The following is a 57,671-nucleotide window of genomic DNA, read 5'->3' as shown; positions in this document are numbered from 1 at the left end:
GCCGCCGTTGGCCCCCCCTGCCGGACGCCTGGGAGGGCGCCGCCCGCCGCATTGGCACAGAGAAGGTCCTGGTGGCAGCCGCGCCGGCGATCCGGTGGCCGCGTCACCGCGGGCGCCCGGCGTCCGCCTCGCCGGCCTCGTCGATCTCGCCGAGCGGGAACGGGTGCGCTCCACCCCGGACGGCGCCCTCGCCGGCCTCCTCGAACGGGCCCGCGCCGACGCGCGACCGCGGCCCAGGATCGCGGTGGGCACGGAACAGGCACCGTCCGCCATCGGGTACGCCGCCGCCTGACCGGGACCCGCGCTCGTCCCCGCGCACACGATCCCGCCGCACTTCGATGGCGCGTTCCTCCGCCCCGAGCCGCCCGTGCGACGGCATGTGACCGGATACTCGTGCATCAACCCCGACCCGGTCACCGCCTCCTGCCTGGAGACGCCCGGCACGCACGCGGCGCCGCTGCCCCCGCTCGTCGACCGTCGGCTGCGGTTCAGTGACCGCCCGGCGCGGCGGCCGTCGCCCGAGGCGCGTCGGACCCGGCGGGCGGAGCGCCGTGCACGGCATCCGCCCGCGTCACCCCGGACGGCGGCATGCCCCTGCCCTCCCCCGCCCCGGCCGACGCTCCGTCGTTGTCGCCGGCCGGCCGCCACGAGCGGCCGTTCCCGGCGAGTCCTGGTGAACCGGTGACGGCTCCACGTCGTGTAACCCATGTCCCGATGCCGACGGCCGCGGCCTGCCGTGCGCCGCACCGGCGGCGGCGCGGAGCACGACACCGCGACACGTCGGCGGGGAAGTGCCGAGGCGTTCTCCCGAGGGCGGCACACACACGCGCGGGAGAGGGCCGCGCGAGGGCGACGACGCCCGCGGCAGCCGCCCACCGGGGAGACGACGGCACTTCCCGGCACGACGAGCACCCCCGACCGCAAAGGTTTCCATGGACCCAGTCGACCAGCAGTCCGCCGACGATCCCGACCCCCGGCTGCTGCGTGCCTTTCTGGCTCTGGCCGTCGAGGGGCACTTCGGCCACGCCGCCGCTCGGCTGTCGATCGCCCAGCCCTCGCTGAGCCGTCAGGTGCGGCAGCTGGAGCGCGCGCTCGGCGTCCCGCTGTTCCACCGCACACCGCACGGTGCCTCGCTGACCGACGCGGGACGCCTGCTCCGCCCGGAGGCGGAGCGCGTACTGGCACAGAACGCCCGGCTGGTGCGGATCGCACGGGACTGCGCGGTGCCGTCCCCTTCCGTCCTGAACATCGCGGCCCCCCTGCCCAGCCCGGCCGGGAGCCTGCTCTCCGAGGCCATCCACCGGTTCCGCGACGGGCGCGAGCAGGCCCGGATCGCCGTGCTCGACCTCTCCGACGAGGAACAGGCAAGCGCGCTGGCCGGGCATCGGATCGACGCCGCCCTCACCTGGGGAGGCACCCACCTGCCCGGCGTGGCCTCCGAGGAGCTGGTACGCGAACCTGTGCACGGGCTGGTCACCTCCGGGCATCCGCTGGAGGGGGCGGAGCGGATGCCGCTGTCCGCCCTGTCCGACGGACCCCTGCTGTTCCCGGTCAGGGAACGGCGGCACTGCTGGACCGGGCTGCGCGACGCCGCGTCGGCCGCCCGCGTCCGGCTGGAGCCGGTCCCCACCGCTCCCGCGGCCGTGCTCGGCATGGTGGCCGACGGACTGGGCTGTTCGGCGGTGCCCGCGTCGCTGCGCCTCAGTTCGTCCCCGGGCCTGGCGTTCGTGCCCCTGCCCGGACTCTCCGTCCTCATGAGCGTCATGTGGCGCCGGACGGACGACTCCCCGGCCGTCGCCGCGTTCGTCGCCGCCTGCCGGTCCGCCGCGACGGCCCTGATCGGCAAGCGCCCCGACATCTGGTCGGACCCGCGGCAGGCAGCGGGGGAAGCCACCAGGGACGGGGGATCCGCGTAGGGCACGCCGGGGCCGGCACGCTCCGTCCCGGCCGGTCGCGCCGGATGAGGCCCTCGTCCTACCGGGTGCCGGCGCTCTCCCCCGCGGTGGGCAGCGGCCCACCCAGCCGGCGATGGACGGTCTCCAGCAGGTGCTGGATCGGACCGTCGTAGCGCGTTCCGAGGACGAGGCTGGTGGCGTACTCGGCGATGGCCTCGAACGGGCCGCCCTCGGCGGCGTACTCGCTGACCGATGCGAGGGCCTGCTTCTCGGAGCGCTGGGTGAACCGTGTCCTGTGCTGGTCGATGTAGCCGACGGGGTCGTTCATGAAGTGCAGGACGTGGAAGGTCTCGTGGACCGCCAGGCCGACGGCACGGTTCGGAACCCGGTCGTACACGGCGTACACCTCATCGGTCGCCGGATCGAACCGCAGATCGGGGGAGATGATCACGTGGTTCGGTTCGAAGGCCTCCGCTTCGGTGTCGAAAAGCAGCTCGGTCTCCTTGACGCGCACCTCACCGTTCGACCGCAGGCCGATGTCGAGACGCCGGCGGTAGCGCGGAAGGTGGAAGTTCATCTCGGGCAGCGCGTATCCGGCCGCACGGATCGTTTCCATCGCGGTGAGGACGTCGGCGATCCGCTGTGCGGCGTGGGGGTCGTTCCGTTCGTGGTGGAAGGTGACGACCGCGGAACCACTGAGCTGAGAACGGGTGATCACCTCCTCCCGGTTGTTGCGATCCCAGAGCACCCGCCTGTTCACCCGCTGGAGATAGCGCGTGAGTTCCGGATACTCCTGGTAGTGCCCATCGGTCAGCCGCTCGGCGAGTTCCTGGTCCGACAGGCCCTTCACGAAGACGCCCGCCGTGTCGTGGAGTTCGTCGACCACCTTCCGGAACACCGCACTCCTGTGGTCCACGAAATCCTGGACGGCCGAGCCGGTGAGACGGCCGTCGAGGCCGCGCGGCCCCATCAGCAGCCGGGCGATCCGGTCGCCGCTGTCCGGAGAGTTCCTCGGACGCTTCCTCTCCAGATGCCGCGCCAGGCCGGGCGCGAGGTTCATGTAGCTCTCGTCGAGGATCGACTCTTGGTCCTCGTCCGTGGAGTCGGACGCCTCGGTGTCGTCCGCGCCGCTCACCCCCTGTCCGCTCGGCCCCGCGGCGGAGAACGACTCCCCAGGCATCCACTGCAGGAATCCGTCGTTCCGCGCTCCTCCGGGTACCTGTCCGGGATTCACGTGCCTGGTGCCGAAGTGCCGCCTGGCCGCCTCGGAGAGTCGTCGGGCGCTGTCCTCGGAGCCCTCGTGCAGTTCCAGTGCCACCGCGGTGCGGATGTCCGCCAGCAGCTCACGCGCGGATTCGTCCGTCAGGGACGGCAGCTCGTGTCGGCCGGCCATGATGCCGCTCGCCTCGGTGAGGAGGTGCCGGGCACGCTCCTCGGTGAGCTTTCCGAGACGCCTGTGGGCACTGGCGAAAGCGCGCTGCCAGTCGGCCGTCGCGGAGGCGCCGGATGCCTCAGAGTGCGCGGCGTTCGCGGTGTTCGCGGTGGCCGGCTCTCCCGCTTCGGGAGAGCCGGGCAGCGGTGGCTCCGTGCCCCGCGCCGTCGGCGGCGCCTCCAGCGCGCGCAGCACGATGGTGCCCGTCGCCCATCGGGTGGCGCCGCCCGGCCCGGTGATCCGCGCCACGGCGATCGCCTCGACCAGGTCACTGCGCGCGCCTCGCGCCTCCCCCGCCTTCGGGGTGCCGAAGCGCAGCATCTCGCGGCGCGGGGCCATGGACGTGTGGGTCTGCCCGGCGCCGGCGCGGTCCCCCAGCAGCGGCACCGTGGGGCCGAGGCGGTCGGCGCTGTCGAGCGGGCCGCTGTGGCCGAGGACCAGGGAGGGGGACGTCGTCTGGTCCGTCTGGGAGGAGGAACCGTCCGTGGCGATCTCGACCCGGTCGATGGCGGTGTCGACGCTGTGCGTCAGGGTGCGCGGGGCGTACAGCGACACCTGGATCGACACCTCCGCGGTGCCCGGCTGTCCCAGGAACGGCGCGGTGGCGGCCGGGGTCAGCCTGGTGGGCCTGCCCGTCGAGACCGGCCCGGTGAGCCGGACGAGCATGCCCTCCACCGAGGCCGGGGCGGGCAGTTGGGGCCGGTCGCCCAGCGCCGGGTCGACGGCCCGCAGCGCCTCGTCGATCCCGGACAGTCCGTCGAAGCCGTACACCGCGACGGGCAGACCGGGAAGCCAGGGCCCGTCGGCGAGGAGTGCGCGCAGCGCGGTGGGGACCTGCATGTCGATGACGGTCTCACCGGGGCGCGCCACGAGGGGACGGGCGGGGTCGTCGGTGTAGAGGGCCGGAGTGATGCGGGCCTGCTCCACGGTCTGCCCCACCGGTACGGTCCGCCCGGCCGGCGCCGTCGCTGCCGCCGGGGTCTCCGAGCCGTTGAAGCGCAGGACCACCTGGGCGTCGATGCCGTCGGACACCTGCTGGAAGGGACGGGGCAGCGGTCCGGTCAGGTTCTCCAGGGGGCCGATGAGCCGTCCGTACGCCGAGGCAGCCAGGCCGGTCAGGCCGGTGAGCCGGCCCAGCGAGGCCGTCAGACGCCATGCCATGCCGGGCAGCCATGCCTCGTCCAGCATCCGGGAGGTGACCGTCGCTTCGTAGCGGTAGCGGAGGTCGGCCTCCGTGACGCTCAGCATGCTGCGCTCCCAGGCCCGCCGTTCACGCGTCGACGTGGCCGTCCCGGTGGCGCCGGTCTGCCGTGCGGCCGCCAGGGTGGCCCGCACGCCGTGGCCCTCGTCGTGGACCAGCGGCGAGAACTCCAGCGTGTCGGCGGCCGCGGTGGTGTGCGTCCGGCGGGTGGTACCGGGGACGGGCAGCGCGCCGCCGTCGCCGCTGGTGTGGCCGAGGATGTTGTCCAGGCCGGGTTTGCCGACGGCGAGCCGGCCACGGGCGGACGCCAGGTCCTCTGCGGGCCGGGCACGCAGCGCGACCTCCACCAGGACCGGGCCCAGCCAGGAGCCGTACACGAAGTGGAAGGCCGTGTGCCCGTCGGGGCCCGCGCCGACGAGGGTCCGCAGGCCGAGCGAGGTCCCGTGCTCGTTGATGCGGGCCAGGACGCCGGGCACGTAGCCGGTGGTGCCGGGGACGGTCGCTCCCGGGGCGACCCGCTCGACCAGACTGCGGACGGTGTTCTCGAACGCGGACCGTCCGCCCACGGGGTGCGCCTCGGTGACGGCCCCGAAGCCGATCTGTCCGCCGCTCCGGACGAACCAGGAGGGCAGCGGCCGGTCCGACGGGCCGGGCGCGGGTGGCGCGGGCACGTCGCCGAGCCTGAACTCCGGGTGGTTGACCAGGTCGTTGTCGGAGAGCAGGAACTCCACGCCGTCGGGCACCTCGACGATGCGGGCGTCCTCGTACCGGGGTCCGCCGGCCAACGTCGCGGCGGCCAGGTTGTTCCGGCCCGCCCGTACGGTGATCCGGTAGGTCGCCGTGGCGGCGAAGCGGTGGGCGGGCACGTCGTTCTCGCTGGTCACCCGGAAGATCCCGGAGTTGTCGTGCACCGTGGAGCCGTCGGTGACGGTGTGCCGGCGTGTGTAGCGGCCGCTCGGAGTGGTCGGCCCGTACGTGCCCTCCACGGCGAGGCCGTAGGTGTCGCCTCGGGCGGAGTTCTCGGTGTGCGCGGCGCCGTCGACGGACTGCACCCACCGCTCGTAGTCGATCTCCCCGGGGCGCGGCAGCGGCCGCACGTCGCTCAGGCGGCCCTCTACCTCGATCACGACGTGGGTGCCGGAGACGGCGCCGGAGGTACCGACTCCGTGGAGTTCCACCACGTACGAGTCGTTGAAGATCCGGTGGGCGTGGCCGGTCAGGTGGTGCGGGGACAGGCCCGCGTCCACGGCCTCCTGGGCGATTCCGTGGGCGTCGAGGAGGCGCTCCCCGGTGGTGAGCCGCCCGGCTTCCCGTCCGGCGCGCCGCGAGGCGTCGGCGGCCTGGGCGGCCGCCCGTGCCGCGGCACGGGCCGCGGCACGGGCGGCCGACGGCAGCGGCGCCGTCGCGGGCCAGTGCCCCGGCATGCGCGGCGTCCCGGCCTCCTCGTCGGTCACCGCCACCGAGGGAGCGGGCGCTGCCCCGACCGGTCCGGTCCCCCCGCCGTCCCCCGCCGCGAACAGGGCGTGGTCGAGCGCGGCGAACTGCTGCCGCACCGCCTCGCGCACCGCGCCACTGCCCGCGACCCGGGCCACCCAGGCCGTCGCGGGAAGCCGCACCGCGCCGGCCGGTCCGTCGGTGTCCGCGGCGGTGAGCGGGCGCGGCCTCGGCACAGCCGGCGGCTGTGCGGGGGCCGGCCGGTCGAGGGTCCGGAAGGTGGGCAGCGCCAGGGTCACGTGTCCGTCTGCCGTGCTCCGCGCCGGGGCCGTTCCGTCGCTGTAGGACGACCACGTCCGGTAGGTGACGGGAATCCGGTACACCTGCGTGCCGGGGGCCATGGCGTAGTACTCGTGGCCGCTTCCCGTGCTGGAGCCGGTCACGGTCGAGGTCTGGCGGACGTGGGTGTACTCGGGGACGACGCCCCGCAGCACCGTGTCGCCGGGCCGGTCGAGCGGGTTGTCCAGCGAGATCCGCGCGGTGCCGATGTAGGCCACGGGGACGCGAGTGACCTGCTCGTCGCCGGGGACGGTCGAGCCGCTGTAGTTGAGCAGCTGGACGTCGGTCAGGTCACGCTCGTGGGTGACCCCGCCGTCCGGCTCGTCCGTCGGGTAACGGCGCTCCGCGGTGATCCGGAAGGCGAGGCGACGGGGACCCGAGACGCCGGGCACCTCGAAGTGGACCGTCTGACCGCCGTCGGCCATCTCGTCGAGGGCGGCGCGCAGTTCCAGGTCGGAGCGGAGCTGTTCCACCTTGCGTACGTTGTTCAGCCGCGCCAGGTGCAGGGCGTTCTCCGCCGGCCTCCGCGGCCAGGAGGCGGTCCGTTCCCGCCGCGGCGGCAGGAAGCCGTGCTCCTCCAGCCACCCCTCGAGGTCGTCGACGAGCGGCCGGGTCCCCTCGACGTTCAGCGGGGTGGACAACACCCCCGGAGAGCGCAGGTGCAGGACCTCCGGCGGCAGATGGCGGACGGCCTCGCGGGCCTCCGCCGGGACGCCCGTGACGGTGGCCTCGGACGGCACCCGCAGGATCAGCGGGTACGCGGGGGCCTCGGCGAGCCGGGTCCCCGAGGCCGGGCCGCGCTCCGGGCCGTCGGGGCGCACCAGGGTGACGTGGTGGACGGCGTCCGCACGCACCAGCAGCAGCGGTTTTCCGGTCCGCAGCGAGTGCGACGTCCTGGCGCTGCCGCCCGAGCCGAGGGTGTGAGTGATCTGCCGCTGGACGCCTACCTGACCGGTCAGGGTGAAGCCGATCCGCCCGGCGCCGGTGACCGGGTCGGCCGGGCCCGCCGCGAAGCCGAGTCCGATGCCGAAGCCGGCGCCGGCCGCGTTGGTGGCGGCCGCGCTGCCGGCCAGCCGCACCGAGCGCAGCACGTGCGACTCCAGCACGGAGTTGCGGGTGGGCGGCCCGGCGAGGGCGTCGGGACCGGTGCGCTGCGTCAGCTCGCTGCTCAGGCGCAGCATGCCGATGACGGAGCCGTCACGGGCGAACAGGGTGGGCGAGGTGTGCCGGCCGCCGTACATCAGGGGCAGGTTGCCGCGCAGGTTGCCCTCGCCGAGGAAGTGGCGCAGCTCGTCCAGGGAGGACTCGGAGATGTCCGCCAGTTCGCGCGCGAAGGCGTGCAGCACGTCGGCGAGGAACCGGTCGGCGTGCGGCACGCTCTCCACCGCGAACAGCGGCACATGCTCCAGCAGGGTCTCCATCGGCGCGGGGCGCTTGGCGGCGTCCGTACCGGTCAGAGTGGCGGGGTCGGCCTCGTCCTCGACGAGGTGGCGGGGGAACCACGCGGTCAGTGCGCCGGGCGCGGGGGTGCCGGGCGTGTGCCACGGGCCGTCGGTCCCGGCGCTGCGGGGCCGGCCGGCGGCCGGGAGGGTGGTGAGCGCCTCCCAGGCCGTGCGGGTGACCCGTAGCTGCGCGTGGATGTCGTACGCGAACCGCTCATGGGGTTCGCGGTTGCGCAGCAGGAGCATCGGCTGGTCGGTGACACCGGTTGTGAGCGACGCGGTCCGCTGGTTGACGGTGACGCCGAGGCTCGGGCTGACCGTCACCTGCCTCAGCCAGCCGGCGTCCGGGATCCGCCAGGTGTGCCCGTGGGCCAGGCTTCCCGTGCGCAGGTTGCCGGTGCTGCCCGTGCTCCCGGTCTCGCTGACGCCGAACACCCACCGCTGTACGGCGACCGGCGGGCCCTCCGGCATCCGCTCGATGCCCGGGGAGACGGAGCGCGGGTCGGACAGGGCGAACCGGAGGACCGCCCAGCGGGTGTCGTCCCGGTAGGGCACGCGCAGGGGCAGGCCCCGCTCGCTGAGCAGCCGCGCCCACTCGCCGCTGAGGAAGGAGGAGGTGAGGGTGGCGCGCACGGCGGCACGGAGGCGCTCGTCCGGCCCGTGGTCGCCCTCGACCAGCCGGAAGACCTGTTCCTGGAGCCAGCCGACGGTCTCCTCGGGCAGCGGTTCGATGTGGACCATGCCCTGCGTACCGTCCCGGGCAGTGCCGAGGGTCGCCACGGCGGTGCTGAACGGCGGCTGGACGGCGGTGCGCTGGGGCGCCGCGGGCACGGGCCCGGAGGTCTCCGGCATGGCGGGCACGGGCGCGGAGGTCTCCGGCATGGCGGGCACGGGCGCGGAGGTCTCCGGCGCGGCCGGCACCGCGTCCGCGGGGGCGGGCTCCGGAGACTGCTTCTCGCCCGGGACGGCGGCTGTCGCCGCTCGCTCCTTGAACAGCACGGGTTCGACCCTGACGCCCAGCCGGGCGCCGAACCGGCGCGCCACGTTGGCCAGCCACTCGGCGCTCTTCTCGGCGGTCAGCCCCGGACGCACCTTGTCGCTCATGTAACGGCCGGACTTGTCGTTGACCGTCCAGGCTCCCAGCACATCGTTCCAGGCGAACTCACCCGCGATACGCCCGCGGCCGGCGAAGGTGTCGCCGTCGGGGCCGAAACGGACGGCGATCCCGGTGTGGCCGAGTCCGTCCAGGAGGGCGCGCAGCCGCTCCTCCTCCATGCCGGGTTCGGTGCGCCGTACGCCCTCCAGCAGGAGGCCGAACTCCTCCTCGCCCATCGACCTCGTGACGTTCTCGCTGCCCAGCGCGACCCCGCCGTCCTCGGTGACCACATACAGCCACACTGCCCCCCGGTCGCCGGTCAGCAGCGCCGGCGGGATCTCGTCGAGGTCCGCCAGCAGCGGATTGGGACGCACGGTGCCCCGCTCACCCGGGTAGCGCTCCGCGTCCTTGACCCTCTTGGGGCCCACGGCCGGGCCGTACAGGTCGTCGAGTTGTGCCGGGTCGGGGGCGAGGGAGGGCCGGTCCGCCCCGGCCGGCGTCGGTTCGGTGGCGCCGGTGGACCCGGGCGCGCCGAAGGCGCCGAGCGGGGGGCGGGGAGCCACGGCCGCGGCCGTGGTGGTGGGCACGGCGCCGTGGTCCGTCGATGACGAGGCCGGGAGCGGGGCGTCGGGCCGTCCTGGACGCGGGTCGACGGCGAACACGGCGCGCCGGCGCAGTTCGGGGGACGACTCGGTGCCCGGCAGGGCACGCCCCCGGTTGCGGGACCGGATGGTGAAGTCGTCCGCCGACGGTCCGGCGGCGGCCTCCCGTCCGCCAGCCATGGCGTCCAGAGCGGCTTCCAGCCGCTCGCGGAAGCGCGTCACCAGCCAGTCCAGGCGGGCCTGGCCGGTCCGTCGGGCCCGGTCCGTCACGCCGGGCAGGGGCGCGAGGAACTCTCGGCTGCCGTTGCCGCCGACCGAGATGTCGACGGACGGCAGCGGCAGGCCGTGCTCGTGGTTCCACCGTCCGACGCGGGCCACCCGAGCGGCGAGGTGGTCGAGCCGGCGGGACTCCTCCTCCCCCAGCCGCTTCTGCCCCTCGGCGAAGGCGAACCAGGTGGCCGGTCCGGCCAGGGCGTCCTCCGGGACCCCGTGGGCGTCCGCGGTGGCCTCCCGCGCCCCGGCACCGCCCGTCGCGTCGTTCGTCCGCTCGCCGGGCAGGGTGGCGGAGGACTCGGCGCCGTCGTGCGGGGCCGTTCCCGTTGCCCTTCCCGTGTCCGTGTCCGGTTCGGTCTCCTCCGCGACCGTCGCCAGCGTCGTACCGGGCCGGAGTCCGGCGGTCGTCGCCTCCTCGCGCTCCCGCCGCTCCAGGAACCGGTGCACGAGTCCCTCGGGGTCGGTGTGGCCCCAGGACCTCAGGGCCGCCGCGTCCAGGGACTGCCGCAGCTTCGCCGCGGCCCGTGCGACGGCCTGCCGGGTGGCCGCCTCGGAACCGGCCGCGGTGGTCCCGTACGCGGGGACGCCGGGGGCCGTCCGCAGCCGCGCGCGGACCTCGGCGGCCCGCTGGTGGGAGGCCAGGTAGCGCGTCCACGCCTCCTGGCGGGTGCGCGGGAAGTCCGCGGGGTGCGACCGCGGATCGGGCCGGAACCCGGCCGCGTCGGCGTCGAGCTCCTCGGACCAGCTCCGGGGCGCGGTTTCCCGGTCAGCCCCGGTTTTCCCGTCGGCCCCGGATTCCCGGTCGGCCCGTCCGTCGGACTCCACGGCCTCCAGCAGGTTCACGCCGAGGGCGAGCGCCGGGAAGTGGTGGGCCGTCTCGCCCAGGGCCGACAGTGCCGGCTGCTCGTGGAGGAGCGTTCCGCGCGCGTCGAGGTCGAGGGAACGGACGGTTCCCACCATGTCCGGCGGCTGCGCCAGTGGCGTCCGGCCGGCGGCGTCGTACCAGCGGACGGCACCCCGCAGGACGACCGCGTACAGCGGTTGTCCGGGCCCGTCCGCGAAGCCCTCGGGCAGCACCAGCGAGCGGGCGCCGGAGCCGGCGGCGAGCAGGGTGCGCTCCAAGGCGGCCACCGCCTCGGGTCCGGAGCCGGTCCAGCGGCGGAGGGCCACGTCCACGCGCGCGCGTTCCGTCCCGGGAGCGGGTGTGGGCCCGGGCGCGGACTGCGCCGGTGCGTCCGACTCGTCCTCCGCCACGGCCGCCCGCGTGCCCGCCGCGTCCGTGTGGGCGTCCGGGCCGGCGGCGTGGATCTGCCCGGAGGGGTCCGACCAGAGGCTGTGGGCCGTGCCGTCGTCGCCGGTGACGTCGGCACGGACGTACGCCTGGAGTTCGCGGGCGACGTCGCGGACCAGGTGATCGGCCGACAGGGTCATGAAGGAGACGGCCGCCGGGAGCGCGACCGGGCCGGCCGGGTGCCGGGACCCGGCGGCGAGCAGCTCGTCGTGGACGCGGTTGACCTCGCGGACGACCTCGTGGACGGCTTGCTCGTCCGCGGCGGCGGGGGACGGCCCGGCCGCGAGGCGCGCCTCGTACCGTGCCAGGCTGTCGGGCGCCGGGAGGCCCGGATCGGCGGACCGGGCCTCGGCCAGGTCGGTGTTCAGCGTGTCCACCGCCCAGCCCAGTACGGCCTGATGGGCCCACCGGACCAGCGCCGCGCGGTCCAGGCGGAGCACCAGCGCGTCCGGGCGGCCGCCCGCCCCGGCTCGCAGGCGGCGGGCCAGCTCCTGGTGCAGCCGGGCGGTGGTGACACCGGGCCCCTCGGCTGCCTCCGCCATCAGGGCGGCCAGGTCGAAGGAGGGCGCGCCGTCGAAAGTCTCCCGGCCGCGGTCCGGCCGGCCGGCCGGTGCGGGCGCCGCCGCGAGCCGGGCCCGCAGCTCGTCCGCCTCGGCCTGGAACAGCTCCAGGTAGACGTCACCGGTGAACGGCTCGCTGTACCGCGTCGCGCGCCGGGTGACCGGCCCGATGAGCTTGCGGACATACGGCTCCGCCTCCAGCCGGTAGCGCCCCCGCACCCGTACCAGCAGGACCGGGCCCTGCTGTTTGACGTGCTGTTCGCGCCGGTGGTTCTCGCTGCCCGCGTCGGCCACTCCGTTGCCGGTGTACCGCGACGCGCTCGTATCACCCCCCGCGGTGTACGGCGGGAAGGCGCGGCCGTCCGACGACTGCGCCGGGTCGTGCGGGTGGAGGACCCCGGAGCCGGAGGCGCCCACGGAGGCGGAGGGCCGCAGCCGATCGTGGCTGGCGCTGACCGTGCTGCCGTCCAGGTGCTTGGTGTAGCGGCCGGTCCCGGTGCCCTGGATCGGACCGAGGACCTCCAGGTCGTACAGGTCGCCCCGCAGGTACAGCTTGGCCCGGGTCGCGCTGTGGCCGGGGACGAACAACCCGGGGGTCAGCAGGTGGCGCTGTCCCGCCGAGGCCTTCAGGACGTGGCCGGCCAGATGACCCCGGCTCATCAGCTGACGGATCGTCAGGCTGGTGCGGGTCCTCACGCCGTCCGCGCCGGGACCGAACAGCCGGGTCATCAGGGTGAGGGCGGCCGGCAGTCCGTCGTCCAGGAGGGCGCCGGCCACGTAGGCGTCGCTCGGCAGGGCGGGCAGCGGCCGGGGGTCGCGCGGGGCGGACGGACCGTACTGGGGACGGAACTCCCCGATGCCGCGCGGGATCTGGAGGTCCAGTACGCCGGTGAGACGGGTGACGGCGGTGGTGGAGCGGGCGGCGTCCAGACCGCGGTACAGCCCGGCCAGCCAGTTGTTCAGCGGCCGGCCCGCCATGTCCAGGCGGCGGACCTCGACGGTGAGGGTGTAGCGGACCCGGGCCAGGTAGGTGCCGTTCCAGTCGTAGGCGGTCCGGATGTCGGTGTCCGTGTCGGTCCGGGTGGCACCCCGGTGGCGGCCCTCGCCGAGGCCGGTCCCCACCTGGCCGGAGGCGCTCGCGTCACCGCCGCCGAGCCTGCCGGGCGTGAGCGTCTGGGAGAAGTCCCGGGAGGCGCCGACGGCGGTGGCCGAGGCGGCGTGGGTGTAACTCTCCAGACCCGTGTCGGGCCGGAAGTCGTGGATCTCGGGCGCCGACTCCAGTACGGCGGAGAGTCTGATCTCCACCACGTCCGACAGCAGCCAGCCGATCGGGTTGACCAGGTAGAAGGCCTGCCCGGCGGGCGAGAGGAAGTCTTCCCACAGGGTCGTGCCGCGGCCGTCGGCCAGCAGCGCCTGGAGGGAGTCGACACCGCCCTGCAGGCGGCCGATCCGTCGCCCGTCGCCGGTCCACAGCTCGGGACGGGAGGCCAGCAGCCCCGGTGCGGCCCGGTCCACCTGGTCGCGCACGACGTCGAACGTCGACCGGCCGTCGTCGTGGCTGACGGCGTGCACCCCGCTGTGGCCGAGGATCCTGCCGCCCGGGTCCTGGCGGGTGAGGTACTCGGGGAGTCCGGTGCCGGGGAAGGCGTCGCCGGGCTCGGCGAGGTCCAGTGCGAACCGGTCGCCGAAGTCGGCCCGGGTGCGCGCGTCCAGGACGGGCAGAGCGCCGTTGCGGTGCAGGTCCGCCAGCGCCTCGGCCAGGGCCCGGCGGTCCGCGGCCAGTGCGTCCAGGGAGTCCGCCACCGCCTGTCCGGCCTCGTCCAGCGGGCGCGGGCCCGGCTCGGGCACCTCCGCCGCCCAGCGGGTCAGCACACCGGCGATGACGTTGCCGCTGAGCCGGAGACCCCCGTGGTACCAGCGGTTCATCCCGTCGGCGAGAGTCGCGTCGGGGACCGGCACCTCGCCCGCGGCGTACCGGGCGAGCGCCTCCGGTTCGGAGAGCAGGTAGACGACCTCGCGGCCCTTCACCTCGCGCCGGGCCGAGCGCCCGGCCTGCGGCCGCAGTTTGCCGTGCTCCTCCCGGCGGCCGGTGACGGTGTAGTCCACGAGGGCGCGGTAGGCGTAGGCGCGGTTGAAGTCGAGCTGGATCAGTTCGCGGGCGGCGGCGCGCGTCTCGCCGGCGGAGGTGTTCCACTGCAGGCCGCGGCCGGCGTCCGTCTGGCCCTGGAGGAAACCGGTGCCGTCGGAGTCCACGGGGCCGCCGACGGTGACGTCGGCCTGCACCCACCGCAGGCCGTGGGAGGTGGTGTCGGTGGTGCTCACCTGGTTCAGTCCGAACCTGATGACGCCCATCACGAACGGGTCCTCGGTGGCTCCCGTGAAGACGGAGGGCCCCATGGTGCCCCGTATGTCGACCGCGCCGAAGGTGTCACCGAACCAGCCGGGCGCGAAGAACTGGTCGGTGGTGAAGTGCCCACCGAGAATCTGCTTCAGGTGCCCGCGCACCAGGGTGGTGCCGGTGAAGGAGGCCAGTTCCGGGCCGGCGTGGCCCTGCGGACCGGTCAGGTCGCCGAGCACCGCGCCGGCCGCCTCGCGCAGTCCGCTCGTGTCGGCGTAGTGGACCACCGCCCGGTCGAGCACCGCGGGCGGGGTGGGCTTCGTGGCCGGGCCCGCGGAGCGGCCCGGGTCGCGGAGCGGCAGCAGGTACGCCAGTGCCTCCTGCCGGGGCAGTGAGACCGGCTCGGGGTCGCGTGCGCCGGGCCGCAGCCGGCCCCGCACGCCACCGTGCCGCAGCCGCACGGTGACGGTGTAGTCGCTGACCAGCCCGACCTTGGTCAGGCGTCCATGGTATTCGAGCAGTTCGGGCGCGTTGTCGAGATGCAGGACGTTCTCGCCGGCACCGACCTGGCGGTACAGGTCGACGCCGGTCCCGGCCGCCTTGAGCGGGTTGAACGTGGCCCGGCCCCGGACGCCCGCGGTGATCCGCTTGCTGCCGCCGGTGGACTGGCCCGCGGTGTCCATGCCCATGGCCAGGTTGACGAGGTGCAGCCTCCTGGTCGATCCCGCGAAGCGAGGCGGCGCGTTCTCGGAGGCCGTGGCCTCGATCGTGATCTCCGCGGCGTCCAGCGGGTCGGCCGAGAGGGCACCGCCGTGCCGGTACAGGGTGAAGCTGAACCCTCCCGTCTTGCGCAGGTCGTCGTAGAGCGTCTCCAGACCGCGCACACTGAGGTACTTGTCCAGCATGTCCAGGTTCTTCAGTCGGCTGTCCACCACGTTCGCGTCCGACAGGCGGCCACCGCCCGCCAGCGGCGCACTGTGGTCCTCGGGCAGGAAGCCCAGCCGGGTCAGCTGCCGCGCCACCTCCCGGTGGAGCGTGCTCGCCGTCTCCTCGGCCACGTCGACCAGGCCCGTGCCGATGCCGCGCCCCTCGGTGACGAAGGCGGGCACGTCCATGTTTCCGGGGTCGTCCGGGTCGCGTCCGGTCCCCCGCAGCAGGCCGGGCGCGTGGTCCACGGTGCGCCCCAGCGGCCCCTCCCGGACGATCACCACGGGGTCGGCACCGTTCGTCGCGGCCTCCTCGGGCACCTCGGTGACGGAGGAGGCGAGGACCGGCTCGCCGCGCCGCGCGAGGGCCGCCAGCTCGCCGGGATCGGTGACCGTGTCGAGTTCGGTGATCCACGGCCCTTCGCCGGCCGTACGGGGGCTCGGCGCGGTCTCCTCGCGGGACGTGCCGGAGGTCTCGGCGGTCTCGTCGGTCCCGGGCGTCTCATCCGCCTCGAACACCTGGTCGGTCTCGGATGTCCCCACCGTCTCGGGCACCTCGGCCGTCTCGGCGCGCCCGACGGTCGGAGCGTCCTCCCGGTCGCCGCCCGTGCGGTCCGCCGGGCCGGTCTCGACGACGACGGTGCCCCGCAGTGCCTCCTCGTCCACGGGGAAGCCGTACGCGAAGGCGTCCGGCTCGGGCAGCCGTACCAGCGCCTGGCCGGGCACCCCCGGTGTCCTGACCGGCACACCGCCGCGCACCGCCACCACGGCGCTGTGCGTGAGTTCCACCCGGTAGGCGGCGGTGTGACCCACCTCGCGGGAGACCAGGACCCACAGACCGGTCCGGCCGGCGGAGACGCCGTCGGAGTTGGTCCAGGCCAGCGAGAGCGAGGCGGAGACGCCGGCCCCCGGGGCGGGACTCGCGGACGGCACCGGCAGCATGTTCAGCTCGGCCGACGGCAGGGTGAGCGAGCTGGAGTTGCCGATCGTATGGCTGCCTCCGGTGCCGTCGATCGCGGTCCGCACCCGCTCCAGGTGGGCCTTGTCACTGGTCACGCCGACCCGCTCGCCGCGGGAGGCCCGTACGGTGTGCACCTCGACGGTGGCGAGCGGCCTGCCGTGCCTGTCGTGGATCACGAACCGGTGGCCCCGCCCGGTCCCGACCGTCTCGTGCAGGCGGGACGGAAGGGAGCGCAGCTTGTGCAGCAGCTCCCGGCGGGGGGCACTGCCGATCGGCAGGCTCAGTCCCCGCGCCTCCAGCGCGGCAGCCGTCCGGTCGAACAGCGCGGGCAGACCGGTCAGGCCGGACGCGTGGTACACCGCCGGCAGCCGGTGCTCGCGCCCCTCGGTGCCCACCGCGGTGACCTGGGACGGCGTCCGGCCGAGGTAGTGGTCGGGCAGGGCGAGCAGCAGGCGCCCGCCGTCCTCGGGCTCCACCGGGGCGGGGTCGATGCCGTCCCAGCCGCGCGCGGTGTCGGTACGCAGCCGCACCGACCAGCCCGGCCGGTAGGCGATCACCGTCGCCGTGTCCGTGGACACCTCGACCTGGCCGCTCTCGACGTCGCCGACGCGGTTGGTGGACCGGGCCGACGCGTTGGCCGTGCCCGACAGGCCCGCGCCGACCCTGGCGGCCTGGAGCACACCGGGGGTGAGGCCGATGCCGTACGACAGTGACACCGCGCCGCGCGTGGCGCTCGTGGGCCCCGCGTGGGTCTGCACGTGCGCCCCGGTCGCGAAGGAGGCGTTCATCCCCCCGACGACGCGGAAGCCCCGCGCCGCCGGGTCGCGCTCGGGCACCAGACCCTGGGGTCCGGCACCGACCGAGGTCATCTCGGCGGCCGGGGCGGGTGCCGCGGCGCCGGGCGCGGGGGCCGCCGGCCGCTCGGCTTCGACGGCAGCGGCCCGCGCGGCCGGCGCCCCGTCGTACGCGGCGGCCGGGAACCGCACCTCCCTGGGGTCGTGCGGGTCGAGCGTGATCAGCACCTCGGCCCCGCCCAGGGTGAGGAGCAGGCCGTCGGCCGACCCGCTCGCCGCCGGCAGCATGGAGGGGTAGTCAAGGCGCTGGGGAAGGCGGTTCCACTCGTCCTCCGTGATCCGCTGTCCGGCCGCCCCGGCCAGCTCCCGCAGCCGGCGGATCACCTCGGGCACGCCCGGCAGCCCGCCCCGGGGAATTCCGATCGACCGCGCCGCGGGGTGCACCTCGACCGGGTCGCCGAACACCGCCCCGGCCTCGTACGGGGCCCGCCGCACCGGGTCGCCGTCGGTCGCGGCGTCGGCGGCCTCGTCCCGGGTCCACGGCTCGGTGCGCCGCTCCTGGAACAGCGGTGCGCCCTCGGGGTGGCCGGCGTCGAAGAGCCGGAAGCCGCCGCCGGGCCGTCCGGCCGCCCGCGCCGCCTCCGGTGCCCGCGCCGCCTCCGGTGACGGTGCTCCCGCCGCCGCCTCCGGGGCCTGCGCCACGTCCGGTGACTGCGCTTGTGCCGGTACTTCCGGTGCCTCGTGCAGGGTGCCTTGGGCCGGGTCCAGGCGGACGCCGCCGGCGGTGGCGACGACCGGCAGTCCCAGGGCTTCGGCGAGCGGCACCGCGAACCGGTCGGCTCCCGGCGCGGCCAGCACGGGGACGTACCCGCGCGCCGCCGCGGACAGCAGGGCGGCGAGCCCGCCGGTGCTCACCGGCCGCCCGCCGACGGCGAGGCCGCCCTCGCGGGGCTCGCCCAGGACCAGGACGGAGTTCTCCGGCAGCAGGTCCGGCAGCCGCTCCAGGGTCGCCCGGTCGAGGCCCATCGCCGTGGCCGGGGCGTCGGCCTCCGGCAGCCACACCGCGACCGGCCGGTCCCCGTGCCAGGCCGTGCGCGACCGCGAGAGGAGTTCCTCCACGAGCACGGCCTCCGTCACCGGCGTGTCCGGCCGCCCCTCGGTCTCGCCCGGCGCGCCGGCGGGCTCAGCCGGATCGTCCTCCTCCGCGATGGACGGCAGCCGTCCGGCGGACGCGAACCGTCCCCTCGACGCGGACCGCTCCACGCCCCCGGAACCGACGGGGGCGACGGAGGCGGACGACGTGGTACCCGCCGGCGCCTGTGCCCGCGTCTCCGTGACCGGCTCCGCCTGTCCGTCGCCCGGCTCCGCCACGGCCGTCGCCGCCGCCGTGGCCGGGGCGGGGGTCTCGGCCGCCGCAGGGGTTGCGGCCGCGGTGGGTGCCTCGGTCGCTACGGTCGCTACGGTCGCTACGGGGGATTCGGCCACCGCGGAGGCCGCAGCCGCCGGGCCGGGCCCCGCGGCCGAAGCGGAGGCGGAGGCGGGAGCGAACAGGTGGGGAAGCAGATTCTCCAGGCCGTCGGCCAGCTCGCCGTCCTTCAGCGGGAGCATGCCGGTCAGACCGCCGGGGACGTCCACCTCCAGCCTCCTGGGCGGACCGTCGACCGCTTCCATGACGACGGTGACGTCGAAGCGGTAAAGGCGGAAGCTGCGGACGCCCTCCTTGTTGTGCTCGTCGGTCTCCGCGGCCGCGGAGACCAGTTTCTCCTCGTCGACGACGCCGGCCTCGTAGGGCGTCCGGCCCAGCACGGCGTAGCCCTCCTCACCGCCGCCCGCGTCCGCGCCACCGCCGTGGTGGAAACCCCTCACCCTCTGCTCGGTGTGCTCGTGGTCCTCGTCGTCCTGCTGGTACCGGCGGGCCTTGAACCGCACGCCCTCGGCCGGGCCCAGCGTCCGCGCCCCGGTCAGCTCGAAACCGACCCGCACCGTCCGGCCGCCGGCCATGACCTCGTACTGGTGCCGCAGCACCTCCACCAGGCGGGGGCGGATCGAGCCGGCGCTGGTCTCGTGGGCGTAGCGCAGACCCTGCGTGGACATGAAGTCGGGCCGTCGGGCGAATTCGGCGTCCAGGTCGGGGGTGCGGGAGGACCGCAGTGCCGCCACCCTGGCCCAGCGGTGGACCGCGTCGGCCGCGAACACGTCCCACGGGTGGAGGTTCTGCAGCAGCGCGTCGGGGAGCGCCCCGGCCCGCGTGGCGGTGGCCGGCCGTGCCAGGGCCCAGCGCGGGTTCTCGCCGTACGTCCGCCGCAACGGCGCGGGCAGCGGCTCCCCCGGGCGGGCCGGTGTCGTGAGGTGGTCGGGGACCAGGAGCCGGACGCTGCCGGGGACCAGACGGTCGCCGCCGTCGTCGTACCAGGTCCAGAGCCGGTGCGCCTGCCGGAAGCGGTCCCACTCGTCGCCCCGGTCCGCGGCGCGGGCGACCGCGCCGGCCAGCAGGTCGACGCCCCGCGCGAGAGCGGCCGCGGCCTGCGGCAGTTCGCGGGTGGTGCCCAGCTCGACGCGGAACGCCAGCTCGTGTTCGAAGGCGTGCGAACCATCGCGGGTGTTCGCCCGGATGATGGCGACCTTCTTCTCCAGCTCCGTCCCCGCCGAGACCCGGGTGGCGAGGTACCCCGCCGCGTGGTCGACGCCCGCGTGCCCCTGCCGGCCGCTCTCGGAGTCGTGCTCCCCACCGCGCGCGGTGAGAACCCCTCCGCCGCCGGCGGTGCCGCCCCGTTTCCAGGTGGTCTTGTGCTCCTCCAGGCTCTCGCCGCGCAGCGTGAGCTTCACCTCGGGGCGGGGCCGGTGGGCTCGGGCCGGTTCGACCCGCTCCACCGAGACGTTCACCCACAGGTGGGTCGTGGCACCGGCGAAACCCTTGACCGGGAACCAGGCCCACACGCCGCCGCCGAGCAGACTGCCGAGGCGGGCGACGAGCGCGTGGGAGCCGAACACGGCCTCCAGCGACCTGCGCAGCGGATCGGCGGGACCGGCCCCGTCGCCGGAGCGGGGGCGCAGCACCCCGCGTGCCTCCAGGCGTTCGACGACCGCGTCGAGCACCCCGTCGGCGCGCAGCAGTTCGGGGTGGGCGGCGGTGCGCGGCAGCAGGCCGTCGACGAGGTAGCCGCGGGCGACGGGGGCCGCCGCGACCGCTGCCCGCTCGTCCTGTCCGGTCACCGCGCGCGGCGGCCGGACGTCGGCCACCCGGCCCTGGGGCACCAGCAGGTCCACGGCGTCGGCGAAGCGCAGGTAGCGAGGTGCTTCCTCGACGGTCCGGCCGCCCTTGGTCCTGCTGACGGAGACCTCGAAGACGGGGTCGACGCGATAGGTGTCGGGCTTTCCCGCGTAGGTGGCACGGGTGACGTCGATGAATCCCTCCTCGTGCTCACGGGAGCTGGCCCAGTGCAACCGTGCGGTGCCCTGCGCCATCGCGGTCACCCGGCCACCGGGGCCGCCGCCGTGGTGGCCGGTGACCCCGCCGGACTCGTCGCCGTCCGTGACCTCGGCGTCGGCGCCGGAGTCCGAACCGAACCGGAACTGCGGTCCGGCGGCGGCCTGGACCTCGACGGCGTGACCGGCCTCCCGCGGCATGGCGTGGCGCTCGGCGCCCTGGGAGTACTGCTCGATCTCGGTCTCGCCCTCGGCGGACGCGAGTTTCCTGGGCGCGTAGAGGCGCAGCCGCAGCCGCACCGTGGTGTACGAGCCGTCGGCAGCCGGGAAGTCGGCCGCCCGGCCCCGCTCGCCGGTGAGCTGGTCGAAGTAGGCGGCCAGCGACTGCGGGCCGGTCATCGCCGCGATCTCGCGCGGCAGCGGGGCGCCGCGATGGAGCCGCGCGTACATGCCGGCGAGCGTCTGCCGGAGGGCGGGCATCACCAGGAACGACGGGTACAGGCCGAAGGCACCCGAGGAGAGGTCGAGCATCTCCACGCCGGCCGGCCAGGCGCGCATCGCCCGGCGCAGGGTGCCCGCGGCCAGCGCCTGCTCCTCGGGGACAGGGGTGGCGGGGGCGTGCTCGTGCGGGACGACGATCTGGGCGACCAGGTCCCCGGGCCGCTCCAGCCACCAGGTGTCCGGCGTCTCCTGCCCGATCCCCAGGGACAACTCGTAGGCGACGTCGAGGACGTGCTCGTCGACGTCACCGGTGGTCTCCATACGCCGGTAGGTCTTGGCCACTTTGGTGAAGTGCTCGCCCGAACCGCCGGTGAGGCGGCCCAGCAGGCGCAGGCCGCCCAGCTGGAGGCGGAACACGCCGCCCAGCCCGACGCGGACGGCGCCTCCGGCACCCGCCTGGAGTGTCCACCGGCTGTCGGTCCCACCGGTCACCGACTGGCCGACGGCCGCCCGGGTGTTGAAGACCATCGGGTACGAGGTGACGCGCAGCGAGTCGAGCAGGTGCGCGCGGACCGTGAGGGTCACCTCGCGCCCGCCGGCCCGCAGGGTGTGGCCGACGCCCGCGAGGACGTTGGTCAGGTCGCCCTCCAGGGCGGGGCGGCCGAGGTGCACGGCGAGCTGGCGGTCCACCGTGGCCCAGTCGATCCGGCCCAGGCGGCCCTGCCGGGCGAGTTCGGCGAGCCGCGCCCGGAAGCCGTCCTCCACCAGCTCCGCGCCAGGCAGCGCGGCGGCGACGGCGTGGCCCAGACCGCGGCGGCTGGCCAGGGCCAGGGGCTCACGGGGATGGCGCACGGGCCGGTGGTCCGGGCCGAGCAGCCGGTCCGGGCGGCCCGGGCGGGCAGCGGGGCGGACGTCGGCGAGCCGTAGCAGCGCCCGCACGTGCGGCTGGGCGTCGACCGGCGCGGACAGCGCCCGTGGCGCGGCGAGAGCGTCGGCCACGTACGGCGTGCGGACCGCGCCCAGCACGCGCTCCTCGAACTCGGCGGCGCCCCGTCCGTCGCGCCACGGCACCCCCAGCTCGGCGTCGACCCGCACGGCGGGGGCCGGGGCTTGCAGGTCCTGGTGGGTGGAGGACGTCCAGGTGATGTCGAAACCGAGGACCGCCTCGTAACGGGCCTGCGGCTCCGTGGTGTTGAGGATGACGTGGGTCAGCGGCTGCGAGGTGAGGCGGTGGTGCCAGCCACGGGACGTACCGGCCGTGACGGTGAACAGCGGGGCCAGTCCCTTGACCTCGGTGTGGTGGCCGCCGTGCGGCGCGAGCCCCGGGGCGACCAGGCCGGTGGCGTTGACGCCGAAGGTGAGCGAGGCGCCGCTCTCCCCGCCGTCGCCGGTGATCGTCGTCAGCCCCACCCCGAGGTCCGCGCGGGTCCTGACCCCGTCGGTGACGCCGAGGAGGCGCAGGCTCTGCGGGGCGAGGCGCATGCGGACGTGGCCCTCGAACCCGTCGAGGCCGCGCAGGGGGATGCCGTGGCTGATGCGGTCGGAGGAGTCACCGCTGGTGGACAGCCAGCCGTAGCGGCCGATCACGGTGCGCTCGTTGATCCAGCGGCCCAGTTCCCGCACCACCTCGTACGCCGTGGTGGCGGACACCCCCGCGGCGCGCAACCGGTGCTGTTGGCCGGCCAGGACGGGGGTCACGTCGACGGCGTGCAGGACCTCGCCGCCGAGCCTGGGCCTCGCGATGCCGTCGAGCGCGGCCTCGGCTTCCCCGCGCGGGCCCGGACGCGGCTCGGCGGGCCCGGACTGGACGACGGGGAGACCGAGGACGAGGCCGCGGTCCACGGTCTCGTCAACGGTGTGCTCCACCCCGTCGACGAAGAGCCGGACCCTCACACCGGCGGTGAACCGGTTCGTCCCCTCCAGGAAGAGCTTGTTCCCGCTGATCACCGTCTGGCGCACGCCGCGGGACCGGGTCCGTCCGGCCTCGGTCATCACCGCCGGCGCGCCGAGCACCACCGCGGAGGCCGCGGCGGAGGCCACGTTGATCGCCGTGAGCAGCAGCAGGTCGGCGCGGGAGACGACGGTCCTGGAGCGCTCGGCGGCGGCCGCGGTGGAGTTGAACCGCACCCCGTAGCTGCGCACCTCCTCCGGGACGGCCGCCTCCCGCGCCGGTTCGGCCCCGGCCGGCACGGGGCGGATCCACACCAGCCGACCGGTGACGACGCGCAACGCGCCGAGCGCGAGCAGGTCGCCCCAGCTCCTGGCGTCATCCACGAGGAGCACGGCGGCGACCTCGTCGCGCACCCGCCGGGCCAGGACGGGGTCGGCGATCCCCTTGACCACCGCTGTGGCCGCGGTCCGGGCCCGCTCCGGCGTCCACACGGCGACGCCCTGCACCGTGCCCGAGCCGAGCATGCCGTGCCCGGTGTACCAGGGGGCGCGGGGCGCGGGTTCACCGGCGTCCGCCGTGAGCTGCTCGTCGAGTCCCGCGCCGACGACCGGATCGCCCCCGTCGGACATCCCGGCGGCTGCCGGCGCCGGTTCCCGGGGCGCCTCGCCGGCCGGCACCTGCTCCTGCTCCTGCTCCTGCTCCTGCGAAGCCCACTGGGCCGGCCGCGGCTCCCCGGCCGGCGTGCCGCTCCCCGCCGCGGCACCGTTCACCGCGGCGGCATGAGCCGCGGCACTGGGCTCCTCGACGGCGGGCTCGTGGACGGCAGGCTCCTCCAGTACGGGCTTCCGGGCAGCGGGTTCTTCCACCGCGGGCTCGGGTCCGGGCCCCGTGGCCACCTCGTCGCCCGGCCTCCGCGCGCCTGTTGCGGGCGCGCCCTCGCCGTCCACGGACCCCGCCGCGTCCTCCGGGACGGCGGTGGTGGTCTCCCGATAGGTCTCCAGCGCCCTGGCCAGCCGCTCGGCCTGCTCCGGCCGGCCGTCTCGGCGGGCTTCCTCGGCCGCCGCCCGCAGACCGTTCGCCATCGCGTCGTCGGTGCTGATCATGCCGGTGAAGGGCTGCCGCGACCCGGCCGGACGCCGTGTCCCGGAGGGCTGTGCGGCGTGGCCGCCGGCCGTGGCCGGCCGCCCCTGGCCGGCGCCGCCTCCGTCCTGTCCCCGGGGCGGCCTTCCGGGCCCGCCGGGCCGCTCGTCCGGCCCTCCCCGCCCCGTGCCGCCGCCTCCTTCGAAGAACCTCCGGAGCGCTTGGAGCGCCTCCGTGACCTCCCGCAGCGGTCCCCTCGCGTCCGCCGGGAGATCCCTTCGCCGCAGGAGGCCGTCCAGGACACCGGTCAGGCCGGACAGCGCGCGAAGAGCCGCACGGTACTCGTCACGGGAGGCGGGGACCGGCCGCCGGCCGACCGCGCCCAGCACTCCCCGTACGAGAGCGCGCACCACGGGTTGCGGCAGCAGCGGGCCGGCCTGGAGCCACTGCGGGAGGAGCGCCTCCGACTCGAAGCCCCTGCCCAGCAGCCTGCGCAGCTCGCGAGCCGGCGCAGCGGTGCTGTCCAGCAGGGTGAGCAGCCCCCCGCGGCTCAGTTCGGCGGTCTCCGGGCTCTGGGAGCGCAGGCGGTCGATGTCCTCGTACGCGTCCCTGGCCCATCCGATGACGGTCTGGGACACGCGGCGAAGCTCCGCGACGGAGGTCGCGTCGGCCGGTCCGTAGGAACGCAGTTCGAGGAGGGCCAGCGGCAGCGGCTGGCGCGCCGTGCCGTGCTCGTCCGGGTTGGTGTCGAGGTGCTGGAAGTTGGTGCGGATCCCGAGGACGCCCTGGGACGCCAGGGCGGCCGGGCGGTCGATCAGCAGGTTGTCCAGGTAGTCACCCAGTGTGAGGCCGCTGTCGGTGGTGATCCCTTCGATGTCGAGATACGGGAGCGGCTGCGAGGGGTCCGGCAGGCCGAGCCGGTAGCCGCGCCTGGCGGCGCTGGCGAAGCGGTCCTTGATCTCCTGCGCGTGATCCTCCAGGAAGACGCGGGCGCGCGCGGGCAGCCCGGCGCGGACCCCGGCCAGGGAGGTCCTGGAAGCGGCGGCCAGATAGTTCTTCGCCAGACCGGCGGGACTCTCCGCACGGAGCGACATGTCGTAGAAGTAGGCGGCCATCGCCGCGGCCTGCTCGTACATCAACGCCGTCGCACCGCGGACCGCCCGCACGTCCTCGTCACGGTCGAGGGCATCGACGAACAGGGGCGGGACGTTCATCCCGGCGAGGTACTGGTGCGAGACGTACTCGGCCGCGGCCCACGTCCCGAAGTGCAGGGCCTCCCGGAGCACTCTTCGCGCCGCCCGCGACGTGGTCCCCTCCAGGACGTGCGCGAGCGCCTCGTACAGGCCCGCCACCGGCACGCCCACCGTGTACTGGGGGTTGATGATGTCCCGGTACGGCGTGCGCCTCAGCCCCAGTCCCCGCGCTTCCTGGGCCACGGTGAACCCCAGGTCGCGGGAGAAGATCCGGTCGAACGGTGTGAGCGGGGGCGGCGCGGCGGCCGCCCCGCGTCCGAGATCGCCGAAGTAGGCGCTCAGGTCGCGGGCGCGGAACCGGCGGTCGAGTTGTTCGAGCCGGCGGAAGTAGTCGTCCAGGTCGAGGCGCCCGGTGTCCCCGGGGACGATGCTCGCCGGGGCGCCGACGATCTCGACGAACAGCCTGCCGTCCACTTCCTCGGTCGCCACCGAGAAGTGGTCGGACCGAGCCACCACCAAGGGAAGCGACCCGGGGTCCACACCCGGGGGGACCTCGATGCCCTGCGCGGGGTACTCCAGCTCCAGGCCGAGCGCTCCGTACCGGTGGTCGCCGGGCGGGTCCGCCAGGACACGGGGCGCGGACTGTGACTCCACGGCCGCCCGGAGTCCGTCCGGTCGTACCCGGCCGTCCCCGCCGACCACCACGGCCCGGGCGTGCAGGGCGTCCCGCGCGGGAGGTGTCGTCGTCACCCTGTGCCCGCTGCGCTCCCGCATCTCGATCCACGCCCCGTCGGCGTACGCGAAGGCGTGCCCGACGTCCTGGCGCCGGCTCCACAGCACCAGCGCCGTCGCGCCCGGACCCGCCGCGTCGGTCGCCTCCGCCAGCGCCTGCCACGACTCCACCCGTGCCCAGCCCGCGCCGGGCGCCAGCCGGGCCGCGGGGCCCAACGCTCCGAGCGCCGAGTCGTCGGCGGTGGCCGCCGGACGAGCCCCGCCGGGCAGCCGCCGGCCGTCCGGCAGACGGGCACCCGGGTAGCGGGCGGCCATCAGACGTTCCAGCAGCAGCACGCACCACGCCAGGTCGCCGGGCTCCTGGGGACCCGTCCGCTCCAGGGTGTCCCGCCGTTCCCGCTCGGCCTTGTCGGCCACCTCGTCCACCAGGCCGGTGAGCCGGTCGAGGCCGGTCTGCGGCGCGTCCCCGCGCATCAGGCGCAGCACGCGCTCCTCCACCGTCTCGGCGGGGTGGTCCTGCGCGTGTGCCCGCACGGAGTCCCCCGGTCGCGCGGCGGGTTCGTCCCACGGCGCGGGCTCACGCGTCCCGGCGCGCGCGGCGGCCGTGACTTCCGCGCCCGCCGCGTCGAACACCGCGGCGCGCGCGTGAGCGGGGAGGAGTGCCGGATGGCTCGGAGAGGTCCGCTCACCGGCCAGGGCGCCGAGGTCCGTCCACAGCACCTCCCCCGCACGCGGCGTGTAGGCGGCCAGCGCCCGGGCGTCCCCGGTGTCCGGGGCCGTCCATCGGACCAGGGCCAGGGCGCCCGGACCGAGGTCGCGCAGCTCGGCGGCGAGCGAGGCCCAGTCACCGACCGGGTGCCAGGTCAGGTCCGGCGGCAGCGTCGCGGGAAGGGTTCCCGCCCCGGCCGGCTGGTGGATCGCGTCGCGCAGTTCGGCCAGCGGGCCGACCGCCTGGTCGGCCGGTGCGCCGGTCAGGTGCCCGGAACCGTCCGCCCGCCGGGCCGCGTGGCGGCGGACGGCCCGTACCGCGTCGTCCGCGGCGGCGGAGAGTTCGGCCCGGTTCAGGGCGGCTGACGGTGGCCGGTCGACGGTGCGCAGGAACAGGTTGCCGACGACGTACCGCCGCTCGCCGGTGGGGCCCTGCACGGTCACCTTGGCGACCGCCGCGACCTGGTAGCTCGTCACGCCGGCGCCGTCCGCGGACTCCCCGGCGGTGCCGGAGCGCAGGTACTCGCGCAGTTGGGAGGAGGCGCCCGTGGACTGGCCCGCGCTCGGGCGGTCGCCCGCCAGGGCCGCCCCGGCGGACAGGGCGGTGTCGCCCGCGCCGGTCAGCGGGAAGCCGGCCTGCGCGCCGATGGTGGGGCTCATCGCCGTTCCGGCCCGTGAGGAGTGGCTGTCGCTGACGACCCGGACGTCGTCCAGGGAGGTGTCGGCACCGGCGAGGACGGTGACCGGCTCGTACAGCTCGACCCGCAGCGAGGTGCCGGGCACGCCCGGCCCCCCGAGGAACGGCTCGATCTGCTCCGGTCCCCGGGCGGACAGCTCGCCGCTCGCGACGAGTTCGCGCAGCCGGGTCAGCATGGTCTCGGCAGACAGGCTCCGGGCGGTCTCGCGGCGCTGCCCGCGCAGCGTGGGGGCGACCTGGCGCAGGGCCTGCGCCAGGTGGGGCAGGGCGTCGAAGTGCTGGATCTCGAAGGGGCCGCGCGGCCGCCAGGCATCGCCCGCCGTCAGCCGTTCGAAGGACACGACCGCCGCGTCCTCGGGCGTCCGGAGCGGTGCAGCGGGGTCCTCCGTGCGGACGGACGGCTCGATGCGCGGGGGTGCTCCCGCCGGCGCGGCGTCCGCGGCGCCCAGGCGGAGGGTCGCGACCACCCCGGCGGTGGCCCGCACCGTCAGCGGGGCCCACAGCCGGTCCAGCCCGCTCGCGTCGGCGGCCCGGCCCGCCAGCGCGGCGATCCACTCATACGCCGGCGTGGGCAGAACCGTCCTCGGTGCGAGCAGGAGGGCGTTCGGGAGCACTGTGGAACTGACCTCGACCGCGATGTCGTAGGGCACGGGGTAGTCGGCGACGTGCTCGGCGGAGGTGTGCAGCCACACCCGCTCGTCGTGGGTGAAGCCGGCGCTCTGCCCCACGGTGTCCCGGACGCCGTCGCTGAGCGGCAGGCCGCCGCGTACGCCGTCGAGGCCGCCCGAGAGGGTGAGGCCGAGTTCGCCGGTGCGGCTGCGGGACGTGGCGTGGCCGGTGGTGCCGGGCACGGGCAGGGACGATCCCTTGCCGGTGGCCCGTACGAACTGCGTCTCCAGGTCGGAGCCGGGCGCGACGGGCCGGCCCAGGACGCTCTCGAAGCCGGGCACCGGAGTGGCCGTGAGCGAGATCCGCATCAGGCGCGGGCCCAGCCAGCCGTTGGCGACGAAGGAGACGGAGCTGTGCCGGGCGGCGATCAGCGCCTGCAGATGACGGGGCGAGGTGAGTTCGGCGACGCGCTCGCGGAGCCCCGGCACGTAGGTGCTCCGGCCCACGGTGGTGCTGCCGGGCGCGATGTTCTCGACGAGGTCCTCGACGGACTGGCGCAGCGTCTTGCGCACGGCGGGTCCGGCGGTGTCGGCGGGCCGGGCGGTGACCTCGGCGACCTCGATGACGGCTCCCGTTCCGACGCCGCCGCCGACGGCGTACGCCAGGGGCAGGGGCAGGGTGCGGGGCGGCAGCGGCGGCAGGTCGGTGAGACCGGCGATCCGCGCCAGCCGGGGGTGGCGGGCGAGGTCCCGCTCGCCGAGGAAGAAGTCGACGGCCTGAGGGATCTCGACGGTCGTCCGCCGCACCTCGGGGCCCCGGGAAGCGAGGTCGGAGACGAGGTCGTGGAGCAGTTGGTGCCGCCCGCGCCGGACCTCGACCACCATCGTCAGGTCGGCGCGGAACCACACCAGGCGGCCGCCGCTCTGGCTGGTGATCCGGTACCCCGTGACCCCGTCGGAGCGGGTGTCGCTCTCGCTCCGGCCGGCTCCGAGGCCGTAGCGGCCCGCCACGCCGACCTGGGGGAAGGCGAGGCCGACCTGGGTCATCGGGGAGCCGGAATGGCTGCTGGAGCCGGAGACGGTGACGTCGGACCCTCTGCCGGAGACGTGCCACCGGTCGGTGGTCAGCTCCCCCTCGGCGGGCGCCAGGGGCAGCATCGTGACGTTCTTGAGATAGCCCTTGAGGCTGAGCGCGATGTTCGTGCCGACGAGACCGGGGCTGTGTATCTCCGCTTCGCGGCTGTCCCGCAGGATCGACGGCAGGGTGTCCAGGAGGTGGGCGTGCGAGGTCACGGCGCGGACGACCGCCTGTGCCAGGGACGCCGGGTCCTCCATGGCCGGCCCGACGGCCGTCGTGCGCAGGTAACGGCCCAGGTGAGCGGGGAGGGCGGCGGCCCGGTCCAGCGGCCCGCGCGGGGCGTCGGCCACCGCGGACGTCACGTCCCGGCCGGGCGTGCCGGTGAGCGTGCCCCGCTCGGTACCGGACGGGAGGGGCAGCCGCCGCCCCTCCCCGGGAGCGGGCGGGTAGGCGCCGGGCATCGGGACGGGCCCGGCCTCCGCGGTCCGCTCCCGTGGTGCCTGCGCGTCGGGTCCGGTCCGGAAGGAGGCCAGCAGGCGGTTCACCGCCTCGCGGACCGTCTCGCTGCCGTCGAGCCGGTCGACGAACGCCTCCACGGGGAGTCCGGCGACCTCTCCGGAGCGGCGCAGCTCCAGCATCCGCTCGTCCTCCTCGGTGACGGCACGGATGTCGTGCTGCGGGGAGGGGCCGTCCTGCTGCGGGGCGTCCAGGGTACGGAAGGGGGGAACCGCCAGCCGTGCCCGGCCGTTCGCCGCGAAGGGCTCCAGGACGTGGCCGCGGGTCGCGGAGAACTCCACCTCGATCACGAGCTGCGCCTCGAAGACGTCCAGGCCGTCGGAGGTGAAGAGGTAGTTCTCCTGGCCCGTCTGGGTGCTGGCCGCGTCCGTGACCGAGGTGCCGCTGCCGTAGGCGTAGTCCAGGCCGAGGTCGACACCGCCGAGGAGCGCGTTGCCCGTGGGGATGCGGCCGCCGGCCGACAGGCCCGCGCTCACCGCGCCCAGGGTCCGGGTGCGCTGCTCGGTCCCGTCGGACCAGGAGGCCGTGAAGTTCAGCATCCTGACCCCGGGCAGGTGCCGGACGTGCGTCACGTCCCCGTCGGGCGCGTCCGCGGAGCGCGGACGCACGCGGAGGTGCGCGACCACCGTCTCCGCGCCGGTCGCGGTGGACCTGGTGAAGTGCAGGTCCCGCGGCTGCGCCACCAGGTCGCGCAGGGCGACGGCGGACCCCGCTTCGGCCAGCAGCCGGGCGTTGGAGAGCCGCTGCCACCGCTCGGTGACGTCGCCGCTGCCCTGGGGGGCGCGCGCGGGCAGGAAACCGAGGGGGCGCAGCAGCTCCTCGATGTGCCGGAGCACCGGCTCCGCGCCGTCCAGGCGGAGCGGGGTGACCGACAGGCTCAGCGCACGCAGCTCGCGGACGTCCCGGGGCGCGTGACGGGGGGTGGCCGGTCGCCCGGCGGGTGCCGCCCGGTCGGTGACGGTGTGCTGCGCGGCGGCGTCCGGACGCGTGTCGGGGGTTCCCACGGTCTCCGTGCTGGGGACCCGCAGGATCACCGGGTAGCCGCGGGTGCCGGCGGTGAGGGGACCTCGCGTCGGCGGTACGGGCGGGCCGTCGGAGCGCACCAGCGTGAGGTGCGGCACCGCCACCGCGTTGCGCAGCAGGTGCGGCCGGGCGGAGCGCAGTCCGCGCGACATCAGCACGGTGCCGCCGGCGTTGAGCGTGTACGTCTCCCCGAACTGGGTGCCGAGGCGCCCGGAGAGGCTGAGCTGCCCCAGAAGGCTGGCGGCGGCGCCCACGGAGACTCCCACGGAGTTCGTCACGGACGTGCTGGACGTGGCCCGCACCGTCCGGATCACGTCGGCCTCCAGGACCGTGTTCCTGGTGGTGAGGCCCTCGTGGGCGGGTCCGGCCTCGGTCAGGTCGAAGCGCAGCGTCAGGAAGCCCAGCGGCTCCCCGTCCGCGGCGAACAGCAGGGGCGAGGCGTGCGTGTCGACCAGCTTGCGCAGGCCGCCGCGGAAGCCACTCTCCGAGAGGTAGTGCCGCAGGGCGTCCCGGGAGGCCGGTGAGAGGTCCTTCAGCAGGTCGCCGAAGCCTTCCACGACGTCCTGATGGAGCTTCTCGTGCCAGGGGAATGCCTCCAGTCCGAGGAGCGGGGCGTACTCCAGCAGGTCGGCCAGGGGCGCGGGGGCGAGCGGCCCGCCGGGGCGGGCGGCCGGCGGGTGCAGCAGGTGCTCCGGGAACCAGGTGCGCTGCCGCCAGGCGGACCCCTCCTGCACTCGCCACCCGGTCTCGCGGGCGCCGACGGCCTCGGCCGTCCGGGCCGGGTCGGGCGCGATCCGCCACTCGAGCACCGCGTCCCAGTCGTACGCGAAGCCGGGCTCGCCCTGGCCGGCCTGGTAGTCCAGGGTCCGCACGGCGGTGCCCACCGACGCCGAGGTGGCCCGCTGGTTGTGGGTGAGGGAGAGCTGTCCGGTGGCCGACACCGACCGCAGCACGGGGGCGTCCGGGTACGGCCAGGTGTACGAGCCGGCCAGGCTCGCCGAGCGCAGGTCGCCGGTGCCCTCGGTGCGGTCGACGCTGGTGGTGCCGAATCCCCAGCGCTGGACGCCGGCCGGTGCCTCGAACAGCTCCGACGCGGCCGGGCGGGGAGCGGTGAGCCGCATCCTGACCCACAGCGCCCGGTCGCGGGAGTCCAGGGTCCGCAACGGTACGAGGAGCCCCTCCGCGCTGAGCAGTTGCCGCTGCCGGGAGGCCAGGAACTCGGGGGTCAGTCGCGCGGTCACGTCCTCGCGGACCGCCCCGCCGGTCCCCGTGAGCCGGGCCAGTGCCTCGGTCGCCGCGGGGAGCACGGCGCCGTCGGCCAGGACCCGCTCGACCGCCCGGGTCACCGACGCGTGCAGCCCGTCGAGGACGGGACCGGGCACCGGTCCCATGTTCACCAGGCCGCGTACACCGCCGTCCTCCCGGCCCATCCGTGCCACCGCCGGCGGCACGGTGGCCTCGATGACGGGGTGCACGGTGAGGGACGTGCCGGGGGCCGGGGCCTCGGGGTCGCCGGGCAGCCGGAGGGGCCGGGCGGTCGCGGGACCGGTGGTGGGTACGGTGGCCGGTCCGGTCCCCGTCGACGGGAGGGAGCGGGGCGCGGCCGGGGCCGGCCGGGCGGATGCGGCCGGCGTTCCTTCGGCGGCGACCGGGCCGGTGCTCCGGAAGTCGGTGATCAGGCCGTCCTTCAGCGTGGCCTCGATGCCGAGGCGGTCGAAGAACGCGCCGCGCACGGTCCGCGTACCGGTGCCCAGGTCCGCGGGCAGGACGTTCGCGGGGTCCTCCGCCACCGTCCGGACGGCGTACAGGATGTCGGCCCAGGTCCACCCGTCGGGGAAGCCGTCGAGGGGCCGGGGGGCGTCGAGGAGCCCCGGCAGGAACCTCTTCTCGTCGCGGAGCATCTTCAGCAGGGCCTCGGAGCGCGCCTCCAGGGACGGCCAGGGCTCGCCCGGGGCGTGGTGGCGGTTCTCCTCCAGGTCGCTGTCGTCCAGGAGGGCCACGGGGTCGTAGGCCGTCGTCAGGGCGACCTCGACCGCCACTTCCGGAGTCTCGGCCGCGCGGTCCCACGCGGCCGTCTCGCGCGGGGGAGCGGAGAGGTCCCCCAGGGACTCCAGCAGGGTGTGCGCGTCCGCGGGCAGGCCCAGCAGCCGGGGCAGGTTCGCCGCCAGGTCCACGGCGTCCCCGGCCTCCGTCACCCGGAGGGTCCGGTGCGCCGCGGCGGCGTCGGCCACCACGTCGACCGACAGCCGCAACAGCGGGTCGTCGTCGGAACGCCGCAGCCGCCCGTACACCTCGTCGACCGCGGCCCCGAAACGCCGTGCGTACGCGTCGGTATCCCCGGGCCCGTCGCCCGCGTCCTGGACCAGGGCGACCCGCATCGTCAGCCGGAGGCCGAACTGACCGCCGGCGAAGAGCGCGTACCGGTACTCGGCGGTGCGCTCGACACCCTCGGCGGAGAAGCGCACGCTCTCGGGCGGTGTCTGGGCCAAGGGCTTCTCCCGCGGCCAGCGCAGGTACGGCTGCCGCGCCGTGGGACGGAACGCGGCGTGGTGGCCGTCGCGGACGATGCCCTCGACGCGCACCCCTTCGACCTCGCCGACCCAGCGGTAGGAGCCGTCCGGCCGGTCCAGGACCGTGTCCGCCTCGACGGCGGCCGCATGCGCGGCGGTCACGGCGTGGCGCACGTCGACAGGGCTCCAGTCCCTGGGGAACATGACGTGGTCGGTGCCGTCGACATGGGACTCCCAGCGGGTGATGAGCCCGCTTTCGAGAGTCGTGTGGTCGACGGCCGGGTCCAGGAACTTCACCACTGCCCGGTACGTGCCGTTGTCCAGGTCCTCATAGGGGAGGACGTCGACTCCGGGGAGGTCACCGCCGTCCATGAGGGGCAGCAGGTGGACCCCGGAGCGTGTGCGGCGGTCACCGAGGCGCGCCACGTCCTCCGCCCGCTGGGAGAACCGGGTACCGCCCCGCCCGGCCGCGGTCGGCCGCATGTACGGGGGGACCCGCAGCCCGCTCTGGTCGCCGGCGGGCCGGAAACCGGTGAACTCCCCTCGCTCCACCTCGCCCTCGATACGGACCCCGCCGTACTCGCCGACCCAGCGGAACACCGCCGCACGCCCCGGCACCGCGGACACGCCGTCGTGCCGCAACGCCCACAGGTAGGCCTGCTCCGCCGCGTGGACGGCGTCGTCCTCGGTCCAGTACCGGGGGAACATCACCGTGGTGGCGCGCTCCCCCGCCCGCCCGGCGGGACCCGCCGCCAGGTCCCCGGCCGCCCGGTTCCAGCCGTCGCCGTCCCGCAGCCCGCCGCGCGACGTCACCGCCCCGTCGGCCGACTCCACCCTGAACACGCCGTTCAGACCCGGCCTGCCCGCCTGCTCGCGACGGGGCCGGTCCGACAGTCCGTCGGGCATCAGATGCCCCCCGGCACCGTCCGCACCGCCGTACAGCACGGCCTGCCTGACCTCGAGGGAGAACTCCGCACGCTCCGGCAGCCCGTCGTCGCGCCGGGCCGCAGCCGCCTGCCCGGCCCCCGCGGCCCGCAGCGCCGCCTCCGCGTCCGCGCCGAGCCGGCGCAGGTACCGGGCGGCGACGAACATCCGGCCGGAACGCAGATCCACCTGCTTCCAGGAGACGTCCGCGTCGACATGGTGCATGTCACGGTCGTCCCTGTGCAGGCTGGCCATCAGACCACCGTCGGTGTACACCGCGCGGAAGCCGTGCGACGCCTCGCGGTACTCGTCGCTGAGCCCGTACCAGTGCCCCACTTCGTGGGCGAACGTCCCCGCGTCGGGGTCCACGACCGAGAACCGTCCGGCGTCGGAACGGAAATCCCGGGTGGACAGCAGCACGGTCCGGTGCGCGTCGGCGGGTGACGAGACCACCTCGAAGTCGAACCTGAGCAGGTCGCCGTTGGGCAGCCGGGCACCGGTGTTCCACACCGTGTCGACTTCCGCCCGGACACGTGCCTCGAACGCCTCGACCCTGTTCGCCGGTTCCGTGCCGGTCGCCGCCCCGTCCCCGCCGGCCGTCCGCGGGTCTCCCGCCGGGTCGAACTCCCACGCGACCCGCACCACGAGCCGGCTGACCGTCTCACCGTCACCCCGGCGATACCGCTCCACGTCATATCGGCTGTCGAACGTACCGAGGTTCGTTCCGTTCGTGCTGCGCACGGCCACCGGCGCGCTCCCCAGCAGCACGGCGTCGTCCCCGATCACGACCACGTCGGCCGCCCCGGCCCCGGACACCGGCGGCCCGGCGTCCGCCACCACGTCCGCGGGGGTTCCGTGGACCGGGGCCCCGGTGTCGCGTCCGGTCACGGAGGACTCGCCGAGCCGGACCGAGTCGGGTCCGAGGGAGTACGACGAGGCGCCGCCGCCCAGGCCCGGGCCCGGTGAACGCAGGGCCGGGTCCGAGGCGGCGAGTGCGTCGGCCTTCTGCCGGCCGGCTCCCGTTCCGCCCTCGTCCAGACTCGCGGCGATCTCGGCGAGCGCGGCGTGCTGGGCGCCGCGCACTGCCCGCGCCTGCTCGTCCTGGCCGATCACCACGGCCGGGCGCAGGAGGGCACCGGCCCGGGTGAGCAGTTCGTCCGCCCGTTCCCGGGTGACGTCCAGCCGTTCCGCCAGCCCGCGTGCCACGGCCGGCATCCCGGTCAGCGCCTCGGGGTCCAGGCCCAGCTCCCGCAGCGCGGTCTCCGCCGTCCGCATCGTCTTCTGGGCCGTTCCCACGGCGCGCACCCGGTGCTTGGCGTCCTGGAGCCGCTCCGCGGCGTGCTGTCCCGCCACCGCCGTGTGGTACGCCGACAGCGCCTGCGCCAGCCGCTCCACCTCGCGGTCGGCCGGCCGGACCGTCCCGGTCGCGGTGTTCGCGGCCGCCGCCGGTACGTCCTGGCCCTTGCCCTTCCCCTTGCCCTTGGGGTCCGTGGCGGCGGCCAGCTCCGCGGCCCGCCGCGCCAGCTCGCGCGACGTCACCAGGGCGGGGTGGTTGGACACCGTGCCGATGTCCAGCGGGCCGGGCGTGTACCTGGACCCGTTGCCGTCCCACAGGTAGTCGTTGCCCTGCCGCGTGGCGCTGATCGCGTACACGAGGACGTCCACCCGGCCGTCGTCGGCCAGCACGTACGCGAACGAGGCGCCGCCGCTGCCGCCCCGCAGGTGCACGTGGAGCGCCCGGTCGGTGCCCAGCTCCCGGCCGCGCTCCTGCGGCAGGCGACTGCCCGACGCGACCTCCCGCAGCCTCTCCAGCCGGTCCTCGCCCAACCGGTCCTCGCGGACGTGGCTGGCATAGACCAGCCGTCCGCTGTGCTCCCACGTCTCGGGGGACTGCGGCCGGAACGCCGCCAGCCGTTCCTCCACCGCCGCGGTGTCCTGGGCCAGCCGCGTCTCCCGCGCCGCACGCGCCCGCTCCCACACGCCCCGCGCCGCGTGCCGCACCCGGCCGTGGAAGTCACCTTCCAGCAGGACGCCCATCCGGTCCAGGTGAGCCTGGAGATCGCTGTCGAAGTCCTCCAGGCTGCCCTCGCCTGAGGCCAGGAACTCACCGAACGCGTAGGCGCGCCACGCCCCCGGGTCCCGTGCCACGTCCTCCACCACCGTGGGCGCGCCCAGCAACAGGGGCAGCAGTTCCGGGTGCTCGCCCAGCTTCCCGGCCAGTTCCGCCGCCGCCGGGTCCAGCAGCAGCTCGCCCACCTCGGGCACCGACGCCAGGGCCCGGGCCCACACCGACTCGGCCTCCGTGCCCTGGGGGGCGCGGGCCTTCCCGCCGCCCGTGCGCGCCGTCTCGCCGGACCTGCTCGTGCCCGTCGCGCGCGCGGCCTGCCCGTCGCCCGTGGACACGGCCCGTGCCGGAGCGAGCGCCGCCGGCAGCAGTTCTCCCGAGGGGTCCCCGGTCAGCTCGCGGAACCGCTCCGGGTCGCGGGCCAGCCGCTCCAGATCGCCGGCGAAGCCGGGTGTCCCGAGCGCGGCGGCACGCCACCCCGGCACGGTGAAGAACCGCAGGGCGGAGTCGGTGCGGGTGTCGAGGAAGCGCGTCAGCGAAGCATTGCCCAGCAGACGCCGCAGCTCCAGCGGGTCGATGTCCGCCAGCGACTCCGCGCCGGCCGTGAGGACCCCCAGGAGTTTCTCGCGGCCGGCCAGTCTGCGCACCACCTGCGGAGTCAGCGCGTCGGCCAGCGCCGCACCGGCCCGCGCCGCCCGCCACAGCGGACCGTCCGCACGCGCCTGGTCCACCAGCCCGTGGCTGCGCAGCAACGCCGCCGTCAGCCAGGGCGCCTTGTGCAGGTCCCGCCCGATCCGTGGTTCGTCCGCCATCGCCCCGGCCAGCCCGTGGACGGCCTCCAGCACGACCCGCAGGGAACGCTGCCCGCCCGCCAGCTCCGCCGCGATCTCCGGCTGCTCCCGCAGCAGCCGGTGGGCCTCCGGGCGGCGCGCGAGCAGCCGCGCGATCCCCCGGTCCGCCGCGAGGGCCGCCACCACGACCGGGGTGGGCAGTACCGTCTCCAGCAGTTCGGCGGAGCCCAGCACCACGTCCATCTGCTCCGGGTGCTCGGCCAGCACCTCCAGCAGCCCGTCCGCGGTCATGAACCGGAGGAAGTGGCCGGCGTCGGTGAACGCCCGCGGGTGGTTCACCAGGCCGGCGGCCAGCCCCGGAACCCACTCCAGCTGCTCCACCAGCGCCGGGTCCCCGATCAGCGCCCGCGTGACCGCCGGACTGCTGAGCGCGGCGCCGACGGCCAGCGGGCCCGGGTCCGTGGTGAGGTCGATGTCGGCGAGTTCCCTCACCAGTTCGCCGGCCTCGGGCTCCAGGAGCATGAACGCGGCCGGGTCGCCGTCCGCGAAGGCGCGTGCCGTGTGACTGGTCTTGTAGCCCAGGTCCTCCACACGCGGGTCCGTGCTCATCAGGGAGTAGTTCCGCGGCTGGAGGTGGAAGAGCCGGGCCAGTTCGCGGTTGCTCGCGACGTGCCGGGCGAAGTGCGGGTAGGCGTTCAGGATGACGCCGGCCCGGGGGTCTGCCATGACCATGCGGTAGAGGTAGTCGTCGACGCGCAGTGCCTCGGTGAGCGGCGCGTTGCCGTGGAGCGCGGGCAGGAGTTCCGAGGTGTGGTCCAGCAGGCGTGCCAGGAGCTGCCGCCTCGCACCGAGCGTCGGCACCAGTTCCTCGTTGGCGTAGAGGGCGGATCCCATGGCGGCGCTGCGCCGGGCGGCGTCGAGCAGGGCCGCGTCCTCGCGGACCGTCTCCTGGACGGCGATCCAGCGCCGACGGGTGGCCTCGTCCGCGTCGAGGAATGACGGGAGTTGCTCGAGGCGCCGCGCGGCCTCTTCCGGCGCGAGCCGCCAGAGGCCGGCCAGGGCTGTGTCCCGGTCGCCGAGTACGACGCCTTCGGGCGACAGCGTGGGTTCGCCGCTCTCCTTCTCGACGAGCTGGGTGAGTTCGGAGGTCCAGCCCTTGCCCTTCTTCTTCTGCTGCTTCTTCCTCAGTTCGGCCACCTGGGACCGGAATTCCGGGCGGGCCAGAGCCGCGACGAAGCCAGGGCGCGCGATCGCCTCGCGCAGGGCCTCGGGCACGAGCGCCAGCAGGCTCAGCAGCGTCGAGTTGTCCGCACTGCCCAGCGCCTGGAGCAGCGAAGCGTCGTGGAACAGCCGGCTCCAGTGGGCGGAGGACAGCCGTACGGTGGCCTTCCGGGAGGCCAGCCTCGCCACCACGGCCGGATGGGCGTGCAGGTGGGTCACCACGGCGCCGTGCAGGTGGGCCAGTATGTCCTGGTGCTCCCGCGCCAGCCGGATCGGGGCGGCGTTGTCGCCGAAGAGCACGTCGAGCAGTCGCCGCACATCGGCGGCGTCGGCGAACGTGCTTTCCACCTGCGGGTTCGTCGCGTGGACGAAGAGGCGCTCGTCCGTGGGCCGCACCGCCCAGGCCCTGCGCAGCCCGGTGAGACTCTTCAGCGGCGGGTTGTACCTGAACAGGTGGGCCAGCGCGGGATTCGAGAACGCCATCTCTCCGACGGCGGGGTCGGCCTCGGCCGCTCGCGCGAGCCTGCTGCGCAGGTCGTGCGCGGGGGCGTCGAGGAGGGGGGAGACGCTGGCCGACAGGAACCACTGCCGCAGCTGCTCGTGCCGGAGCGCGGCTCTCAGCAGGTGCGGGGCCAGCAGCGGGGACCCGTCCCGCACCCCCTCGCGCAGCCGGGCCATGTCGGGACTCAGCAGACGCCGGTACTCGTGGGGGTCCGCCAGAAGACCGGGGTGGCGGACCAGCGTCCGGGCAAGGGCATGGCCGTCCTCGTCCAGGGCGGCCCGCAGGGCGGGATCGGCCGTCAGGACGGTGTCCAGGGCCGGAATCGCCGCCCTGGCCCTGTCCACGGGGGAGGCGGACGGACCCGGGTCGGCCGGAGCGGGCAGGCGGGGGGAGCGCGTGCTGAGCAGCGCGTCCCGCAGGTCCGCGTCGGGCACCGTGTCGAAGCGGCCGGGAGTGTGGGACAGCGCCCCGGCCACCTCGGGGTTGTCCACCGCCGCCGTGAGCGCCCCGAGGTCACCCGCGAGCCGTTCGGCGAAGGCGGGGACGTCCGTCAGGACGTCGACCAGCCGCGGGCTGGTGGCGAGGGTGTCCACCACGGCCGGGGACGCCACCGCCGCGGCCAGCAGCCGCGGGGCCTTGACCAGCAGCTTCGCCTGATCGGCGTGGAGCTGTAGCTGCTCCCGCAGCCGCTTGTGCTCCTTCGACCTGAGCAGGTTCTCGTAGTCGACGGCGAGGCCCCGGCCCTCCGGACCGGAGACTTCCGACAGAGCCCCGATCAGCGACCACTCCTGTGCGAGTGTCCAGGCCTCCTCCGCGGCGTCGGAATCGTCCATTTTCGCCGTCCTGTTCACCAACGCCGCAGCGAGCGCGCGGTCCTGGACGAGGTGCTGTGCCGCCGGGCCGGGGCCCGCCGCGGCGGTGATCAGGGCCACCCGGTGGTCGAGGGCCGCGGGCAGCCCGGGGGTGGTGAGCAGCGAATGGACCGAGAGGTGGTCCGCTTCGATCGCGTCCACCAGTTCCATGCGGCCACTGCCGTGCGTCCGGAGCAGGTCCTGCATGTACTGCGGCTGCCGCCCGTACTGCGTGAGGACGTCTTCGGGCAGTTTCTGCATCTTCCGCAGCATGGTGCCCGACCGGGACAGCACCTCCAGGAGGTCCGGCTGGAGCTGGAGCAGCACGCCCAGCGTGGAGTTCTCGGCGATCGCCCGGAGCAGGTGCAGGCGGTCCGGGCGCACCAGGGAGTCGACCGTCGACGCGTGCTTCGGTTCCCTCCACGACGGGTTGAACGCCATCGTCAGCATCAGTTCCCTGACCGGCCACCCCTCGTACCAGTCGGTCCTTGTGATGACCTTCTGCACGGGTGCGACCAGGTTCTCCACCGGGTACTGGCCGTGGCCCAGCTCCGTGAACACCTTCCTGGCCAGTTCGCGGAGCTGCCCGGTGGACGGGCCCCCGGACGTCGAGGTGCCGGTGCGCGGGGCCCGGTCGGCCACGGTCTCCGCGGTCCGCCTCCGGGGCGGGGCGCCGCCGACGGGCCCGGCGTCCGCGGACCGCAGGGCCGGATTCCCTTCCACGAGCAGGTCGGCCGTCTCACGGGCGGCTTCCTCCCCCTGCCGGTGCAGACTCTCCGCGATCCTGGCCAGCGCGGCGTGGACGACCGCCCGCTGCCGCTGGGTACGTGTGTCCCAGCCGATCGACACCGGCGGCCGAAGCAGGCCGCTCGCCGCGGTCAGAAGGTCCTGGGCCGTGCCCCGGGGGACGTCCAGCAGTTCGGCCAGTCGTGCCGCTTCCTCCGACGTCCCGGACAGCTCGTCCGGGTCCAGCCCGAGGCCGGCCAGGCGCTGCCGCGCCGCGGCCACCCTGCTCCGCGCCTGGGACAGCGCCCGCGCCTGCGCCCTGGCGTCGCGCGACTGCTGCGCGGCGTCCAGTTCGGCCTGGGCCGTGTGATGGGCGGACAACGCGTCCGCGACCGCCGCCAGCCCGGGATCGCCCGGCGCGGCGGCCGTCTCCGAAGCGGTCCCCGGCCGCTCCTTCTCCTTGCCCTTGCCCTTGCCCTGGCTCCGGTCCTTCGCGCGGACCCTGCCCTTGTCCGCGGCTTCCGCGGCGGACAGCTCCCGTGCCCGCTCCACCAGCTTCCGGGACTCCACGACGGCCTCGTGGTTGTGCACCGCCCCGATCTCCAGCGGACCGTCGACGTAACGTGTTCCGGAGCCGTCCCACCGGTAGGCGTTGTTCTTGCGGTGCGTGCTGACCGCGTAGACCAGCACGTCCACCCTGCCGTCCGCGCCGAGCACGTACGTGAACGACGCGCCGCCCCTGCCGCCCCGCAGGTGCACGTGCAGCGCCTGGTGCGCCCGTGCCTCGTTCTCCCGCGGCCGCAGCTCCCCCGTCGCCACCCGCCGTACGACCTCGAGGTCGTCGGGGTCGTCCAGGCGCACGTCGGCGGTGAACAAGGGACGTCCGCTGTGCTCCCAGGTCCCGGGGTCGTCGGGCCGGAAGGCCCCCAGCCGTGCCGCGGCCTCCGCGTCCTCCCGTGCCCGCCGTGCGTCCCGCTCCTCGCGGGCACGCCGCCACACCTTCAGCGCCTCCTCGCGCACCCGGCCGTGGTAGTCGCCCTCGACGACCGCGCCCACCTGGTCCAGGTGCGCCTGGAGGTCGCTGTCGAAGTCCTCCAGCCGGCCGTCCGGCGAGGACGCCAGGAACTCACCGAACGCGTACTCGCGCCACGCCTGCGGTCGGGCGCTCACGTCCTCCAGCACCGATGCCGAACCCAGCAGGAGCACCATCAGCTCGGGATGGTCACCCAGTTCGCGGACCATCTCCGCGCTCGCCGGATCCAGCAGCAGCCCGGCCACCTCCGGCATCGACGCCAGCGTCCGGGCCCACACCGTCGCCGGGCCCGACCCGGACCCGGTCGCGGTCCTCCCCCTGCCCGCGGTCACCGCCCCGGCGCCCTTGCCCGCGCCCTGCGCGCGGCCGGTCGCGGGCGTCGCGTCCCGGCCGGCCGGCCCGGTGGCCGTCGACGTCCGGGCCGGCGCCAGTTCCCGGAGCAGGGCCCGCTCCGCGCCCTCCTCGAACAGCTCCGGCGAGCGCACCACCAGCCGCCGCAGTTCACCCACGAGCTCAGGCGTTCCCAGCGCACGCTCGCGCAGCCCGGACGCGGCGAGGAACCGCCCGGCGAACCACGGGTGCCCGTCGAGGAAATGGGTCAGGTCGGTGTTGGCCAGCAGACGCCCCAGTTCCGGCCGCCCGACCGCGGCCAGGGACCCCGGCCGCTCCGCCCACTCCCGCAGCAGTGCGTCGCGGCCCACCAGTCTGCGCACCAGTTGCGGCGTCAGGGCACCCGCCAGTACCTCCGCGGCCCGCGCCGCCCGCCACAGCGGAGCCTCCTCGCGTGCGTGCTCCACCAGCGCGTGGCTGCGCAGCAGGGCGTCCACCAGCCAGGGCGCCGTCCGCAGGTCCTCCGCCACCCGGCCCACGTCCGCCAGGAGCTGTGCCAGACCCGGCACACCCTGCAGCGCCCTGCGCAGCGCCCTGGAGTCACCCGCCAGATCGCGCGCCACCTCGGGCCGCTCCCGCAGCACCCGGTGCGTCTCCGGCCGGCGTGTCAACACCTCCGCCACCTGGGCGTCCGCCGCGAGCGCCGCCACCACGTCCGGGGTGCGCGACGCGGTCTCCAGCAGCTCCGCGTCGCCCAGCACCACACCCACCAGCTCGGGATGGCTGTTCAGCGCGCTCAGCAGGGGCCCGGCGCTGAGGAAACGTCCGACATGGTCCGCGTCCCGGAACACGCCGGCGTGGTCCGTGATCCCGGCGGCCAGCCCCGCGATCTCCCGCAGCAGCACCGCCTGCTGCGGGGCACGCACCAGCGCCTGGGTGACCGGCACGGCACTGATCGCCGCTCGCACGGCCTCCCGGCCGCCCGGCGACAGGACCAGCTTGTTCAGCACATCGGCCAGTCGGTCAGCGGCAGGTTCCGCCAGCAGGCGGACGACGGGACTGCGGTCCGCGAAGGCGCGCGCGAGGTCCTCACTGGCGCCCACCAGGTAGGCGAGGGGGAGGCGCGATCCCGCCAGCCGGTTCATGTCCGGGGCCAGGTGGAAAAGCCGGGCGTATTCCCGGTTCTGGATGATCAGGCGGGCCTGTACGCGGTCCTCGGCCAGCTTCTCGACGGCACCGGGGTTCTCCGTGAGGTAGCGGTGGAGGTGGTCGTTGGTGCGCAGTGCCCTCGTCAGGTCCGTACGGGACACGAGCAGCGGGAGCAGTCCTGAGGTGCGGTCCAGCAGGAGCGGCAGCAGGGGCCGGACCTCCAGTGTCGGGACCAGTTCCGGGTTGGTGAACAGGGCCGCGCCCAGGGCCGCGCTGCTCCTGGCGGCCGCGAGCAGTTCACTGTTCCCGCGGACCGTCGCGTCGACGGCCAGGAGCCGCGCGAGCCGCTGCTCGTCCTGCGGGTCCCCGTGGAGCGACCTGAGCGCGTCCTGGGCCGCGTGCTGCGGGAGGCTCCACAGACGGGCGTGGGCATGGTCCCGCGCGCCCAGTTCCACACCCTCGGGGGACAGTACGGCTTCACCGGCGTGGTCCTGGACGGCCCTGACCAGACCGCCGGCCCAGTTCCCCCGCTTCTTCTTCTTCGCCCCGGCCGCCGCCGTGACGGCCTCCCGGAACGCCGGCGTGTCGAGCGCCGCGACGAAGCCGGGCCGCGCGACCGCCTCACGGAGCGCTTCCGGGGCGGACGCCAGCAGACCCAGCACGGTCTCGTTGCGCGGGTCGCCCAGCGCGGTGAGCAACGACGCGTCGCCGAACAGCGCCTTCCAGTGCTGGAAAGGCATCTCCACGGCCGGCCGGGAGGCCAGCACCTTCACCACCTGCGGATGGGCCTGAAGGTTCACGACCATGTCGTCGGTGAGGACGTTGAGGACCTTGGCGTTCCTCCCCGAGACACGGATCAGCGCGGCGTCGTCCTGGAAGAGCACGTCCAGAAGCCGGCGCGTGTCGGAGAGAGTTCCCAGGGCTTGGTAGAAGCCCGGGATCATGACCTTGGTGAAGACGCGTTCGTCGTCGGGCCGCACCGACCAGCCGTGCACCAGGACGGTGAATATCGACAGCTCCCCGCCCATGATCAGCAACGGGGCGAGCGCCGGGCTCAAGAACAGCATCTGGCCCACGACGGGGTTCGCCTCGGCCTCGATGGCGATCCTCCGGCGCATGTCCGTGATGGGGGCCGTGACCGGCCCGTCTCCCCAGAGCAGCCACCGCCGGACCGATTCGTGGCGCAGCGCGGAACGCAGGATGTGCGGTGCCAGCAGGGGGGACCCCTCCCGCACGTACGGGATCAGGCTCCGTCCGGCGGAGGACAGCAGGCGCCGGTACTCGTGGGGCCGGTCGAGGAGCTGGGGACGACGTGCCAGCGTCTCGGCCAGCTCCGGGTTCTCCCGCAGGACGTCCGCCAGGCGGGGTTCCTCCGTCAGCAGCGCGTGCAGAACGGGGTTGGCCCCCCTGGCCCGCTCCACGGCCGGCGCCGACGCCTGCGGCGCGGCCGACGCGGGCGGCGGCGTCGGCCGCGTCGCCGCCCGCAGTGCCTGGAGCAGCTCGCTGTCCGGCACCCGGTCGAAATGGGCGGGCCGGTGCGACAGGACCTCGGCCAGGGCCGGGTTGCCCACCGCGGCGTCCAGCCACTGCGGGTCGCTCGCCAGTCGCCCCGTGAAGGCGGGCAGGTCCTCCAGGACGTCGACCAAGGCCCGTTCCCGGCCCAGGGTCTCCAGCACGCGCGGGTCGTTCGCCACCGCGGTGATCAGCTGCGGCACACGGACCACCAGCTTCGCCATGTTGGCCTGGAGCCGCAACGCGTTCCGCAGCGCCCGGTCGCCGATCACCCGTGCGTAGTCGATGTCGGCCCCGTCCACCGACGCGTTGAACAGGGCGTCGTTCAGCGACCACTCCTCGGCGTACGACCGTGCGCCGCTCACACTGCCCTGTGCCGCCAGGGCTTCGGCGATCCGGGGGAACTGCACGAGGGTCTGCGCCACCGGCCCGTGACCCGACACGGCCAGGATCAGCGGAACCCGCCAACCGAGCGCCGCGGGCAGTCCGGGCGCGTGCAGCAGCATCGCGTGGTCGTCGTGCCCGCCGGCGATCGCCTCGATCAGTTCCCGCCGTCCGTCGTCGGACTTCCTCAGCAGGTCCTCGACGTACTCCGGGTACCGGAGGTAGACGGCGAGGAGGTGTTCCGGCAACCGGCCGAGGGCGTCCAGCACGGTGTCCGACTCGGCCACCACCGCCAGGAGATCGGGGTGCCCGTGCAGCAGTGCTCCCAGGTTGGGCCGGAGAGCGACCGCCCTGATCACGTGCAGATGTTCGGGCCGTGTCAGAGCGTGCAGTGTGTCCCGGTACTCGTCCTGACCGAACTGCGGGTAGACATCCAGAATCCTGGCGACCTCCCCGACCGGCCACTCCTCGTGCCAGGTCCTCCTGGCCACCCTGGCCAGCGGTCCGATCCGCCGGTCCACCTGGGCGGAGTCGTGGCCGAGCGCGCGCAGCGCCTTCGCCGCGACCGGACGGAACCGGTTCATGAACTGGGCGTCGGACGCGAAGGCGCCGCCGCGGGAAGCACGGTCGGGGACGGACTCCTGGGCGTCGCGTCCCCGGGGAGGCACGCCGCCCGGCAGGCCGTGCCGCTGCTGGGTGCCGAACTCCGCGCGCAGCTCCTCCGACAGGCTCTCCGCGCGCCGCCGGTCGCCCCGGTCCAGCCGGTACGCCACCGCGTGGGCGATGGATTCGTACAGCTCCCCGTAGGCCGCCTCGTCGCGCGACCGCCCTGTCCGGTCGATCGGCGGGGGCTGGTGACGGCCCGTCATGATGTCCGCGGCCTCCGCCAGCAGCGCGTCACGCCTGGCGGGCTCCAGGCGATCCATCGCTTCGCGGGCCCGCCGGAACTCCTCCGACCGGGCGGCCGGCCCCGCCGGGTCCACCGCCGGGTACCGCGCCCCGTCCGCCGGCCGGGCGCTCTGGCTCCGGTCCGCCGCTCCCCACTCCTTCGCGGACTCCTCGCCGCGCTGGGGCACGTCCGGGGAGAGGGGCACGGGAACGCGGACGGCCCGGGCGGTGCCGGTGGTGCCGGGTCCGGGGACGAGGTGCAGGGCGCCGCCGGTGACGGTGAGCTGGTACGGGCCCGCCCCGGGTGAGGCGGGCAGGGCCCTCTCGGCGTCCGCCAGCACTCCCTCGGCGTTGTCCAGGACACCGATCCAGCCGCTGTCGCCGCGCAGCAGGTACCCGGTGCCGTCCTCCCGGCTCCCCTGGACGAAGTCGTGCCCGTACGGGATCCACGGGCCGTCGGGCAGCATGCGGCCGCCGGGCAGCTCGACGGCGCCCGAGGTGCTCACCCGGTACGTGAAACCGTCGCCCGTACTGCCGCCCGCCCCGGCGACCGGGTACGGCTGGAACACGGTGAGCCACCGCTCCGGCTCCTGCCGCCCCTTGCGCGCGTCCGCCGCGTCGAGAACCCGCGCGGCGGGAACGTACTGCGGCGCAGTGCCGGTCGTACGGGCCCCGGACACCGTGAGGGCGTACCCGGCCGGCCACCGTTCGGCCACCGGATCGGCCCCGGCGTCCCGGCTGCCGCCGAGCATCGGGGCCAGGGTGGAGCTCTGCGCCTGTCCGCCGGCCAGCAGGGCCGCGGCGGTCCGCGCGGCGCGCTGGATGTCGGCCTGCACCGGCGGGACGGCGAGGTCGCGCGGGTAGTACCGCTGGAAGGTGGTGAGGGCGGTGACCGCGGACACCGTGGGGCGGACGGCCTCGGGCAGATAGTGCCGGACGGCCATGACCGCACCGTTCTCCGCGGCGGTCGGAGGGCGGTGGAAGTGGAGGACCAGCTCCGCGTAGACGGTGATCTGCTCGGCGGTCGGACGGCTGCCTGTGCGGGTCTCCAGACCCACCGCGGAGTCGAGGACGTGGAGGGCGTACCGGGCCGCGGTGGTGACGCGCCGCAGAGCCTGCTGCGCGGCGGGCGTCACAGCGGGCGCGGCGAGCGCCTGCCGCGCGCGCCGGTCGAGGTCGTGGACCTCCTGGCGGACGGACGGAGACAGCGGTCCACCGAGGGCGTACGAGGCCGCCGACAGGGCGATCCGTCCCATGGCGGTGGGGGGCAGCAGGAGAACGGGGTTCACGCGTCCGGGGGCGGGCACCCGCAGGCGGGTCGCCTCGTCGAGCCCCCGCAGGGCGGTGACGACCGGGTGGTCGAGGACCCGCACGGCCGCGGGGACGGACAGCTGCATCTGCTGCGCGCGTTCCGCCTCGCCGTAGGCGTCCCGCGCGACCTGCTGGAGCAGGGTGAAGGCCGCGTCGACCTCGGCATCCGTGTGGCGGCCCTGGTCGGCCCCGAAGTTGCGCATCTCCAGCAGCATGAGCCCGTGCCGCAGCGGAGGGTCGCCGCCGAAGTCCAGGTCGAGGTAGTCCTTCATGCCGACCGCCTCGTCCTGGCTGACGCTCTGCTCCTCCGGGACCGGGGTGAACATCGTGGCGAGGTACTGCCGCAACGTGGCGGTGCCCCGGGGCAGCATCTCGTCGAGGATGCGCGCTGTGTCCACCGGCGGCCGGCCGGCGGCCGCCCTGCGCGTGGCGATGAAGTCGCGCACGTCCCCGGCGAAGAGGTTCACGGCCCACGCCTGGTTGGCCGCGAGGAACTGCCGGACGTTCGGGCTCAGCGCCTCACGGATGTCCAGGAACGGCGTTCGGGATGCCGCGACCAGCAGGTTCTTCGACAGGATGTCCGGGTGGAGCCGGCCCACGGTCGCGGGGGCCGCGCCGTGGTTGTAGGCGAGCCAGCCGTAGCCGTGCAGCTCCGCCAGACCGGGGACGGTCGACATCAGGAACGGCAGTTCCGGCGCCGAGACGGTGCGTCCCAGAAGCACCGAGGCGTAGCCTGCGGCGAGTTTGTCCGCGAAAGTCCTTCCGGCCTCCATGTGGGGGACGAGCATGCTGTAGGTGATGTGCTCCAGGGCCACGTCCTGCGCCGTCTTCAGCGCCGCGACCGGAACACCGATGGTGAACTGCGCGTAACCGCGGCCCTCCTCCCCGCGGACCATACGCCCGGCCGCCAGCCGCCGACCGCTCTCGGTGATCGTCCAGCCCTGCTGCGCGGGCAGGAGCGAGGCGAGGTACGTGCGCGCCTCGCCCGCGTTCAGCGCCCGTCGGGTTGCGCGCAGCAGCCGCAGCCCCTCCGTGACCGACAGCCGCCGCTCACCCGGCAGGACGGCCAGCGGCGGCAGGACGATCTCGGGGATGTAGATCTGGACCGACGATGCCTGCCCCGAGGCCGGCAGAGCCCTCCTCGCGTACAGACGCTGGTCCGGCCCCTCGAGTGCCGTGCTCGTCTCCAGGACCACCGTGACACCTGAGGGGTGGGTCGCCAGCACCTCACCGGGCAGCAGCTCGGGGCCGCGCGTGACCAGGAACTCCCGTGTGGTCGGCTCGACCTCCACCCCGATCGCCCCGAAGGAGCGGTCGGCGGCCGGATCGGGCAGGGTGTGCCCGGTCGAGGTCGAGGCGGCGAAGGACTCGTCCTCCCGTGCCTTCAGCGCACGCGCCACGACCCGGGCCGACGCGTCGACGACGACCGCCCGCGCCTGTGCCGGCGCGATCGCCGGGGGCGTGGCGGACAGCCTGGCCGCGCGGGCGGCCAGCAGCTCGATCCAGACCACGCCCCCGCCCGGCCCGTCGCCCAGGTGATGGGCGGCCCACGCGTGTCCCCGGCCCTGCGGGCGTCGGGCCAGCACGAACGCGGTGTCACCGGGGCGCATCGCCTCGGCGACCGCTTCGTAGGAGGGGATCGCCGCCCAGCCGTCACCGGGGGCCAGCCGGCTCTCCCAGGCGCGGACGTCCAGTACCGCGTCGTCGACCGTTCCCGCCGGCCGCACCCCCCGGGGGAACAGGACGTCACGCAGCCCGTTGAGCAGGACCAGGCACCACTGCGCCGAGGCGTCGCGCACCGCGCCCGGCGCGGAAGCCGCCTCGCCCGCGGCGTGCTCCGCGGCCGAGACCGCCTCCTCGGCCAGCTCCGCCAGCCGGGCCCGGTCCAGCATCCTGCGTCCGGGCGGCGTCAGCCGGTCCGCCCGAGCGTCCGCGGCGACGGGCCGGGGGGCTGCGGCCGCCCCCTCCCCCGGCTCACCGGCGCGGGTCCGCGGCCCGGGGTTGTCGGGGTGCACCATCGTGTAGTCGACCGCCGGGGCGGTGTCCGCCGGCGGGTTCTTGGCCATCCAGTCGTCCCGGCCCCCCGCACGCCACACCACGACGGGTCCGGCCGGGCCCGGCTCCCAGGTACCGGTCCGGTCCAGCTGCCGGTCGTAGACGGCGACGATCGCCTCCGGACGCAGCTCCCTGGTGAACGCCACCTCCGCCTCGCGGTCGACCATGTCGGCGAGGAAATCCCCCTGCGCCTCGGACGTGGCGATCACGTCGACACCGGTGGTGTCACCGTTGCGGGTGGGGTCGACGCGATACCGGTACCGCTTGTCCCCGTACCAGAGTTCGGCGTCCCGGGTGGTGGACACGAACTGGGCGTAGGGGTTCTCGAGAGCCCATTCGTGCAGGTTCACCACGTTGGTGGTGTCGTCGGCTCGGAAGCCGTGCGTGAAGACGTCCTCGGGCTCCTCCTTCGAGAACCGCCAGAGCGTCTCGCCGGGCCGGCTCTCCACCACACCCAGGCCGGTGTCCTCCTCGTGGATCAGCCGGTAGTCGACTGCGGCCTGAAGGTCGGAGGCGTCCAGGCCGGCCTGCCGTACCACCTCGCCGCGCACGGCGGGGATCTCACCGGCGTGCATGTAGGGCGCGAACACCGCGGCGATCTGCGCCAGATGGTCCGGGGTGAGGACGAACCGCCGCACTCCCGGCGCGCCGGTCAGCGGGCCCATCAGGCTGGAGTCGCCCTCGTCGGGCACCTGCCCGGCGTGACCTCCCGGCGCCAGCAGCGCCCGCGAGTCGAGTCTGTCGTCCCACACCCCGAGGCCGTGCACGAACTCGTGGACCCAGGCGACCGGATACACACCCGCGTGCCAGACGCCCTGCTCCATGGCGTGCGGCGCCCGCGGCCGGCCCGAGCGCACCCTCACCACCGTGTGCGCGGCCTCCGGGTCGTCGGTGAACTCCGCGCTCACCCGCAGCACCGGACCGGGCAGCACCGGCCCGGTGATCCGGTCGGACTGCGCCACCGGCAGCCGGTGACCCCGCTCGTTGACATACGCCTCCAGCGCCTGGACCAGCCCCTTCCGGACCCCCCGCACCTCCTCGGGACTCGCACCGTCGCCGCGCAGGTGGACTCGCCGCGTGAGGTGGAGCACGTCGCCGGCCGGAGTCCCGCTCCGGTGCCACGCCCAGGCATAACCCACCTCGGTACGCTCCCCGGAACCCGGCGGCCGCCGGACCGACAACACCGTTCCGTCCGCGGCCAGAGAGAACGCGAACGCCTGCGGAAGATCCCCACGACGGCCACCGAACGGGACCCAGCGGTCGGTACGCACCTCGCCCGCCCCGAACAGCTCTCCCGGGTCCCCGGCGGTCGCGGAACGCACGGCCGTGACGTCGGCGGCGACCGCGGCCCCCGCCGAAGTGCCGTCGGGCAGATCGTCGAACACCACGGCCGGAGCCACGTCCGTGCCCTCGTACGGGGGCGGCTGCTCGTCGGTCCCGGCGTCGTGCGTGCCGTCGTCCGGCTCGCCGGGGCTCCAGGCGATGGTGCCGGTGTCCTGGTTGAAGACTCCGGTCTGCCGGGTGACCCGGTCGAAGACGCTGACCACGGCCCTCGGGGCGATGAAGCCGGTGAACGCGACCTCCTGCTCCTCGCTGAACTCGCCCTGCTCGATGTCCTCGAGGATCTCCTGGGGCAGCACCGCGCCCGCCGCGCGCTGACGCGTGATCGTGGCGTTCAGGTCCACACCCGTCGGATCGTCGTTGAGCGCCGGAACGATCCGGTAGCGGTACCGCTTCCCACGGAACCACAGCTCACGGTCACGGGTCGTCGACACGTAGGGGGAGGCGTCGGGGTCCGCCACCGCCCACTCCCACAGCGGCACCTGTGCGGTCACGTCATCGGCCCTGAAGCCCTGCCGGAACACCTCGAGCGGGTCTAGGGAGGAGAAGCGCCACAGCACCTCTTCCGCACCGCTCGGCACCACGAAGTCATGGTCGTCGGGGTGCACCATCGCGTAGTCCACCGCCGGAGAGACATCCGCCGCTTCCGGGACCGGGCGCGGGATCGGGGGCGTGAGGTGCGGGGGCACGAGTCCGGGGACGGAGTACAGGTCCTGGACGTCGCCGTGGACACCCCGCACCTCCTCGGGAGTGACCGCGTCCGCGAGGTAGGAGGCACGCATGATCTCGAACAGCGAGTGGTCCTGGCCCGGCAGCATCCAGCCCATCAGCGCCTTGCGGAAGTCGCGGATGTCGGCGTCGTCGGCACCCAGCCACCGGAAGACCCGCAGCAGGCGCAGGGTGGTGCCGGAGACCCCGGCGACCAGGGGCATGCCCCTCGTGCCGTGCCACTCCCGGTACCAGGGCGACCGCTCGTCCAGGGAGAAGTAGGCCACCCCCTCGACCCAGCTGAGCGGGAGTTCCGGTCCCTGCTCGCCGTCCAGCACGAGGTCGCCGGCCCGTGGCTCCGGGTGCTGCCGCTTCGTGCCGCGGACGACGGCGACGACGCGTTCGACCGGGGCGCCGGTGCGCAGGGCGGCGGGGACGTCGACGTGGGGGCCGAGCGAGGCCGTGGCGGGGGTGGACACGCGCCGCACCTCGACGGTGACGACGTCCGGCCGGGCCAGCACCTCGGTGAGCACCGGCTCGCCGGTCGCCGGGTCGGACGCCAGCGTGTCCAGCGGTACTTCCTCGGTGTCGAAGCCGACGAGGGAGAGCGGGCGCGAGGTCCGGGCCAGGAACGTGCGTTCCCGCGCGGTCAGCGCGACGCCCAGGTAGCTGTAGTCCCTCGGGGTCTTCTTCCGCTCGGTGAGGAGCCGCAGGTCCTCATGGCGTTCGACGCGGGCGGACTGGCTGGCGACGATCTCCAGTGGGTCCTTCAGGGAGTCCCCGGTCCGGTGGGCCGCCAGGCTGCCCAGGGCGAGGGGGTCCCCCGGCGCGAACAGGTGCCCCTGGCCGCGCCAGGCCGGTGCGTCGAGGACACGCCGCTGGAGTTCCGCGCGCGGTCCGCCGTTGAGGAACACGGCGTATGCCTCCAGCGACGGCCTGTCCAGACCGAGCCGCTCGGCCAGTTCCATCCCCTCGGCCGACACCGGGCCCCGGGACGCGTCCCGCGGGGCCTCCAGGACCCGGCGGAGCACGGCGGTCAGGTGCGGCACCGACGGGTCGTTCTCGAACAGGGCCTTGCGCCCGACGGCGTTGAAGAAGGCCGTCATGACCTCCCGTGTGCTGCCCTCGGTGAGCAGCACGTCCAGCCACGCGGCGGGCGAGCCCTCGGCCGGCGGACCGACCTGGCCCGCGCTGCTCGGGTCGGTGGTGAAGAAGGAAGCGGCCAGCACGTCGTCGGAGTACTGGGGGTAGGCGGCGCGCAGCACGTCGGACAGCCGGCGCACGGCCGTACGCGCGGCCTCCAGCGCCGCCGGATCACGGTGATAGTGGACACCGACGGCCTGCTCGAACTCCGCGTGTTCGCGTTCCGCGGCGACCCTGGCATCCCCGGCAGGGCCGGCGACGGCGTCCGGCACGGAACCGGATGTCCGTGCGCCGTCCCGCCCGGCCGGTGTCGGCGTGTCCGCCGGGGCCTCGTGCTCCGCGGTCGCGTCGGCCGGCGCCGCGGAGAGCCGCTCGTCCCGGACCGCGGCCGCCTCCTCCGCGTAGTGGACGACGGCGTCCGTGGCCCGCGCCGAGGGCCCGGCGTCGAGATAGGTCTCCAGTGACCGGGTCAGCTGTTCGGCCCGCTGGACCTGGCCGTCCCGATGGGCCTGCGCCACGGCCTCCCGCAGCCCCCGCACCATCGCGTCGTCCGTCCCGGCCATTCCGGCGAACGGGGACGACGAGGTGGTGGCGACGGGAGCGTCGCCGGAGCGGAGCCGGGTGCCGAACTGGGACCGCAGGGCTTCGGACAGTTGCTGCGCCCGCTGTGGTCCGCCCCTGTGGAGCGCGTAGGCCACCGCGTCCCTGATCCGGCGGTGGAGCTCCCGGTACGCCTCCCCCGGCCCGGGCGGATTCTCCGCGACGGCCGGCGGGGGCTGGTGGCGGTCGTTCATGATCTGCTGGGCGCCGCGCAGCAGGCTGTCCCGCTCGGGCAGGAGGCGTAGCGCCTCCCGTGACTGCCGGAACGTGTCCTGCCAGAGTGCCAGCACAGCCGGGTCCGCCACCGGGTACCGCGGCGATCGTCCGGCGTGCCCGGCCTGGGCGACCCCCCGGGAGGAGGAGGCCGGGCCGGGGCGTGCCGCCGTCCCGGTGCCGCTGCCCGACGCGGTCGCCGTCAGGGGCACGGCGGGGCGGGCGGACCGCCTCGCATCGTTGATCATTTTTGCGATCGTGGCGGCGATCACGGGCTGCGGCTGGTTGGTCCAGAGGTTCGCGTACATCCGCAGATAGGCCTGGACCGTGGCCGTGTCCACTTCGGCATGCGCCTGGGACAGCCCGATCAGCTCCCGGTTGACCGCCTGGCGCAGCGACTCCCCGGCACCCTGCGCCGCGGCGGCCGTGGAACCGGACGCCGGACTTTGGACCGGACGCTCGGCCGGTGCGCCTGCCGGGGGCAGGGTCGGCAACGCCCGCCTGCGCGTGGTGACCGCGAGACGCCGCTGGAATGCCTGGACGAGGCCGTCCACCGGATCGGCGCCGCGGCCGCCTGCCGCGTCTCCCGGCCGGCGCACGGGGGGTCGCGACGCCGCGGTGTCGCGGCGCGGGACGCGTGCGGCGGCCGACTCCGCCTGCTGGACCCATCGCTCCACCAGGCGGCTCTTGGTCTGCACGTCCCGCTGGCTGTCGTACCGGGTGCCGATCCTCCTGAGTTCCAGCACCACACGCGGCACGCGGGGATCCGGACCGTCGTAGTCCAGGTCGAGTTCGGTCGCGCCACCGAACATGTCCACCTGGCTCACGGTCCTGTAGGGCCGTTCCCGCAGCGCGTTCTGGAGGTAGAGCCCGACGGTGGGTGTGTCGGACAGCCTCGACAGGTCGAGCACGGAACGCCCGGCGAGCGCCGCGAAGTCGATCGTGGGGTTGGTCGCGGTGACCGCGCTCTCGAAGAAACGCGTTATGCGCCCCGCATTGGCCTCCAGGAAGTCCCTGACGTCGCCGGGCAGCTCGGCACGGACCTCGTGCAGGGGAACTCTGGCCAGAACGGCTGTTTCGTTCTTGTTCAGGCCGTTTCCCTTGGCATAGGCGAGAGCCGCTCCGGCCGCCTGGACATAGGTCATGGCGAGATACCCGAGCAGTGTCGCGGCGCTCTCGCCGATCTCCTCCCCGTCCAACAGGTCGTCGGCCTCACCGGTGGCGCCGTCACGTCCGAGGAACCACCGGGTCACCCGGCCGGCGAACAGGTCGGCGGCGACCAGGGTGTCCGTGCCCTTCTCCCGGTCGGGCTGCCGGAGCGAGTACTCCTTGACGCTCCGCAGGAGGTGCCACAGACCTCGGTAACTGACGCCAACGTTGAACTGGGCGTAGACACCCAGGTTCATGTCGGGGAAGACAAGGTCCTCGTACTGCGCGTCCGTCTCGAAACCCTCACTCGGCGGGAACATCTCCTGGAGGGTCCCGCCACGGCGGAGGCGCAGGAACGCGTCCTGGATCGCCGCCTCTATCTCCTCGCTGCCGAAACTGGCGTGCTCGCCCTCCAGGATGGTGTAGGGAGCCGTCACGATCTCGACGATCGAGTGCTTGTCGCCCCGGCTGTCCGCACGATGGTCGATCAGAAGGGCGATCTTGTCGTTCGTCGTCAGGATCGTCGCGTACGGCAGGTGGACGGGAACGGTTCGTCCCCGCCGCACCTCGTGCGCCGAGAAGCCCGTCTCCAGCTCGTCGCCCTTGAGTCCGGCGCGCATCCGCACGGGTTCGCCGTCCACCAGGATCTGCGCGATCGCCTCGCCCCGGGCCCGGGTCGTGGTGTGCCGGTAGGCGTCCGGCAGGACGTCGGCGACCGCCCGCACCTCCAGCGGCGACGGCAGGGCACGGTCCGGCCGAAGGCGCGCGAACTCGCGGCGCACCTCGGTCAGCAGCAGGGGGTCGTGTGCCCCGTCGGCGACGGTGGTTCCGACAGCCCGGTCGTCGACCCGCACGGCCTCCGGGTCCTTGTCACCGGTCGTCCGCACGTGGGAGTCCGTGGCGCCGTCCGCGTCCGTGCCGTGCTCCGCCCCGGTGGACCCGTCGGTGGGCCGGCCGTCGCCGCCGAGGATGCCGCCGCCCCTCGCGGAATGCTCCTTCGCTCCCCCCGTGGCGGCGTCGGGCGCCCGGCCGGTGGACGTGCCGTGCAGGTAAGGAGCGATGACCTCGGCGATCTGTCGCAGGTGTGCGGGCGACAGGACGAGCTGCCGGGAGTGCGCCGGCCCGCCGAGCGGCCCCATCAGGCTCACGGTGCCCGGTGACACGGTCTCCGGACGCCGACCGCCCGGGGTGAACAGCACACGGGCGTCCGGCACGTCGTCGAGGACACCGAAACCGTGCACGTACTCGTGGAGCAGACCGACGGGGTGGACACCGGCGTACCAGGTGCCCTGCACCATCGGCCGGTCTTCGGCGGGCAGCCCGGTCCGCACGGTGACCGTGCTGTGGGCCGACTCGGGGCGGTCCGCGAAGGCGACGTCGAAGACCAGGCGCGGTCCCGGCGCCAACGGTCCGGCGACCTGGTCGGGCTGCTGCTGCGGCAGCCGGTAGCCGGGAGCGTTGAGGATCTGGGCGACCGCCTGGGCCAACGACTTCCGGAGACCTGTGAGTTCCCGCGAGGTCGCCCCGTCCGGCACCAGGTGGATGCGCCGGACAAGACGGAGCACTTCGGAGCCGGTGGCGTCGTCGCGGTACCAGGTCCAGTCGTAGCCGATGTCCGTGCGCTCGCCGGATGCCGCCGGCCGCAGCACGGTGGGAGGTGTCCCCTCGCCGGGTTCGAACACGAAGGCTTCGGTCCCCCTCGCGGGCAGGCCCGGCCGGGTGCCGAAGGGCAGCCAGCGGTCGGTCCGCACCTCCCCGGCACCCAGGACCTGCCCCGCCGCTATTCCGGCCTCGGACGTCCGCGGCGTGGAGTCCGCCGCCGGCGGCTCGTGGTCGTTCCGGCCCGCCCGCAGCCCGGACGCGACGCCCCGGACCGCTGCCTGCCTGTCGCCCGGCTCCCAGCGCGTCTGGTTCGTTTCCGGGTCCCGTACGCCGGTACGGCGCTCCTCCATGTCGTAGACGCTGACCACGGCGCGCGCGTCGACCCCGCCGGTGAACGTGTGCTCCTGCCCGCCCTCCAGTTCGTCCCCGGTCCCCTGGGGCCCCAGCGCCGGGTCGGCCGCACCGCTGCCGAGGACGGGGTCGATCCAGTAGCGGTAGCGCTTCGCGCCGTACCACAGCCCGTGATCACGCGTCGTCGACTCGGACACGCCTTCCCGGTCGTCGCTGCCCCACTCCTGGACCGAGATGACCTCGTCCACACCGCCGGCGGCGAAGCCGGCGGCCCACACGTCCCGCGGACCGGTGTCGGAAAACCGCCACAGCGTCTGCCCGGCCCGCGAGTTCACCAGGACGACCGCGTCGTCCTGGTGGGTGACAGCCGCGTCCGCACCGCTCACCGAGCCGGCGGACGGCTCCGACGTCTCGCGGCCGCTCCGCGGGAGTGCGGGCTGGACATCGGCGGAAGCGCGGGGGACGGAGGCGATGTCCTTGTGATCGCCGGAGCGCCAGACGACGCGTGATCCCCTGGGGTCCCACACTCCGGTGCGCTTCAGCTGCCGGTCGTAGACCTCGGTGACTGCGGCGGCGTCGATGTGCCCGGTGAACGCCACCTCCCGCTCCCAGCTGAGCTGGTACCTCACATTGAGGCGCCCCAGGGTCGCTGCGACGTCCACCCCGATGGGGTCGGCACCGCGCGACGGGGTGATCCCGTACCGGTAACGCTTGTTGAGGTACCACAGCTCCCGGTCGTGGGTGGTGGAGACGTACTGGGCCTTCGCCTTGCCGTGCACCCACTGGTCGAGCAGGACGATCGAGTCGGGGCCGGTGGCGTCGGCGGTGAACCCACTGGTGAACACCTCCTCGGGAGGATGGTCGGAGAACCGCCACAGCTTCTCCTCGGCGAGGCTGGGCACCACGCTGCCCCGGTCGGCCTCGTGGACCAGGCCGAGGTCGACGGCCGGGTCGACGTCCGGGCCGGCCGCCGCGGCGTCCCGGTCGTCGCGGGGGACACGGGTCCCTACCCCGAGGTGTGAGGCCTCCACCCGGTCGCCGGTCCGGGGCCTGGTGGTCCCTGCGTGGAAGCCCTCGACGTCGGTGGTGTCCTCTTCCGCGGTGGACGCGGCGGAGGGCCGGCCGTCGCCGCCGGGGGTGTCATCGTCACGGCCCGCGTCGCCGGGGACGGCACCGTCACGGCCCGCGTCACCGGTCGGGAGGTCGTCGTGGCCGCCGAGGCGGCGGAGCGCGTCCAGGCCGGACAGGGCGGGGGGCGGCGGAAGCGGTACGACGGTTGCCTCGTCGGCCGGTACGGACTCCCGATCGCCGGTGAACTCGTCCCCGTCGGAAGGTCGCTGAAGCTCCGCGGTCCCCTCGTGCGGGGTCAGGGCGCGCCGGGTGCCGTCCCGGCCTGCGGGCCTTCCCGGATGGACGTCCTCACCTGCCCGGACGTCCTCAGCGGTGGACGGGCCGTCCGGTCCGGCGGCGGCGTCCCGCGCGTCCGGTCGCGGCGTGCCCTGGCCGGTGGTCTCCGCCGCGGCGAGGGCCTCCCGGTCGTCGGACGGGGTGCCCGGTGCCTGGCTCGGGGCGTCCGGCAGGACCGGCGAGCTGACCGTTTCGAGCGTGGGCGGTGCCCCGGACGCCTCCCGTGCCTCGGACGTGCCGGACACCTCTCGCGGCGCGTCGGGTCCGGCCGTCCCGGCGGGCCGGGCCGCGGGTGCCGTGGGCGGGGACGGCAGCCGCCCCGCCAGGTCCTGCGGGCCGCGGCCGGAGTCCCGCTGCTCGTTCCGCGCGGTCAGACCCCGGTCGGTGATCCGTGCGAGGTGGCCGTCGCGTTCCATGCGCGGCAGGGCCGTGCCCATCTCGCGGCGCAGACCGGCCAGCCGCTCCGACTCCGTCCGCGCCTCGTCCAGACGCCGGCGCACGTCGGCGATCCGGTCGGCGATCCCGTTCGGGCTCCCGCCGTCGCTGTCCGTGGCCCGAGCGGTCCCAGGGGACTCCTCCGCCGGTGCGGTCTCCGCGCCGCCGCTCTCGTCCCCGGAACGGGGGCGGCCGGGGCCGACGGGGCCGGTGGTGGGCGTCCGCAGGTTCTCCAGCAGGGCTCGCTGTCCGGCCTGCTGCTGCTCCGTAAGGGTGTGCAGCTCCTGTGCCAGGCGCGCGACGTCCCGCAGGCGCTGCGCCTCCTGGCGGTCCAGGAGTTCCTGAAGCCGGTGCAGGCTCCGGGTGTCGGCGTGTTCGTCGGTGCCGTCCAGCACCTCGCGGCGCAGGTCCGCCACCGCGCCGGTCTCGCCGGCGGTGAGCGCCGCGAACCGCCGGCGCAGTTCCTCTTCCGACCGCGGGCCGGTCCCGGTCC

The 57,671-nt window shown here is 75.0% G+C and carries 3 protein-coding genes (1 of these 3 cut by a window edge); 2 read left to right on the top strand and 1 reads right to left on the bottom strand.

The window, feature by feature from the left end; genetic code table 11:
- The first annotated feature begins 94 nt into the window (after positions 1 to 94).
- Both Sdagh_RS04300 and Sdagh_RS04295 read left to right on the top strand, forming a co-directional pair.
- On the top strand, positions 95 to 292 hold the full coding sequence (locus Sdagh_RS04300; RefSeq protein ID WP_190077982.1) for a hypothetical protein: 198 nt from the start codon (positions 95 to 97) through the stop codon (positions 290 to 292).
- 640 nt (positions 293 to 932) lie between these two features.
- Positions 933 to 1,916, top strand: a complete 984-nt coding sequence (locus Sdagh_RS04295; protein ID WP_190077981.1) for a LysR family transcriptional regulator — start codon at positions 933 to 935, stop codon at positions 1,914 to 1,916.
- A 58-nt stretch (positions 1,917 to 1,974) separates the two neighbouring features.
- Here Sdagh_RS04295 and Sdagh_RS04290 read toward each other — a convergent pair whose 3' ends face one another.
- Positions 1,975 to 57,671: the 3' portion of a scabin-related ADP-ribosyltransferase gene (locus Sdagh_RS04290; RefSeq protein ID WP_190077980.1), read on the bottom strand. It continues 3,136 nt past the right edge of the window; 55,697 of the gene's 58,833 nt are visible here — the last part of the coding sequence; its start codon lies beyond the right edge, outside the window; its stop codon occupies positions 1,975 to 1,977.

The sequence above is a fragment of the Streptomyces daghestanicus genome, assembly GCF_020521275.1.
Taxonomy (GTDB): domain Bacteria; phylum Actinomycetota; class Actinomycetes; order Streptomycetales; family Streptomycetaceae; genus Streptomyces; species Streptomyces griseoviridis.
This window is presented reverse-complemented; position numbering and strand designations above follow the sequence as displayed.

Excerpts from the sequence above, each read along its gene's own strand:
- Sdagh_RS04295 (WP_190077981.1), top strand. The coding sequence starts at position 933 with ATGGACCCAGTCGACCAGCAGTCCGCCGACGATCCCGACCCCCGGCTG.